The organism is Sphingomonas sp., from assembly GCF_041661885.1.
Classification (GTDB): Bacteria; Pseudomonadota; Alphaproteobacteria; order Sphingomonadales; family Sphingomonadaceae; genus Sphingomonas.
The window spans coordinates 168,477-226,147 of the sequence record NZ_JBAZTL010000004.1 but is presented as its reverse complement, the minus strand read 5'-3'; the positions used below and the strand labels follow the sequence as shown (position 1 = coordinate 226,147).

48 protein-coding genes and 1 tRNA gene (2 of these 49 cut by a window edge) are annotated in these 57,671 nt (G+C 64.7%); 24 read left to right on the top strand and 25 right to left on the bottom strand.

Annotation, left to right across the window (positions count from 1 at the left end):
• A protein-coding gene (locus WC704_RS09845) for a TonB-dependent receptor (protein WP_372889741.1) crosses the window boundary here: on the bottom strand, positions 1-375 show its start. 1,995 nt of this gene lie to the left of the window's left edge; the window shows 375 of its 2,370 coding nt (coding positions 1-375); its start codon is at positions 373-375; the stop codon falls past the left edge of the window.
• Positions 376-701: 326 nt separating this feature from the next.
• Between WC704_RS09845 and WC704_RS09840 the strand changes: the two genes are divergently transcribed.
• The 4 genes from WC704_RS09840 to WC704_RS09825 all read left to right on the top strand — a co-directional run bounded on the left by WC704_RS09840 (position 702) and on the right by WC704_RS09825 (position 4,239).
• Positions 702-1,757: a sensor histidine kinase gene (locus tag WC704_RS09840; protein ID WP_372889740.1), complete on the top strand. Its 1,056-nt coding sequence runs from the start codon at positions 702-704 to the stop codon at positions 1,755-1,757.
• A 30-nt stretch (positions 1,758-1,787) separates the two neighbouring features.
• Entirely contained in the window at positions 1,788-2,972 is a 1,185-nt protein-coding gene (gene glp / locus WC704_RS09835) for a gephyrin-like molybdotransferase Glp (protein ID WP_372889739.1), read from the top strand.
• A 70-nt stretch (positions 2,973-3,042) separates the two neighbouring features.
• Complete coding sequence (gene lexA / locus WC704_RS09830) at positions 3,043-3,714, top strand: transcriptional repressor LexA (RefSeq protein WP_372889738.1); 672 nt, start codon at positions 3,043-3,045, stop codon at positions 3,712-3,714.
• A 60-nt stretch (positions 3,715-3,774) separates the two neighbouring features.
• Positions 3,775-4,239, top strand: coding sequence for a hypothetical protein (locus tag WC704_RS09825; protein WP_372889737.1), 465 nt, complete (start codon positions 3,775-3,777; stop codon positions 4,237-4,239).
• A gap of 122 nt (positions 4,240-4,361) precedes the next feature.
• On the opposite strand, the gene WC704_RS09820 is transcribed toward WC704_RS09825, so the two are convergent.
• On the bottom strand, positions 4,362-6,590 hold the full coding sequence (locus WC704_RS09820) for a ComEC/Rec2 family competence protein (RefSeq protein ID WP_372889736.1): 2,229 nt from the start codon (positions 6,588-6,590) through the stop codon (positions 4,362-4,364).
• A gap of 43 nt (positions 6,591-6,633) precedes the next feature.
• Between WC704_RS09820 and gltX the strand changes: the two genes are divergently transcribed.
• Genes gltX through WC704_RS09805 form a run of 3 tightly spaced genes read left to right on the top strand, consistent with a single transcriptional unit; the run spans position 6,634 to position 9,604 of the window.
• A complete protein-coding gene (gltX, locus tag WC704_RS09815; RefSeq protein ID WP_372889735.1) occupies positions 6,634-8,106 on the top strand; it encodes a glutamate--tRNA ligase in 1,473 nt (490 codons plus the stop codon).
• 20 nt (positions 8,107-8,126) lie between these two features.
• Positions 8,127-9,413, top strand: coding sequence for a citrate synthase (locus tag WC704_RS09810; RefSeq protein ID WP_372889734.1), 1,287 nt, complete (start codon positions 8,127-8,129; stop codon positions 9,411-9,413).
• A gap of 11 nt (positions 9,414-9,424) precedes the next feature.
• Positions 9,425-9,604, top strand: coding sequence for a hypothetical protein (locus tag WC704_RS09805; RefSeq protein ID WP_372889733.1), 180 nt, complete (start codon positions 9,425-9,427; stop codon positions 9,602-9,604).
• A 30-nt stretch (positions 9,605-9,634) separates the two neighbouring features.
• Here WC704_RS09805 and WC704_RS09800 read toward each other — a convergent pair whose 3' ends face one another.
• Complete coding sequence (locus WC704_RS09800) at positions 9,635-11,131, bottom strand: protoglobin domain-containing protein (RefSeq protein ID WP_372889732.1); 1,497 nt, start codon at positions 11,129-11,131, stop codon at positions 9,635-9,637.
• Between the two features lie 180 nt (positions 11,132-11,311).
• On the opposite strand from WC704_RS09800, the gene WC704_RS09795 reads away from it, so the two are divergent.
• Positions 11,312-12,931, top strand: coding sequence for a DUF6311 domain-containing protein (locus WC704_RS09795; protein WP_372889731.1), 1,620 nt, complete (start codon positions 11,312-11,314; stop codon positions 12,929-12,931).
• Here WC704_RS09795 and WC704_RS09790 read toward each other — a convergent pair.
• The 4 genes from WC704_RS09790 to WC704_RS09775 are packed head-to-tail and all read right to left on the bottom strand — an operon-like array spanning position 12,919 to position 16,971.
• Positions 12,919-14,319 carry a sensor histidine kinase gene (locus WC704_RS09790; RefSeq protein WP_372889730.1) on the bottom strand — a complete coding sequence of 467 codons (1,401 nt, stop codon included), beginning with the start codon at positions 14,317-14,319 and terminating at the stop codon, positions 12,919-12,921. The genes WC704_RS09795 and WC704_RS09790 overlap by 13 nt on opposite strands.
• Positions 14,316-15,431, bottom strand: coding sequence for a DUF2336 domain-containing protein (locus tag WC704_RS09785; protein WP_372889729.1), 1,116 nt, complete (start codon positions 15,429-15,431; stop codon positions 14,316-14,318). Before WC704_RS09785 ends, WC704_RS09790 begins: the two co-directional genes overlap by 4 nt.
• Positions 15,432-15,466: 35 nt before the next feature.
• Positions 15,467-16,627 (bottom strand): hypothetical protein, encoded by a 1,161-nt coding sequence (locus tag WC704_RS09780; RefSeq protein ID WP_372889728.1) that lies wholly within the window; start codon positions 16,625-16,627, stop codon positions 15,467-15,469.
• A 50-nt stretch (positions 16,628-16,677) separates the two neighbouring features.
• Positions 16,678-16,971, bottom strand: coding sequence for an Hpt domain-containing protein (locus WC704_RS09775; RefSeq protein WP_372889727.1), 294 nt, complete (start codon positions 16,969-16,971; stop codon positions 16,678-16,680).
• Positions 16,972-17,053: 82 nt separating this feature from the next.
• Between WC704_RS09775 and WC704_RS09770 the strand changes: the two genes are divergently transcribed.
• Positions 17,054-19,363, top strand: coding sequence for a hypothetical protein (locus tag WC704_RS09770; protein WP_372889726.1), 2,310 nt, complete (start codon positions 17,054-17,056; stop codon positions 19,361-19,363).
• 27 nt (positions 19,364-19,390) lie between these two features.
• Here WC704_RS09770 and WC704_RS09765 read toward each other — a convergent pair whose 3' ends face one another.
• The 4 genes from WC704_RS09765 to WC704_RS09750 form a co-directional block, all read right to left on the bottom strand.
• Positions 19,391-19,804, bottom strand: coding sequence for an Hpt domain-containing protein (locus WC704_RS09765; RefSeq protein WP_372889725.1), 414 nt, complete (start codon positions 19,802-19,804; stop codon positions 19,391-19,393).
• Positions 19,805-19,956: 152 nt separating this feature from the next.
• The gene (der, locus tag WC704_RS09760) at positions 19,957-21,354 is read right to left on the bottom strand and encodes a ribosome biogenesis GTPase Der (protein ID WP_372889724.1); all 1,398 of its coding nucleotides are present in this window, start codon (positions 21,352-21,354) and stop codon (positions 19,957-19,959) included.
• A 66-nt stretch (positions 21,355-21,420) separates the two neighbouring features.
• Complete coding sequence (locus WC704_RS09755) at positions 21,421-22,164, bottom strand: NUDIX hydrolase (protein ID WP_372889723.1); 744 nt, start codon at positions 22,162-22,164, stop codon at positions 21,421-21,423.
• Positions 22,161-23,009, bottom strand: coding sequence for an oxygenase MpaB family protein (locus WC704_RS09750; RefSeq protein ID WP_372889722.1), 849 nt, complete (start codon positions 23,007-23,009; stop codon positions 22,161-22,163). The genes WC704_RS09755 and WC704_RS09750 overlap by 4 nt, the downstream gene beginning before the upstream one ends.
• Positions 23,010-23,229: 220 nt before the next feature.
• Between WC704_RS09750 and WC704_RS09745 the strand changes: the two genes are divergently transcribed.
• Both WC704_RS09745 and WC704_RS09740 read left to right on the top strand, forming a co-directional pair.
• Positions 23,230-25,032, top strand: coding sequence for a CocE/NonD family hydrolase (locus WC704_RS09745; RefSeq protein ID WP_372889885.1), 1,803 nt, complete (start codon positions 23,230-23,232; stop codon positions 25,030-25,032).
• 65 nt (positions 25,033-25,097) lie between these two features.
• Positions 25,098-27,908, top strand: coding sequence for a bifunctional YncE family protein/alkaline phosphatase family protein (locus WC704_RS09740; protein WP_372889721.1), 2,811 nt, complete (start codon positions 25,098-25,100; stop codon positions 27,906-27,908).
• A 57-nt stretch (positions 27,909-27,965) separates the two neighbouring features.
• On the opposite strand, the gene WC704_RS09735 is transcribed toward WC704_RS09740, so the two are convergent.
• A complete protein-coding gene (locus WC704_RS09735) occupies positions 27,966-29,204 on the bottom strand; it encodes a sugar MFS transporter (RefSeq protein ID WP_372889720.1) in 1,239 nt (412 codons plus the stop codon).
• 149 nt (positions 29,205-29,353) lie between these two features.
• On the opposite strand from WC704_RS09735, the gene WC704_RS09730 reads away from it, so the two are divergent.
• Together WC704_RS09730 and pgmB are read left to right on the top strand one after the other, a co-directional pair.
• Positions 29,354-31,516: a glycoside hydrolase family 65 protein gene (locus tag WC704_RS09730; protein ID WP_372889719.1), complete on the top strand. Its 2,163-nt coding sequence runs from the start codon at positions 29,354-29,356 to the stop codon at positions 31,514-31,516.
• Complete coding sequence (pgmB, locus tag WC704_RS09725) at positions 31,516-32,184, top strand: beta-phosphoglucomutase (protein ID WP_372889718.1); 669 nt, start codon at positions 31,516-31,518, stop codon at positions 32,182-32,184. Before WC704_RS09730 ends, pgmB begins: the two co-directional genes overlap by 1 nt.
• On the opposite strand, the gene WC704_RS09720 is transcribed toward pgmB, so the two are convergent.
• Positions 32,175-33,182: a LacI family DNA-binding transcriptional regulator gene (locus tag WC704_RS09720; RefSeq protein WP_372889717.1), complete on the bottom strand. Its 1,008-nt coding sequence runs from the start codon at positions 33,180-33,182 to the stop codon at positions 32,175-32,177. The genes pgmB and WC704_RS09720 overlap by 10 nt on opposite strands.
• A 342-nt stretch (positions 33,183-33,524) precedes the next feature.
• Between WC704_RS09720 and WC704_RS09715 the strand changes: the two genes are divergently transcribed.
• On the top strand, positions 33,525-35,843 hold the full coding sequence (locus WC704_RS09715; protein WP_372889716.1) for a TonB-dependent receptor: 2,319 nt from the start codon (positions 33,525-33,527) through the stop codon (positions 35,841-35,843).
• Positions 35,844-35,976: 133 nt separating this feature from the next.
• Here WC704_RS09715 and WC704_RS09710 read toward each other — a convergent pair whose 3' ends face one another.
• From WC704_RS09710 to WC704_RS09700, 3 genes are all read right to left on the bottom strand, one after another.
• Positions 35,977-36,867: a sterol desaturase family protein gene (locus WC704_RS09710; RefSeq protein WP_372889715.1), complete on the bottom strand. Its 891-nt coding sequence runs from the start codon at positions 36,865-36,867 to the stop codon at positions 35,977-35,979.
• A gap of 1 nt (position 36,868) precedes the next feature.
• Positions 36,869-37,273, bottom strand: a complete 405-nt coding sequence (locus tag WC704_RS09705) for an EF-hand domain-containing protein (RefSeq protein WP_372889714.1) — start codon at positions 37,271-37,273, stop codon at positions 36,869-36,871.
• An 85-nt stretch (positions 37,274-37,358) separates the two neighbouring features.
• Positions 37,359-37,745, bottom strand: coding sequence for a hypothetical protein (locus WC704_RS09700; RefSeq protein WP_372889713.1), 387 nt, complete (start codon positions 37,743-37,745; stop codon positions 37,359-37,361).
• A gap of 178 nt (positions 37,746-37,923) precedes the next feature.
• Between WC704_RS09700 and WC704_RS09695 the strand changes: the two genes are divergently transcribed.
• Together WC704_RS09695 and WC704_RS09690 are read left to right on the top strand one after the other, a co-directional pair.
• On the top strand, positions 37,924-38,643 hold the full coding sequence (locus tag WC704_RS09695; RefSeq protein ID WP_372889712.1) for a response regulator: 720 nt from the start codon (positions 37,924-37,926) through the stop codon (positions 38,641-38,643).
• An 8-nt stretch (positions 38,644-38,651) separates the two neighbouring features.
• Positions 38,652-40,013 (top strand): sensor histidine kinase, encoded by a 1,362-nt coding sequence (locus WC704_RS09690; protein ID WP_372889711.1) that lies wholly within the window; start codon positions 38,652-38,654, stop codon positions 40,011-40,013.
• 58 nt (positions 40,014-40,071) lie between these two features.
• Here WC704_RS09690 and WC704_RS09685 read toward each other — a convergent pair.
• Positions 40,072-40,147 (bottom strand) — tRNA-Ala (locus tag WC704_RS09685).
• A 155-nt stretch (positions 40,148-40,302) separates the two neighbouring features.
• Between WC704_RS09685 and WC704_RS09680 the strand changes: the two genes are divergently transcribed.
• Complete coding sequence (locus WC704_RS09680) at positions 40,303-41,304, top strand: NADP-dependent oxidoreductase (RefSeq protein ID WP_372889710.1); 1,002 nt, start codon at positions 40,303-40,305, stop codon at positions 41,302-41,304.
• Positions 41,305-41,349: 45 nt separating this feature from the next.
• Here the strand turns inward: WC704_RS09680 and WC704_RS09675 are convergent, their stop codons facing one another.
• The gene (locus WC704_RS09675) at positions 41,350-42,252 is read right to left on the bottom strand and encodes a neutral zinc metallopeptidase (RefSeq protein ID WP_372889709.1); all 903 of its coding nucleotides are present in this window, start codon (positions 42,250-42,252) and stop codon (positions 41,350-41,352) included.
• Between the two features lie 142 nt (positions 42,253-42,394).
• Between WC704_RS09675 and WC704_RS09670 the strand changes: the two genes are divergently transcribed.
• From WC704_RS09670 to WC704_RS09660, 3 genes are all read left to right on the top strand, one after another.
• Positions 42,395-43,558, top strand: coding sequence for a patatin-like phospholipase family protein (locus tag WC704_RS09670; RefSeq protein WP_372889708.1), 1,164 nt, complete (start codon positions 42,395-42,397; stop codon positions 43,556-43,558).
• Between the two features lie 20 nt (positions 43,559-43,578).
• Positions 43,579-44,364, top strand: a complete 786-nt coding sequence (locus WC704_RS09665; protein ID WP_372889707.1) for a 3-hydroxybutyrate dehydrogenase — start codon at positions 43,579-43,581, stop codon at positions 44,362-44,364.
• A gap of 76 nt (positions 44,365-44,440) precedes the next feature.
• The gene (locus tag WC704_RS09660) at positions 44,441-45,124 is read left to right on the top strand and encodes a DUF4893 domain-containing protein (RefSeq protein WP_372889706.1); all 684 of its coding nucleotides are present in this window, start codon (positions 44,441-44,443) and stop codon (positions 45,122-45,124) included.
• Here the strand turns inward: WC704_RS09660 and WC704_RS09655 are convergent.
• A complete protein-coding gene (locus WC704_RS09655; RefSeq protein ID WP_372889705.1) occupies positions 45,121-46,071 on the bottom strand; it encodes a cation diffusion facilitator family transporter in 951 nt (316 codons plus the stop codon). The two genes, WC704_RS09660 and WC704_RS09655, sit on opposite strands and share 4 nt — an antisense overlap.
• Positions 46,072-46,236: 165 nt before the next feature.
• Here WC704_RS09655 and mgtA point away from each other — a divergent pair, with 165 nt between their 5' ends.
• Positions 46,237-48,801 carry a magnesium-translocating P-type ATPase gene (gene mgtA / locus WC704_RS09650; RefSeq protein WP_372889704.1) on the top strand — a complete coding sequence of 855 codons (2,565 nt, stop codon included), beginning with the start codon at positions 46,237-46,239 and terminating at the stop codon, positions 48,799-48,801.
• On the opposite strand, the gene WC704_RS09645 is transcribed toward mgtA, so the two are convergent.
• The 4 genes from WC704_RS09645 to WC704_RS09630 all read right to left on the bottom strand — a co-directional run bounded on the left by WC704_RS09645 (position 48,777) and on the right by WC704_RS09630 (position 53,685).
• Positions 48,777-49,862: an AI-2E family transporter gene (locus WC704_RS09645; protein WP_372889703.1), complete on the bottom strand. Its 1,086-nt coding sequence runs from the start codon at positions 49,860-49,862 to the stop codon at positions 48,777-48,779. The genes mgtA and WC704_RS09645 overlap by 25 nt on opposite strands.
• The gene (locus tag WC704_RS09640) at positions 49,859-52,408 is read right to left on the bottom strand and encodes a cation-translocating P-type ATPase (protein WP_372889884.1); all 2,550 of its coding nucleotides are present in this window, start codon (positions 52,406-52,408) and stop codon (positions 49,859-49,861) included. Before WC704_RS09640 ends, WC704_RS09645 begins: the two co-directional genes overlap by 4 nt.
• 165 nt (positions 52,409-52,573) lie before the next feature.
• A complete protein-coding gene (locus WC704_RS09635; protein WP_372889702.1) occupies positions 52,574-52,912 on the bottom strand; it encodes a hypothetical protein in 339 nt (112 codons plus the stop codon).
• A 17-nt stretch (positions 52,913-52,929) separates the two neighbouring features.
• Positions 52,930-53,685, bottom strand: coding sequence for a competence/damage-inducible protein A (locus WC704_RS09630; protein WP_372889701.1), 756 nt, complete (start codon positions 53,683-53,685; stop codon positions 52,930-52,932).
• A gap of 62 nt (positions 53,686-53,747) precedes the next feature.
• Between WC704_RS09630 and map the strand changes: the two genes are divergently transcribed.
• From map to glnA, 3 genes are all read left to right on the top strand, one after another.
• Positions 53,748-54,572: a type I methionyl aminopeptidase gene (map, locus tag WC704_RS09625; protein WP_372889883.1), complete on the top strand. Its 825-nt coding sequence runs from the start codon at positions 53,748-53,750 to the stop codon at positions 54,570-54,572.
• Between the two features lie 165 nt (positions 54,573-54,737).
• Entirely contained in the window at positions 54,738-55,076 is a 339-nt protein-coding gene (locus tag WC704_RS09620) for a P-II family nitrogen regulator (RefSeq protein WP_033965448.1), read from the top strand.
• 96 nt (positions 55,077-55,172) lie between these two features.
• The gene (glnA, locus tag WC704_RS09615; protein ID WP_372889700.1) at positions 55,173-56,597 is read left to right on the top strand and encodes a type I glutamate--ammonia ligase; all 1,425 of its coding nucleotides are present in this window, start codon (positions 55,173-55,175) and stop codon (positions 56,595-56,597) included.
• A gap of 331 nt (positions 56,598-56,928) precedes the next feature.
• Here the strand turns inward: glnA and WC704_RS09610 are convergent, their stop codons facing one another.
• Positions 56,929-57,129, bottom strand: a complete 201-nt coding sequence (locus tag WC704_RS09610) for a hypothetical protein (RefSeq protein WP_372889699.1) — start codon at positions 57,127-57,129, stop codon at positions 56,929-56,931.
• On the bottom strand, positions 57,126-57,671 hold the 3' portion of the coding sequence (locus WC704_RS09605; RefSeq protein ID WP_372889698.1) for an anti-phage dCTP deaminase. It continues 1,032 nt past the right edge of the window; 546 of the gene's 1,578 nt are visible here — the last part of the coding sequence; its start codon lies beyond the right edge, outside the window; it ends in the stop codon at positions 57,126-57,128. The genes WC704_RS09610 and WC704_RS09605 overlap by 4 nt, the downstream gene beginning before the upstream one ends.

Sequence of the window (57,671 nt, the reverse complement as noted above, 5' to 3'; positions counted from 1 at the left end):
TGCGCCGAGGTAGAAATCGATGTTGCCAAGACCGCGAATGTAGAAGCGCGGGAAGATACGGCCGGTCGTGGTTTCGGCATAAAGGCCGGGAACGCGGTTGGCGAGTTCGAGGATGTCGCCGCCACCGGTCTGGAAGCTGCGCAGATCGTTGCCGCTGACGACGCCGACCGAAACCGGCACCTTCTGCAGGTTTTCGCTGCGACGTTCCGCAGTGACGACGATGTCGCCAAGATTGTCGGTGGCGGTGGGCGCCTGCGCCGCAGCCGCGGCGGCATCCTGCGCGCTGGCAGCGCTGGCACCGGCAAGCGCGACAAAAGCCGTGCCGAACAGGAGTGCGGACTTTGCGACGAGTGATTTGGACACGATGTTCCCCATAGTTGTTGGCATTTTTCGCGGACACAGCCGCACGCACGCACCACCCTTTGCGGATGTCTGCGCGATGCGCTTCAAGCGGGCGTTGTTGCGGTAGAACTTAGCTACTGCCGGGCGGCTAGGCCGCGAATATGTCCCGATTGTGACAGTTCGCACTTGCGGTAGGAATTGCTGCGGAACTGTGGTTTCCATGCCACGCAACGGGGCGGCGTCGGCGTGGAAGGCTCCGTCGCACCGCCGCGCAATGGCGCGGGACAGCGATCGAGCTCAAATGACGACATCTTGATCTAGGACGCTGCGCGGCCCTGCGGAAACTGGTATCTGGCCTAATGAGTCACACACGCCCGAGCCTTTTGGAGCGACTGCCGCTCCTCGCGCAACACCGTATTCTGGCCTATGCGCTGGCCATCCTTTCGGCGGTGCTTGCGGGCGCGCTCCGCGGCGTGGTCGACCCACTTTTCCCGCCGGGCTTTCCGTTTCTCACCTTCTTCCCCGCCGTCATCCTCTCGGCATTTCTGTTGGGGCGCGGGCCCGGCATCTTGTCTGCCGCGCTATGCGGCGTGATCGCCTGGTATTTTTTCATCGCGCCGCCGTTCAGTTTCGCCATCGCGACCACCACCGCGACCGCGATGCTATTCTATGCCGGCGTGGTCGCGGTCGACATCGCACTGGTGGACATGATGCAGCGGGCCAATGCCCGTCTGCGCGAGGAACGCGAACGCACGCGCGAGCTTGCCGCGCAGCGCCTGCAACTGGTCGAGCGCAGCGACTTGCTGTTCAACGAATTGCAACACCGCGTTTCCAACAATTTGATGATGGTTGCCGCCCTGCTGCGTGTGCAACGCCGCGCGATTGCCGATGAGGCCGCCAAACAGGTGCTCGACAACGCCGTTCACCGTATTCAGTTGATCGGGCGAATCCAGCGGCAATTATATGACATGAGCGGGAGGCAAGTCGCGCTTCACGCCCTGGTGACCGAATTGGTCGCCGATCTGGCGGAGGCGGGCGGAAAGCCGGGGGTCGTGTGTCGGGTGGACGCACAGGCCGATCTCGTGCTTGATCCCAACGCCTTGATCCCGCTGGCCTTGATCCTGGCGGAGGCAGTTGCCAACGCCTTCGAACACGGCTTTGCGGATCGCGAAACCGGCCGGATCGACGTCGTCGTGCGAAGCGCCGACGGGACGCTGGACCTCAGCGTCACCGACGATGGCGCTGGCCTGCCCGAGGGGTTCGACATAACGCACACCAATAGCCTTGGCCTGACCATCGCCACCACCCTGGCGCGGCAACTTGGCGGGCAGTTCGCGGTGGCGGCGGCGCCGACCGGCGGCACGATCACCCGGTTGAAGATCGAAGCCATTGCGCCGCCCGCCGCCGCACGCTGACATCCCCCCGCACTACGCGAAAGTTTGACGATGGCCCCTCCCCTCCTTTCCGTGTCCGAAGCACAAGAGCGCCTGTTCGCGCTCGGCACGCCCGTCGAAACCGAAACACTTCCCCTGGCGGCAGCCGCAGGGCGTTGGTTGGCAAGCGACGTTTGTGCAGCGCGGACCCAGCCCTATGCCGATCTCTCGGCAATGGATGGCTATGCGATACGGTTTGACGATTTGCCGGGCCCATTGCGCGTGATCGGCGAAAGCGCCGCCGGGCATCCCTTTGCCGGAGCGTGCGGCGCGCGCGAGGCGGTGCGCATCTTCACCGGTGCCGCCATGCCGACGGGTGCCGACAGCGTGCTTGTCCAGGAAGAAGCGAGGCGCGACGGCGACAGCCTCACTTTGTCGGGCGAGGGGCCGGTACGCGGGGGCAACATCCGCCGCAAGGGATTCGATTTCAGCAGCGGCGACGTGCTCGTCGCCAAGGGCGAGCGGCTGACGGCGGCGCGCATCGCGCTCGCGGCGATTGCCGGACATGGCGCGCTGACGGTCGGGCGACGGTTGCGCGTGGCGGTGGTGGCGAGCGGGGACGAGCTGGTCGCCCCCGGAGCCAGCGGCGCGACCGATGCGCTGCCCGAATCCAACAGCGTGATGCTGGCGGCATTGCTGGCCGATTTGCCCGTCGACATCCTTCAACTCGGCATCCTGCCCGACCGGATCGATGCTATTACCGCCGCCTTCGCCGCAGTTCAGGCCGACATCCTCGTCACCACCGGCGGGGCCTCGGTTGGCGACCACGATCTGATCCGCCCCGCGCTGGCGGCGGCGGGCGGGTCGATCGATTTCTGGCGGATCGCGCTGCGGCCCGGCAAGCCAATGCTGGCGGGGCGCCTGCGCGGCAGGACCGTGCTGGGCCTGCCCGGCAACCCGGTGTCGGCCTTTGTCACGGCGATGGTCTTCCTGCGTCCGTTGATCGCGCATCTGGGCGGCGCGCGCGATCCGTCGCCCGTTATGCGCACCGCGATCCTCGGCTCGGCTTTGCCCGCCAACGACCGGCGGCAGGATTATCTGCGCGCGACCACGCGCGACGGGCGCGTCCATGCCGCGCAGCGCCAGGACTCGTCATTGCTGCGGACGCTCGCCGGGGCCGACTGCCTGATCGTGCGGGCGCCGCACGCGCCAGCGGTCGCCGCCGGCGACTCGGTGGAGGTCCTGGCGTTGCCGTGACGCCGCGCTTGACGCGCGATTTTTCGTTCCGTATAGGTTCGTTGTCTGTTCCCACGAAAGGGCCCGAGCGATGCTAACGCGCAAGCAGCATGAGCTGATCTGCTTCATCAACGACCGGCTTGATGAGACCGGGGTGTCGCCGTCGTTCGAGGAAATGAAGGAAGCGCTCGACCTCAAATCCAAATCGGGCGTCCACCGCTTGATCAGCGCGCTTGAGGAGCGCCAGTTCATCCGCCGCCTGCCCAATCGCGCCCGCGCGCTCGAAGTGCTGAAAATGCCCGAGCGTGGCACCAACACCCCGACCAAGGCCGCCGCAGTGCCGGCCGCCAACGTCCGCGCGATGCCCGAGCCCGCCAATGACGTGATCGAAATCCCGCTGCACGGCCGCATCGCCGCCGGTGTGCCGATCGAGGCGTTCGAGGGTGCTTCGATGCTGGCGGTGCCTGCAGCCTTGCTCGGCAGTGGCGAGCATTATGCGCTGGAAGTCGCCGGGGATTCGATGGTCGAGGCCGGAATTTTGGATGGCGATTACGCGCTCATCAAACGCCAGGAGGTTGCGCGCGATGGCGAGATCGTTGTGGCGCTGATCGAGGAGAGCGAGGCGACGCTCAAATATTTCCGCCGCGAAGGCGCGATGATCCGCCTCGACCCGGCGAACCGGGCGTATGACCCGCAACGCTATGCGCCTGCGCAAGTACGCGTGCAGGGCAAGCTGGCGGGAATTTTACGACGGTACGATTGAGGGGGTGTTGGCGGATTTCGCCCACTTGCGAACATCGCCTTCCGGTGACAGTCTATCCCGATGAAGGTGTTAGCACCCTTGGCGTTGTTAGCGGTGAACGCAGCGCCTGTTGACCACCCACGCAGCTATCTTCTTTCGGTGGGGAGGCTGGCTCTAAAAGACGACGAAAGCATCAAAGAGTTCTCTATCGAGACTTGGGGAGTTGAGTTTAATGCGGTGTGCCGCATACCCGGAGGCTGGCGAATAAAGGCCGGGAATAGTGCTACTCCGGACGGGGAACTTGACGGAATAGGAAGCCAAGGGGCAACGTGGTTCAGTCACCGCAGCCCGAAAGAACTTCAAAAATTCGTTCTGGTGACGCTTTATGGCCCGGTCCAGCAAGAGGATATTGGTTCACCTGACAATGGTGTTCCCGCTACTTTCAAGGGCACGGCAACGATCAGCACCGACGATGGTGATCTGAAACGTGCTCTGACATATGAGAATATAACGCTCACTCCGGCGAACAAGTGCCCTCGCCGCTAGCGTCAGCTAACCGTCAGAATGCGTCGCGCCGTGCACAGGGATGTCCGTTCAGATCTGCGCCTGTCGTGGTTCCAGATATGGCGCCTGATGGACGCTTCGCGTGCACGCAATCGGCAAACCCGCTATTGGCGCTCGGCCTTCGCACGATAGCTGCGCCCCCTCCTACCAAAGCGCCCGTGCCGCCCCTCCAATACCGGCACCGTCACCCACGGATGCCGGTCGCCCGCATGGCGCACCGTGCGCACCGATGCCGTACCCAGCGCGATCGCCACGCCGCCGCTGCGCGCCAGCGCCGTCCGGTCGAGCCGTAGCCAGCGCGGCGTGCAGCGGCGCGGCAAGCGGCGTTCGCTGATGACGATGTCGGCCTCGACGCAGGCCGCGATCAGATCGGCTGCGGGGACGAGATAGGCGCTGCGGGTGGCGAGGATGCGCCAGTCGCGCCCACCCGCGCGGCGCGTCATCAGGCACAAGTCGCGGCTGCAGCGCGCCTCGGGCTGCTCGGACATCAGCACCGGCAAATCCTCGATCCCGCCATTTTCGGCCAGCATGTCGGCGGTGTAATCACCCGTGCGATCACGCAACAGCGCCAGATCGCCCCGCGCGGTGCGGATCGCGACATGACGACCGTCGCCCGTCACCAACACATCAGGGGCAGGCGTCAACAGCGCCCACAGCGCGCCCGCCGCAAGCGGCAGCAGCCCCAACCGCCGCCAGCGCGTGCGCCACAAAGCAAGCCACAGCCCGCCTGCCACCATCAGGCCATAGGCCGCGCCCGGCATTGCTGGCAGCGGCGCGACCGATCCCGGAATGGCGGTGGTGGTGTGGGCGATCCACAGCAGCAGGTCGAGCGAGCGCGCCGTCGCCCACCAAAGGGGTGCGCCCGCGCCGACGCAATCGAACAGCAGCGCCAGCGCCTCGAGCGGCATCGTCACGAAAGTGGTCAGCGGGATCGCCACGATATTGGCGACCGCGCCGTACACCCCGGCTTTCTGGAAATGGAATAGCGAGATCGGGATCAGGGCGAGTTCGACGACGATGCCGGTGAGCAACAGCGACGCCAGCCCGCGCACGATCCCCGCCCGCCGCGATTGCTCGCGCGGGGCGAACCAGCCGCGCACCATCGGGTGCTCGTTGAGCGCGATGATCGCGGCGACCGCGGCGAAGGAAAGCTGGAAGCTCGGTCCCGCCAGCGCCTCAGGATAAAGCAGTAACACCACCACCGCCCCCGCCGCGACCAGCCGCAGCGTCAACGCCTCGCGCCCCAGCGCCAGCGCAACGAGCACGAACAGTGCGGCGACGCAGGAGCGGATCGTCGGCACCTCGGCCCCGGTCAGCAATGTGTAACCGATCGCCGCCAGCGCGCCCGCGCCCGCCGCGATCAACGGCAAGCGCCAGCGCAAGGCCAGCCACGGGCTGAGCGCGAGCAGCCGCATTACCAGCACCATCACCGCACCCACCGCCGCCGTGATGTGCAACCCGCTGACCGACAGCAAATGCGCAAGACCCGAGCGCCGCATCGCCTCATTGTCGGCCATCGGGATGCTGCCCTGGTCGCCTGTGGCAAGCGCGGCGGCAATGCCCCCGGCCCCGCCCCCGCCCGCCCGCGCCTGAATATGCTGTGACAGCCGCACGCGCAGCCCCGCTTCCGCCGCCGTACCCCCGCCAGTGACGATGCGGATCGGCGCGAAGCCACGCCCGGTCGCGCCGATCCCGTCAAACCAGGCGGTGCGGGCATAATCATAGGCACCGGGCACGGCGGGCTCGGGCGGCGGCATCAACCGCGCCGACAGCAGCAGCGTCGCCCCCGGCACCAGCCCCGTCGGCACATCGGCCTCGGCCAAATTGACGCGCAGATGCGCGGGCAGCGTCGGCAATGGCTGCGGAGCCCCGCGCCGCTCGGGCACCGCCAGCACCCGGATCGGCGCCAGCCGCACGCGCACAAGGCCACGCGCCACCAGCGGCTCGACGCGTTCGACGTGCGCAGTGAAGGTCGCGATCGTCGGCCGCGCCAGTACGCCCGACGCGACTCGTTCGGCACGCGCCCAAATGAGCGCCAGCCCCAGCAGCACGCAAAAGCCCCCCACCGCGACCACGCGCGCCGCGCGCCCATGCCGCGCCAACGCAACGCCGCCAAGCGCCGCCGCCAGTGCCAGACATGCCGCCGCACGCCACGCCGCCGGATCGGGCAGCATGAACCACAGGGCGATCCCCGCGCCCAAGGCGACCGGCACCCACAGCGCCAATTGGTCGCGCTCCGCCTCCAGCCATTGCTCCAGTCCGGCATTGACGGCGGCAAACCCCCGAAGCACGCCGATTTGAAGCGCGGGAAGGTGCGTGCTAGGGGCGCTCAAGGCTGATCCGGCCATCCATCCTCAAGTCTGGGAGCATGCGCGATTGAGCGCAATATCTGATCCTGCCACGGCCCCCGCCGTAGGCACCGCCACCACCCCGACCGACGCCAAAGTCGTCACCCGGTTCGCGCCCTCGCCGACCGGCTTCCTGCACATTGGCGGCGCGCGCACCGCCTTGTTCAACTGGCTCTATGCCCGTCATCATGGCGGCAAGTTCCTGCTGCGGATCGAAGATACCGATCGCGCACGCTCGACCCAGCCCGCGATCGACGCGATCCTGACGTCGATGCGCTGGCTCGGGCTCGATTGGGACGGCGAGGAAGTGTTCCAATTCTCGCGCGCTGCGCGCCATGCCGAGGTCGCCTATCAATTGCTGGCGGCGGGCCAGGCGTATAAATGCTTCGCCACCGCCGACGAACTGACCGAAATGCGCGAAGCGCAGAAGGCGGCGGGCAAGCCGATGCGCTATGACGGGCGCTGGCGTGACCGTTCACCTGACGAAGCGCCCGAGGGCGCGCCGTTCGTCGTGCGGCTGAAGGCCCCGCGCGAAGGGGCGACCACGATCGAGGATCGTGTCCAGGGCAGCGTTACCGTGCAGAATGCCGAGCTCGACGATTTCGTCCTGCTGCGCTCGGACGGTACGCCGACCTATATGCTGGCGGTGGTGGTCGACGATCACGACATGGGCGTGACGCACGTCATCCGCGGCGACGACCATCTCAACAACGCCTTCCGCCAGCTTCCCATTATGCGCGCGATGAACGTGATCGAGGGCGGCTGGCCCGATCCGGTCTATGCGCACATTCCGTTGATCCACGGATCGGACGGCGCCAAGATGTCCAAGCGGCACGGCGCGGTCGGGGTCGATTTCTATCGCGAAGAGTTGGGGATTCTGCCCGAGGCGCTGGAAAACTATCTGTTGCGACTCGGCTGGGGGCATGGCGATGACGAAGTCATCAGCCGCGCACAAGCGATCGAATGGTTCGATCTTGACGGTGTTGGCAAGTCCCCTGCCCGGTTCGATCTGAAAAAACTCGAAAACCTCAACGGCCAATATATCCGCCAGGCGGATGACGTGCGTCTGGCTGAACTGGTCGCCCCGCGACTCGGCCATGATGTGAGCGCGGAACAGCAGGATCTTCTGCGTCGCAGCATGGCATCGCTGAAACCGCGCGCCGCCAATCTCAATGAATTGGCCAGCGGTGCCGGCTTTCTTTTTCGCACGCGCCCGCTTGAAATGGACCAGGATGCGGCGGCGCTGCTGTCGGGTTCGGCCCCCGCATTGCTCGCGCAGGTGCACGCGGCGCTTGACGCGGTCGAAGACTGGGATACGGAGGCGCTCGAAACTGCGGTACGGCAGGTCGCCGACGATGCAGGGGTCAAGCTCGGTCAAGTCGCGCAACCGCTGCGCGCGGCGTTGACCGGCCGCAAGACCTCGCCTGGGATCTTTGATGTGCTCGACCTGCTCGGGCGCGACGAGAGCCTGGGGCGTATCTCTGACCAGATGGCCGCATAGACGTCACGAAAGGACGACCGATGACCGACACTGTCAAGCTTAACGCCGCAGACAAGGACCTTGATTTGAAGGTCCTGCATGGCAGCGTCGGTCCAGACGTGATCGACATTCGCAAGCTCTATGCCCAGACGGGCATGTTCACCTACGATCCGGGCTTCACCTCGACTGCGAGCTGCGATTCGGCGATCACCTATATCGATGGCGATCAGGGCGTGCTGCTGCACCGCGGTTACCCGATCGGCCAGTTGGCGGAACAGTCGAGCTTCATGGAGGTGTGCCACCTCCTGCTCAACGGCGAACTGCCGACCAAGACCGAGCTCGACAAGTTCACCCACACGATCAGCCGACACACGATGCTGCATGAGCAGCTCGCCACTTTCTATCGCGGTTTCCGCCGCGATGCGCACCCGATGGCGATCATGTGCGGCGTCGTCGGCGCGCTTTCGGCTTTCTATCAGGATTCGGCCGACATCACCGATCCGCAGCAGCGCATGATCGCGAGCCATCGCCTCATCGCCAAGATGCCGACGATCGCCGCGATGGCGTATAAATACTCGATCGGCCAGCCGTTTATGAGCCCCAGGAACGACCTGAGCTACACCGGCAATTTCCTGCGCATGACCTTTGGCGTTCCAGCCGAGGAATATGTGGTCGATCCGGTGATCGAAAAGGCGATGGACCGCATCTTCATCCTCCACGCCGACCATGAGCAGAACGCGTCGACCTCGACCGTGCGCCTGGCCGGGTCGTCGGGTGCCAATCCGTTCGCGTGTATCGCGGCGGGCATCGCCTGCCTGTGGGGCCCCGCGCACGGCGGTGCCAACGAAGCGGCGCTCAACATGCTGCGCGAAATCGGCACGGTCGACCGCATCCCCGAATATATCGCGCGCGCCAAGGACAAGAACGATCCGTTCCGCCTGATGGGCTTCGGCCACCGCGTGTACAAGAATTACGATCCGCGCGCGACGGTGATGCAGCAGACCGTGCGCGAAGTGTTCGCGGCGACGAAGGTTTCGGACCCCGTGTTCGACGTCGCGCTGAAACTCGAAGAAATGGCGCTGAGCGACCCGTATTTCGTCGAGAAGAAGCTGTTCCCGAACGTCGATTTCTATTCGGGCGTCATTCTCTCGGCAATCGGCTTCCCGACGACGATGTTCACCGCGCTGTTCGCGCTCGCCCGCACCGTCGGCTGGGTCGCGCAGTGGAATGAGATGATCGCCGATCCGGAACAGAAGATCGGTCGTCCGCGCCAGCTCTACACCGGCCCGGCGCAGCGCGATTACGTCGCGCTCGACGCTCGCTCGTGAACGCGGTGAAGATGCTCGCCCTCGTGGCGGGCGTCATCCTGCTGGCCTTCGGCTTGCTGTTTGCTGGCCAGGGCCTCGGCATCATCATGTGGCCCGCGTCGAGCTTCATGCTCGCGCAGCGCCAATGGGCGGTGTACGGCGCGCTTATTGCGCTGGCGGGTGGCGCCTTGCTGTGGTGGTCGCGACGCTAAGGCGTCGCGGTCCAGCCCTGCACCCGTCGATCATTGCACGCGGCTGCTGCCGACCACATTGATACGGCCCTTGGCCCGCGCCGGGCGGCGTGATGCCGCGTTGTGCGATGCGGCGGGTGTCTCTCCGGTTTTGAACCGCTCGGTCTGCAGCGCCAGCGAGTCCACCTCGCTGGTGAGGTTGCGCGCAGCGGCAGAGGTTTCTTCGACCATCGCCGCATTTTGCTGCGTAGTGCGATCCATCGAGCTGATCGCGGTGGAAATTTCGCTCAGCGCCGATGATTGTGCGCTCGCGTCGTCGGCCATCGTGCCGAGCAGATTATGCACCTTGTCCACGTCCGCCGAAATATCGGTCAACGAAGTATCGACATTCTGCACCGCGTCGACCGCCGTGCCGATATCAGCCTGGGTCACGGTCAACTGGTCGCGCGCCCGCTTGGCCTCTTCCTCGGCGCGCATTGCAAGCGCCGAGACGAGATCGGCGACCACCGCGAAGCCACGTCCCGCTTCTCCCGCCCGCCCGGCCTCCACGGCGGCGTTCATGGCCAGAACGCGCGTCTGAAACGCGATCTTGTCGAGCCCCTCGATCACCGAATCGATGCCCTTGGCGCTCTCCCCGACACGGATCATCGCCTGCACTGCCTGATCCGCGGTCGCGCGACCGCTGGCGACGGTGGCGGTTGCCTGTTGCGCCCGGTCTACGGTCTCGGCGGTCGCAACGGCGGTCGCCTTCAACCGCGAGTCGATTTGCACCAATGCGGCCGATGTCTGTTCAAGGCTGGCGGCGGTGCCTTCGGTGCGGCGCGCCAAATCCTCCGACGCATGGGCGATTTCCGAGGAGCCGGTGCGGATGCCAGCGCTGCTCGCCATCACGCTGCTGATCAAGCCGCGCAACGCGGCGAGCGCATCGTTGAAGTTTGTTTCGATCGCCGCAAAGGCCGGCGGCATGTCCGCCACATCGCGAGTCAAATCGCCATCGGCCAGCGCGGCCAGCGCCTGCGAAAGGCCTTCGATTGCCTTGTTGCGCTCGACTTGCGCCTCTTCGAAATAAATCGAAACCGACAATTCCATGTCGAGCAGCGCGGCTTTGACGATCGCGCTGCTCGCATCGGCGGCGCTGGGACCGCGAAATAGCGACAGCAAACGCCGCCACGGCGACAGATGCCGCCCGATGCCACGGATCAGATTTTCGAGAACCAGCCCATAGGCCCCGATATACCAGCGCGGCTCCAGGCCAATATGGGCGTGAACGGCACCGATGCGGCGGACGCTGGCATGAAAATCCTGATCGAACGCGCCCGTCGCGATGCGCATCCAGTGGCTTTCCTGCGCACGCTTGGCATGGGCCATATGCTGATCGTCGCGAAAGAATGCGGCAGTTTCCGGAGTCTTTCGTGCCGTGTCGTAAAATCGGTCAAGGGCAGGACCGAGCAAAGCGCGAACGACGGGCTGGAGCTCGGCGAGAACCGCACGTTGCCGCTCGTCGATCGACATAAAATCGAGACGCGCTTGCACTTCCTTGTCGATCATTCGCTTTACCTTCTGCCGCGGGGTCAACGCAGGCACCCCCGCTTCATTTATAGACAGCAGAAAGGGATCGCAGGCATATCAGGATAAAATTACTGTCGGTTGCTTCCGAGGATTGGGAGCATTGCTCCTCAATTACCGTCCGTTAACCCTATCTTTGTGGCTTTTCGGTACGCGCAACCAATGCGCCCGTTTTCCCGTCCACTCATCGACCTGATGCTTGTTGTCGCGGGGGCGGTTGGACTGTTCGCTTTGTTCTTTCACCTAGCGATGCTGAATCCGCACAATATCGGCTGGTTGCTGACCGGCACCGACAATGGCGAAAACGCGCTGGGGCTGCACGCCTGGCTGAAGGACCCGCACGCACATGGCTTTCGCACGCAAGCGCTGAATGCGCCGGACGGGGTGAGCTTGCTCTTTACCGACAGCAATCCGCTGCTCGCCGTGCTGGCGGTGCCACTGACAGGACTTTTGGGTGGCGACATCCAGTTGGTCGGGCCGTGGTATCTGCTGTGCCTTATGCTCCATGTCGCGCTCGCCCGCGCGGTGTTGGTGCCCTATGCGCGCACGCCGCTGGCACTGTGGAGCGGCGTACTGCTGCTGTCGTTACTGCCAACGCTGTATGTGCGGGAGGTCCATGCCAATCTGTGCGCGCACTGGCTGATTCTGTGGGCGCTTTGGATCTTCATCGACCCGCGCCGCGCCGCCGATTGGCGCTGGTGGCTGGCCGTGCTGGGGGTGAGCGCGCTGATCCATAGCTATCTGTTGTTGATGGTCGCGGCGATTTGGGGCTCGGCGATGCTCGAACGGTTGGTGCGAGCACCCGGCGAACGCGGTCGGACACTGCTGGGCGCGGGCGTGGTGCTGGCGGTGGTCGCAGGGGTGCTGTCGATGCTGGTGGACCGTGGCGGCCTGATCTCTTCGGGCACGTACGGTCGCTTCGGGATGCCGCTCGACGCGCTGTGGAACCCGGCGATATCCGCCATGTCGGTCTTTCTGCCTGCCATCCCGCAAGCGGCGGACCGGCAGATGGAAGCCTTTCAGTATCTTGGCGCGGGGTTGTTGCTGTTGGTCGTAGCCGCCCCCATCCTGCACTGGCGGGCGGTGCCGTCACCAAGCGTCACCACTTTGCATCGGCGACTGTGCTGGCTCATCCCGGCGTTGGTCGTGCTGGCGCTGCTGGCGATTTCGAACCGCGTCGATTTGGCCGGGCGCACCGTGCTGACCATCCCGCTATCCGCGCAAGCGCTGGCGCTGGTCGATCCGGTGCGCGCATCGAGCAGGCTGTTCTGGCCCGTCGCCTATGTCCTTGCACTGACGGCGATTACCCAGGCGTATCGGCTGGCGCCACGCCGGGCCGCACTGCTGCTCGTCGGCGCGCTGGCGCTGCAGATGATCGATATGATCGGCGTCATCGGCTATACCCGGCATCAGACCGCCGCCGCCGATGCACCGGTGCGGTGGCGCATCACGCGCGATCCACGCTGGGCGAGCGTGATCGCGCAGGCAACCGACGTGACCTTCATGCCGCCCGACGCGACGCGGCAGCTCGATCTGTTTCAGGAAATTGCATGGCGCGCGGTTGACGCGCACCGACCGGTTCGCCTGGTCTATGCCGCGCGCACCAGCCGGGTGACGGCGGAGCGGCTCGCGACCGAATATCGCGCTTTCCAGCAAGGGCGGCTGGTGCCCGGTCGGCTCTATGTCATCCTGCCCAACACCCCCATTCCCGCCGCCGCGCGCACGCGACTGGCGACGTTGGACGGGGTGCGTGTCGTCCTGCCGACGGTTCAGCCGCGATAGGGCAGCGTAAACACGAAGCGCGCGCCCTGCCCAGGGGCGGAATCAACCGTGACGTCCCCGCCCATCGCCCGTGCCAGACGCCGCGCGATATACAGGCCCAAGCCGCTACCCCCTGCTTCGCGTGGATCGACACGTTCGAACTTTTCGAAGATGCGGGCCTGATCCTCGGGCGCGATACCCTTGCCCTGATCGGCGACGATCACCGCCGCGACATTGCCTTCGCGTTCCGCACGCACCCAGACCATGCCCTCGGGCGGCGAATACCGCACGGCGTTACCGATCAGATTGACCAGCACTTGCAGCGCGCGGCGGAATTCCCCGGTTGCGGCCAGTGTTTCCCCGAGCGACGGGCGGTCGATCCGCACCTTTGCATCCGACGCGCGAACCTGCAGCAGCCCCGCCGCGCGGCGCGCGACGTCGGCGAGATCAAGCGGTTCCCTGGCGACCACGAAATCGGGCCGCTCGATCGCCTGGAGATCGACGAGATCATCGACCAGCCCCATCAAATGCCGCCCGGCACTGGCGATGTCGGCGGCGTAATCGGCATAATCCTGCCGCAACGGACCTTCCGACTGGGCGTGAATGCTGTCGGCATTGGCGATGATCCGGTCGAGCGGTGCGCGCAGTGCCTGGTCCAGCCGCGCGGCAAAGGCGGTGGTGATCGCATCCTGTGGCGGTGGCACCGGTGCGGTCGGGGCGACTGCAGTCGGCACGACATCCTCCAGCACATGCGCCGCACCGATGAAGCCCGCAAACACGCCATTGGCATCGGTGCGCGGGTTTGCGGCCAGCCGCACGCGGTGCCCGGTGGAGCGGATCGTCGCTGGCTGATCGTCAAACCGTTGCTGCAGCGCGAGCCCGCCCAGGATCGGGAAGGCCCCGCCATCGCCCTCACCAAGCGCGAAAAAGCGAGTCAGCGGCTGCCCAAGCATCGCGCCGACATCAAATCCGTAGCGCGTGCCCGCGGACAAGGACAAGAAGGTCAAGCGCAGCGCACTATCGGTCTCCCACAGCCAATCGGCTTCGCTGCGCAGGAAATCGGTCGCGCGCTCTTCGGCGGCGGCGGCGGGATGCCAGGCCGCACGGCTCCGCCACCCGGTGATGTGCAAATGGACGTTGCCCGAAGCGGGGGCCGGATCGGGCTCAGCGCGGACCCATAATTCCAGGTCATCCGGGCCATCGGCAGCAATCACGCCGCGCGACACCAGAATGCCGAGCCGCTGCGCCAGCCGCGCGAGCGCCGCAATCTGCGGCACCGCCAGGGGCTGACCAATCGCTCCGCCGGCACGCGCGTTCAGATCGTGCAGCCGTTGGTCGGCCTCGACCAGGCGCCCGTCACGGTCAACCAGACCGCGTACCGGCGGCAGCATCGGTTCGCTCACGTTCATCGGCGTGTTCCCCGCCCCAGCGCAACCAACGCCGCGCGATAATCGCGGTGCAGCAACAATGGGGCAAGCGCATGGCGGGCCGTGGCGGGCGCGATGGCGACGATGTCGTCGATCCCGTCGGCGAAGCGGTCGACGTTACGGGCAGGATCGGCATCGCACAGCGCGAGGCCGATGCGCGCGATCGCCGCGCGATCCAGTTCGAGCGCGCGCAACACCAGCCACAACCGCTCCCCGTCGGTGTCGAGCACGATTTCACGCGCGTCGGCATATTCCAGGCCCAGCGCGCGCGCGAGCAAGGCGATGAACAGCGACAGCCGCCGGTCGGCCAACGCCTCAACCAGCAGAACGGCAAGTTCCTGCGCTTGCGGGTCGAGCGCACTGGCGAGACGCAGCGCGGTCGCCTCCAGCCGGTCGCCCTCATCATGCGCGGCAATGCTGCGCAGCGCCGCATCGACCAATGCGCGATCGAGCACCACATGCGAGTCGTCGACCACATCGACAAAACCATCGCGGAGCGCGGCGGCAACCCACCAGATGACGCGGTGATGCAATTCGGCGGGAAGATCGGTGGCCGCAGGCTGGCCCGGCGCTGCCGGGATGCGCCGGCGGCTTTCCGCCGTCAGCAGCGCCGCGGCGCTGCCTGCAATGACGGTATCGGGGGCGGCGGTCAGCCGGGGGAGCAGGCTTGGTTGATCGGGGTCCTCGGGCGATTCGCCGGCGAGCGCATCGGTCAGCAGATCCTGGCGGACGCGTCCAAGCAGTTCGCGCATCAACTCAGGGTCGCGCAACATCCCCGCCGCCGCCAGACGCTGAAACGCCGAAGCGTCATCGCCCTCCATCGCCGTCGCCAGCGTCGCCGCGTCGCGCGCGACCAGCAGACGGGCGGCGTGATGACGCAAGGCGCGCTCTACCGCCTGGATAAGATCGCCGAGCGTGGCGGCCAGGGCGATGCGCGTACGATCATCAAGCCGCGCGGTATCGTCCAGGAAGAAATCTGCGACCGCCACGTGCAACCGATCCTCGGCGCGCGCGTCCGCCGTCGCTGCCCGGGCGAGCAGCGCCGTGACGCCCCAATGGGCACCGTCATCCATGTCGCCACATTCATTCGACATGACCTCGGCAATAGAGCGTTGTCGTTAAAGCGAGACTAAGGCTTTTCGCGAAAGCCCTCAATGGCGATCGCCAACGTTACAGTCGCGTAGAGCGCGGCGACGCCAAGCGCGGCCAATGGCTGTCCCAGTGCCAGCAAGGGAAGCAGGACCAGCGGATAGGCCGCCGGGCTCGCCCACAACCGGCGAACCTCCGCCGAACCGGCAGCACGTTCCAGCAGCGCCGCGATAATGACCAAGGCAAGCGCGAGGATCAATCCCGCCGGTCGATCCGCGCCATAGCCGATCAACACCGCGGCGACCGCGACAATCGCCGGGGTGGCATAACAAGCGATGTGCGCCACGGTGCCTTCATCGCGAACCCAGGCGAGCGCCGCCGCGATGTTGACAAGCACGATCGCGAAACACGCCACCACCACCCCGATTGCCGGGTGGCCCAGAAAGATCGCCAGCCCCCCACCGAGCGCGGCGGCTACTCCGGCGGCGAGCACCGCCAGCGTGCCGACGCTGCGCGTCATCAGCGGCGGCAGCGCCAGCCGAACCAGCGGGGCCAGCAGGAAGCGATCGGCCCAACGCGGCGGCTTCGCCACCAGTGCCGCAACCGTGCCGTTGCCGCGCGCGGCCAGGGCCTGCGTGCTCCGCTCGATACTGTGCCCCGGGGCCATTTGCGGATCGAGCCGGACTTGATCGGCACCGGCTTGCGCGGCGACCCGCAGCAGGGTTGACTGGAAATCATAGTCGCGCGGCATCGCGGCAACCTCGGCAATGCGTTTGCAATCGAGCAACGCAAGGCCCGCCCATGCGACATTGGCACCGACGCGTTCATAGCGCGGATCGAGCTGATCGGTGACGAGCAGCGTGTCCTGCGGCGCGGCGGCAATCGCCTGCACCACATCGCCCGTCGTCACCACCCCGTCCGCGACGACCAGCACGCGCGCCAGCGGATGCAGTTTTTCCAGCGCTTCGCGCGCGCTGCGCACCGCATCGACCGAGACGCCGCGCCGCCCGATCCGGCTGATCGCGCCCAGCAATTCCGGGGTCATGCGTGCCACCACGAGAAGGATATGCGTCGCCCCCGCGGCGACCAGCAGGCGTGCCTGGAACTCGATCAGCGTCAGCCCGCCAAAGGGCAGCGTCGCAGCGAGCACACCCGCGCGATCATCGGCATCTTCGGTCGCAAAAATCAATCCAGCCAGCATTGCATGGCTGTTAGGGCGTTGAGCCGATTAAGGCAAAGCCCGCAAAACGATCACAGCCGCTCCACCGCGCGCCGCAGGCGCCGCATCAGCGCGGGATCGTGCGCCGTCGCCTCAGCCGCTTCGGTCGCGATCGCCATCAGGCGGATCGCCCCGAAACTGGCCGCAAGCCCGCGCATCCGCCACGCTGCGGCACTCCACGCCTCATCGCCCTGCGCTTGTTCGAGCACGGCCAATCCGCGCTTTACGCTTTCGAGAAACGCGTCGCGCAATTCCGCGATCAACGCGGGCTCATCGCCCACCGCCGCCGCCAAGGTCGCATCGATTGCACCGGGATCATACGCCATTCCGCAGGTCTATCGCGCGATGCGTTAAGACAAGGTTTCGGTATTCGCTTTGCGCTGGCCACTTTCGTGGTAAACAGGTGCAATGAACGGGGGTTCTCGCATCATAGACCTGCGGCCGCACAGCGCCGCGCCACCCGCCGAAGCCGACGCGGAAGAGGCTGTAACGGTGGCAGAGGCTGCGCCCGTGCAAGAGGACCCCATCGAACTGACCGACATCGTCGAGGATATCCCACAGCCCCGGTCGGTGTCGTGGCTGGCGGTGTTTGGCGGCCTCGTCTCGCTGGGCTGGGTCGGCGCGATGGTGTGGCTGTCGCGCGACAGTCTGGCGGTGCTGACGCCGCCGGCATTGGTCAGTTTTGTGGCCGGGCTGTGCGTACCGCCCGCGTTGATTGGCATCGTGCTGCTGCTGGCGTTGCGCACGAGCACCGCCGAAGCGCGGCGATTCGGGCGAACCGCGCAGGCAATGCGGGCCGAGGCAGCGAGCCTCGAGCGAACGGTTGCGGCACTCGCGCACAGCATCGAAAGCAACCGCGCCAATCTGGCCGACCAGACCAACGCCCTGATGGCCCTTGGCGATGGGGCAGTGTCGCGCATGGCCTCGATCGGATCGGGCCTGACGGCGCAAGTGGCAACCGCCGACGCCCATGCCACCGCGCTGGCGACGGCGGCAGACCAGGCTCACACCCGGCTGGAAGTGCTGCTCGCGCTGCTGCCGCGCGCGCACGGCGAAACCGACGGGCTGGCGCAATTGCTCAAGACAACCGGCATCACCGCCAGCGAACACGCCGCCGCACTCGACGCGCAACTGACCGCGCTGGCCGAACGGGGGCGTGAGGCCGACGCGGTGGCGAACGGCGCTGCCCAGAAACTTGCTGCGCACATCACGCGAATGGAAGTGACCAGCGAGACGGCGGGCGCACGGCTGGAACAGGTTACCGGCGACATGTCCCACGCGGTCGATGGTTTGCTCGGTCGCACCGCCGACGCGGTCGACGAAGCGCGCAAGGGGATCGCGGCGCAGGGCGAGGCGATGCTGGCGATGCTCGGCACCAACCAGGCCGCGCTCGACCGTGCCGCGCGCGACAGCGCCGAGGGCCTGGCCGCACGGATCGCCGAGATCGAAACCCTGATCGATCGCATCGCCGACCGTCTTGCCGACCAACGCGCGGCCAGCGACACGATCGTTCACGAAATCGACCAGGGCATCGTCCGCGTATCGGGCACGTTCGATACACTGCACGCGCAAGGGGTCGAGCGGGCGCAGGCACTGGCCGCGTCGATCAGCGCTCTCGGCAGTTCGGCGGATGCGATGACCGAGGCGCTCAAGACCGGCGACGAAATGGCAACCCACGCCATCGCCTCGACCGAACATCTGCTGATGGCGCTCGATTCGGCTGCGCGCGAAATTGACGAAACCCTGCCCGAGGCGCTGACGCGGCTCGACGACCGCATCGGCGTCAGCCGCAAGATCGTCGGCCAGGCAAAACCCGAATTGCTGTCGCTGGTGACGGCGGCGGAGAGCACGCATGACGCGATCGAGGCGATTGCCCATGTCATCGCGGTGCAGCGTGACACCGTAAACGAGCTGGCCGGGACGCTGCTCGACACGCTGTCCGACGGCAAGATCAAGGCCGATGCGCTGGGCGCGATGGTCGATGATACGATCGGGCGCACGCATCGCTTCGCCGAAGAGGCCGCACCACGGCTGGTCGAGGCGCTGCTGCGCGTGCGCGACACCGCCAGCGCCGCCGCCGACCGCGCGCGCGAAACACTGGCGAGCGTGATCCCCGAGGCGGCACAAGCATTGGAACAGCAAAGTGCCGCCGCCATGAAGCGCGCGACCGGTGTTGCACTCGAACAGCAAATCGCCAGCATCAGCGAAGCCGCTGACGCCGCCGCCGATGCCGCCGCGCGCATATCCGAACGGCTGACGCGGCAAATGCACGCCATCGCCGATTCGACCGCCTTGGTCGAAAGCCGCCTGGAGGAAGCCCGGGTCGAGCGCGAAAATGCCGATCAGGATACTTTGGCACGCCGGGTTTCGTTGCTGATCGAATCGCTCAATTCCGCCTCGATCGACATCGCCAAGGCCTTTTCCAGCGATGTCTCGGACAGCGCATGGTCAGCCTATCTGAAGGGCGATCGGGGCGTGTTCACGCGGCGCGCGGTGCGCCTGCTCGATGCGACCGAGGTGCGCGAGATTGCACGACTCCATGAAGACGACCCGGCCTTTCGCGAACAGGTCAACCGCTACATCCACGATTTCGAGGCGATGTTGCGGACGATCCTGTCGCAACGCGATGGCTCCCCGCTTGGGGTTACGCTGCTGTCGTCCGACATGGGGAAGCTCTATGTCGCGCTGGCGCAAGCGATCGAGCGCCTGCGCTCCTGATCTGCGCTGGCGCCGCCGCCGGGCTGGTTAGTTCGCGCGGCGACCGAAGGCCGGACGCCGCTCTACCAGGGGATTGGATTCGCGCTCCAGCATCGCCAGCGTCTTCTCGAACAGCGGGCGCAGCGCCACGATATCCGCCAACGCCTCATCGGGCGTGTCGCGGTTTTCAACACAGTCCCGGGCGATCGATTCGATCCGCTCGGCGATCGTACCGAGGGGCTCGGCCCCGAACTGGCGCGCTTCCCCCTTCAGCGTGTGCGCCGGAATCACCATCGCCGCCGCACTCCGCGCGCGCATCGCTGCCTCGATCGCGGCGACCGACTTGACACCATCCTCCCGGAAATAGCCGAGGATGCGGACAAAGCCCGCCCCCAGCTCGGCACGGGCTCGAGCAAACACGTTCCAGTCGATCAGGCCGTTCTCGTCGAGCGTCACCGTCATATCCTTCGCCACGCACCCTCACCCGAAAGTACGAGCTTGTTCTACCTGTACGAAGTAAACGAGCGGTTGACGAAGACGAGAATCATTTCGGTGGCGTTCCCACCAAGTTGCTGGCGTTGCGGGATAACTCCGGTCCGGTGCGTGCTCCGGGCTCAGCGATCGAACGGGTTCTTCGGTGCCCGTAAAGTCAGCCGCACCGGCACCGCGCCAAAGCCCAAATCGCGGCGAATGCCGTTGATAAGATAGCGCTGGTAGCTGGTCGGCAACTGGTCCACCCGCGTGCCGAACAGCACGAAGCCGGGCGGGCGCGTCTTGGCTTGCGTCAGGTAGCGCAGCTTGATGCGCTTGCCGCCCGGAGCGGGGGGCGGATTGGCCTCAACCGCCTTTTCGAACCAGCGGTTGAGTTCCCCGGTGCCAACACGACGCGACCAGGCGTCGCGGGTCTCGAACGCGACTTTCAGCAGCACGTCGATGCCCTTGCCGGTCGCACCCGACACCGTGAGCACGGGCATCCCCTTGATCTGGCTGAGCCCGTCTTCCAGCGCACCACGAATGCCGTTGAACAGGCTGGAGCCGTTTTCGGCGATATCCCATTTGTTGATCGCGACGATCAGCGCGCGGCCTTCCTGAAGGGCTGCATCGGCGATGCGCAAATCCTGCGATTCGAGCCCGCGCGTGGCGTCGAGCAGCAGCACGACGACTTCGGCGAAATCGATCGCGTGGAGCGCATCGGCGACCGACAGCTTTTCGAGCTTGTCCTGCACATTGGCGCGCTTGCGCATTCCGGCGGTGTCGATCAGGCGAACTTTGCGCGCATTTTCGCCGGGTTCGCGCTCGGGATCGTGCCAAACCCAGTCGACCGCGATCGAATCGCGCGTAATCCCCGCCTCGGGACCGGTAATCAGGCGATCTTCGCCGAGGATACGGTTGATGAGTGTCGATTTTCCGGCATTGGGACGACCGATGATCGCGAGCTTGAGCGGCGCTTCGGGGCTATATTCGCCCTCATCCTCGGCATGGGGGATATCGGCGCCATATTCGTCCTTGTCGGGCTCGATATAGGGCAGCAGCGCGTCGAACAGTTCGACCAGCCCCTCGCCATGTTCAGCCGACAATTCAACCGGATCGCCAAAGCCGAGCGACAGCGATTCGAGGATACCGTCGGCCCCTGCCTTGCCCTCGGCCTTGTTGGCGACAAGGATGACGGGCGTGGTCGATCCACGCAGCCAGCGCGCGATTTCCTCGTCGAGCGGGACGATGCCAGCGCGCGAATCGAACAGGAACAGGGCGACATCGGCTTGCGCGACCGCCGCCTCGGTCTGCGCGCGCATCCGTCCGGGCAGCGAGGCGGCATCCTGATCCTCATACCCAGCGGTATCGATGATGCGGAAATTGAGGCCAACCAGCGTGGCATCGCCTTCGCGCCGGTCGCGCGTCACGCCGGGGCGATCATCGACGAGCGCCAGCTTTTTGCCGACGAGACGGTTGAACAGGGTCGATTTGCCGACATTGGGCCGGCCGATAATCGCGACCACGGGGAGATTGGGCATGGCCGGTCCATACGCCACGCGCGCGCTTTCGTCACCCCCGTGCGATTCGGGGCCGGAACCGGGGTTCTACCCGCGCATCACCCCGGCAATCGGCTCCGAGGTGACCGGATAGCCAAGGTCGTCGGGAATACAGAGATGCTCGCCCCCATCGCGTTGCTCGATCCACGGCGTAACCGCGCGGATTTCGTGCGCAGCGGCATGGGCGGCGGCAGCGGCAAAGCTGTCAAATTGCGCCAGCCGCTCCAGATTGCGCCGCGTCGGGAAGATGATGCGTACGCGGCCCGCGTCGGCATCGTCGAGCACACGTTGCGCGGTCGACCAGAACACGCGGACATTCTCGGTATCGTCGACTACCGCCTCGGGCCCGTCCTGCGGGGCCTGCGCCAGATAGAAGCGTGTGTCGAAAATGCGCGCGGGCGCATGCGACGGCAGCCAGCGCGCGAACGGGACGAGCTGCGCGGGGTCGAGCGTGAGGTCGAGATCACGCAGGACAGCGCCCAGCGCCTCACCCCGGTGAAGCGCCGCGCGCAACTCGGCAAAGATGGCGTCGGGCATCGGCCGCAGGCCGATGGGCAGGCCAACTTCCTCAATCGTCTCGCGGATCGCGCCGATGCGGGCGGCCATATCCTCGGGCTCACCCCCCAATTCGAGCGCAAGCGCGCGGTCACCCGGGTCGATCCGCCCGCCCGGAAAGACCAAGGCACCCCCGGCAAACACCATCGCCTTGGAGCGTTCGACGAAGAGGAGTTCGGGCACCGCCCCACTTTCCCGGAACAGCACCAGCGTCGCGGCGGGAATCGCTTCGGTCATGCGCGGAACGCCCAGCGCAAGGTGCTGGCAATGCCGAAGGTGCCCGCGCGCAGCAACGGTCGGCCGAACTCCGGTTGGGCGAGACCGTGCATCGCGCGCGCCCAGCCCGGCAGCAAATCCACGCCCGCCTGCAAGGTCATCGCCTGAAACGGCCCCGCCGCGAGCGAAGGCGCAGGCTGATCGAGCACCACGCGCGCCACGTCGCGCGTGCGGGCGTCCACGCGCAGTTGGGGTCGCATCGCGGTCATGATCGCTTCGGCCTCGGCGCGGGTGTGCGGCACGGGCGACACGCCCAGCGGCTCGGCGATGCGCGCCATTTCGGCGACATAACGGTCCTGGTCGGCACGGCTCATCGTGGGTTCGCCATAGCGGATCCAGCCGTCGAGAAAACACAGCACCTCGCACACATGCACCCAGGCGAGCAGATCAGGGTCGCTCGCCAGATAGGGCGTGCCATCGGGCAAGGTGCCGCCAACACTGTCGTGGATTCGCCGCACTTTGGCGAGCATCGCCCGTGCGTCGTCGGGCGCGCCAAAGGTGGTGACCGCGATGAAGCGCGCGGTGCGGCGCAAGCGGCCCTGCATGTCCTCGCGAAAGCCCGAATGGTCCCACACCCCCGCCAGCACCTTGGGGTGGAGCATCTGTAGCAGCAGCGCGGCAATGCCGCCGACCAGCATCGACGTCACATCGCCGTGCACGCGCCACGCGACCGAATCCGGCGGGAACAGCGCGTCGGGGCTACGCACAACCGGTGTTTCGCCCCGCGCCTTGTCGTTAAACAGCGCGCGCACCTGCCCGACGATGAGCCCTTTGAGCGGACGAGTCAGGCGATCGGCTGGTGTCATGGATGGCATCGTGCCTGAAGGGTTGGGATGGCGATAGGGTCCGCGTCGAGCCGCACTCTTGGTTCCTCCCCGCCCTACCGCGAAATCGCTTCCCCGGCTTCGCGGTGCATGGCTATACCCTGGCATTACCCGTAATTATTGCGAGGCCCCATTGCGCATTCTTCCGCTCACGCTTGCCCTGCTCGCCACGCCCGCCTTGCTGTCGGCGCAAACCGCGCCGATGACGCCCGACACCGTCGCGGTGTATCAACAGGTCCGCCCGCAAGCCGATTACATCCGCCGCGAAGTGATGGTGCCGATGCGCGACGGGACCAAGCTGTTCACCGTTATCGTTATGCGCAAGGGCACGCACGGCGGCCCGATCCTGCTCAGCCGCACGCCTTATGATGCGGGCAAGGCAACGTGGCGCAACCCCAGCCAGAAGATCGAGGAAATCCTGCCGATCGCCGATGCCGAATTCGTGAATGACGGCTATATCCGCGTCTATCAGGACGTGCGCGGGCTGGGTAAATCCGAAGGCGAGTATGTCACGACGCGCCCGTTGCGCGGGCCGCTCAACCCCACCAATGTCGACCATGCCACCGATGCCTATGACACGATCGACTGGCTGGTGAAGAACGTGCCCGAATCGAACGGCAAGGTCGGCATCACCGGCTCCTCCTATCTCGGCTTCACCTCGCTAATGGCGCTGATCGATCCGCATCCTGCGCTCAAGGCCGCAGTGCCGCAAAGCCCGATGGTCGATGGCTGGGTCGGCGATGACTGGTTCCACAATGGCGCGTTCCGCCAGACCAACTTCGACTACATCGTCGGCCAGACCGCCAAGAAGGGCGGCGCGATCGCCGATGGCACCGGCGACGATTACGACGCCTATCTGAAGGCCGGATCGGCGGGCGATTTCGCGCGCGCTTATGGCATCGAGATCTTTCCGGCGGTGCGCAAGCTGATGGAGCACCCCGCATACGACCAGTTCTGGCAGGAACAGGCGGTCGACAAACTGCTCGCCAAGCGCACACTGACCGTACCGACGATGGTCGTGGTCGGCGAATGGGACCAGGAAGACAGCTATGGCGCACCTGCGGTGTTCAAGGCGCTGAAGGACAAGGACCCGAACGCGCCGATTTCGCTGGTAATCGGGCCGTGGCGGCATAGCGGCGTCAATTATGACGGCACCAGTCTCGGGGCATTGCAGTTCGAGGGCGATACCGGGCTACAATTCCGTCGCCACACGATGAAGCCCTTTCTCGACCGCTATCTGAAGGACACCCCCGCCGATACCGCGCCGACCCCGGCGGCCATCACCTATGCCAGCGGGATCAATCAATGGCAGTCCTTCGCTACTTGGCCCGCAGGCAAGGCGACCCCGCTCTATCTCCAGGCGGATAACAGCCTCAGCTTCACCGCCCCCGCCACGGCTGGCCAGGAACGCTATATCTCCGATCCGGCCAAGCCCGTGCCCTTCGTCACCCAACCGGTGCATATGAAGGATCGTGCGGTGTGGACGACATGGCTGGTCGCCGACCAGCGTTTCGTCTCCAGCCGCTCCGATGTATTGAGCTATCAGACGGCGGCGCTCGACAAGCCGGTGCATATTGCGGGCGCGCCGCAAGTCGATCTGTTTGCCGCCACCAGCGGCACCGACAGCGATTTCGTCGTCAAGCTGATCGACGTTTACCCGGATGAGAACAGCGCGCATCCGGCGCTCGCGGGGTATCAATTGCCGATCGGCATCGAAATTTATCGCGGGCGTTATGTGCACGGTCGCGCCACCCCCGCCGCGCTGAAGCCGGGCAAGGTGGAGAATTACAAATTCGGCCTGCCCAATGTGAACCATGTGTTCCTGCCCGGCCACCGCATCATGGTGCAGGTGCAATCGAGCCTGTTCCCGCTGTACGACCGCAACCCGCAGACCTTCGTACCCAACATCTTCGACGCCAAACCGAACGATTATCGCGCGGCGACGCAAACGATCGTCCACGCGCCGGGTGCCGCGAGCGCGGTGTGGCTGCCGGTCGTCGAATGAACGGAAACCGGTCTTATTACCGTAGCATGACGAGGCTAGGCCAAGCCGATTAGGAGACCTTGAAAATGCGCCGCTCCCTGATCCTTGCCTCAACCGCCCTCGCTTTGTGCAGTGCCGGGCGTGCCACGGCGCAGGAGCAGGGAACGGCGTTGCCGACGGGACAGACGCTGACCCCACTCGCCGCGCCCGGCGCGCGCTTCGCGCCGTTGGTGGCACGGACCGGCCCCAACCCAGCCTACATCGCCGATGGCGCGGCGGCGGTCGCGGTCAGCCCCGATGGTCGCGAGATGCTGGTGCTGACCAGCGGCTTCAACCGCTATAATGGCCCCGACGGGAAGCTCGTCCTCGCCCAATCGGGCCAATATCTGTTCCGTTACCGCATCGACGCCAAGGGGCCGACCTGGCTGCAGACGCTGACCGTGCCCAACAGCTATTCGGGTGTCGCCTGGTCGCCCGATGGCACGCGCATTGTGGTCGGCGGCGGGGTCGATGATGTCGTCCATGTCTTCGAAAAGAGCGCCAGCGGCACCTTCGCCAGCGTCGGCAAACCGATCACGCTCGGCCATAACAAGGCCGGTAACGGGGCCAAGGTGCTGCCGCAGGCGGCAGGCGTCGCGATCAGCCCCGATGGCACGCGCGCGTTGGTCGCCAATTATTACAACGATTCGGTCAGCCTGATCGACCTGACGCGCGGCACCGTGCTGGTCGAACAGGATTTGCGCCCGGGCAAGATCGACGCCGCACAAACCGGGGTGGCAGGTGGCGAGAACCCGTTCGCGATCATATGGCGCGATGCGACCCATGCCTATGTCTCGGCCCCGCGCGACCGGCAAATCGTCGCGCTGGAGGTGACAGGCGACGCGATCAAGGTCGGCACGCGCGTTGCCACGCTGGGGTCGCCAACCGCGCTGCTGCTCGATGCCAAAGCCCGGCGGCTGTATGCAACCGAGGACAATGCCGACCGGCTCGCGGTGATCGATACCGTGCGCGACCGGCTGGTGATGGAGCCGCGCATCGGGCTGCCCGATGCGCTGGGTGCGACGCCGGGCAAGGGCGTCAATCCCAACGGGCTGGCGCGCCTTGCCGATGGGCGATTGCTGGTGACCTTTGGCGGGATCAACGCGCTGGCGGTGGTGGCCCCGGTCGATGCAGGAATGCAGGTGCAAGGGCTGATCCCGACCGGCTGGTATCCGACTGCGGTCGCGGTCAGCGCGCGGGGCAACCACGTCTTCGTCGTCAACCGCAAGAGCCCGCCCGGCCCCAACCCGCTCGGCTGCGCGCCCAAGCTTGCCGTGCAAAAGGCGCAACCGACCGCGTGCGGGGTCGCCAACCAATATATCTTCCAGCTCGAAAAGGCCGGGCTGCTCGATTTCCCGCTGCCCGCCCCCAAGGCGCTGGTCGCAACGACGCTGCAAGTCGCGCGCAATATCGGACTCGACGCGGCCCCGGCGCGCGCTGCCGCCGAGGCACGAATGGCGCAGGTGCGCGCGCACATCAAACATGTCGTGTTCATCGTGAAGGAAAACCGCACCTACGATCAGGTGCTGGGTGATCTCGAAAAGGGCAATGGCGACCCCACATTGGCGATCCTGGGGCAGGCGCTGTCGCCCAATCACCATCAGCTCGCGCGGCAGTTCGTCACGCTCGACAATTTCTACGACAGTGGCGAACAATCCAGCACCGGCTGGACCTGGACCACCGCGGCGCGCGTGCCCGACCTGCTCGAAAAGAACGCGCCGGTAAACTATGCGCAGCGCGGCCTTGCCTATGAAGCCGAGGAAGCCGACCGCTCGATCTACACCGCGCTGACGCCAGCCGAGCGCCACGCGGTCAACCCCAAGGCACCGACCGACCCCGATGTGTTGCCAGGCCCTGCCTTGCTGACCGCGCCCGACGGCGATGATGATGCGAGCGCCGGGCAGGGCTTCCTGTGGAGCGCAGCAATCCGCGCCGGGTTGAGCGTGCGCAATTACGGTTTCTCGGATGCGTCGATCTATGACGCGGGCGAACCCGGCGCGAAGCCGCTGGAGCGCGAACCCGCCAAGACCGGCACGCGCATCTACACCCCCGGCGACCGCTTGCTCGCCAGCCGCAGCGACCCGTATTTCCGTGGCTTCGACCAGAAAATGCCCGATTATTGGCGGATGCTCGAATGGCAGCGCGAATTTGACGCCGCCGATGCGGCGGGCACGGTTCCCGCGCTCACGCTGTTGCGCCTGAGCCACGACCATTTCGGCGACTTCAAGGATGCGATCGACGGCGTGAACACGGTCGAAACCCAAATGGCCGACAATGATTATGCGGTCGGCCGCGTAATCGAGCGAATCGCCGCAAGCAAGGTCGCCGATTCAACGGTGGTGTTCGTCATCGAGGACGATGCGCAAAACGGGGCCGACCATGTCGATGCGCGGCGCAGCATCGCCTTCGTCGTTGGGGCGCATGTCAAACAGCAGGCGCTGGTGTCGACGCGCTACACCACCGTCAGCCTGTTGCGGACGATCGAGGCGTTGCTGGGGCTGAAGCCGCTGGGGCTGAACGACGCGCTGGCGCTGCCGATGGCCGACGTGTTCGAGCCTGGCGCGGCGCCCTGGAGCTACCGCGCAACCGCTGCCACGGTGCTGAAGACCACCGCCTTGCCCATCCCGAACGACCGCTACACCGTTGCCGCCCGCCCCTGCCCCACGCATACCGCCGATTATTGGGCGGAGGCGATGCGCGGGCAGAATTTCGCGCAGGAGGATCGGCTGGACACCGCCGCCTTTAACGCGGCGCTGTGGCGCGGGCTCGGCACTGGGCCCGAGCCGGTGGTGCGCAGCGGCGCGGATTTGCGGGTCGGTCGCACGCCTGTCGCGGCAACCAACGGGCCGTGTTCCTGACGACAGGGGCAAGCGGTGCCAGACCATCGGCACTGCTGCACCCACGCTCCGCCAAGCCTAAACCTCCGATCGCCTGGCATAGCCCCGCACCAGTGTAGTCGCGACCGCGAGCGCGAGAATCGGAACCAGAAGAACGTAAAAGCCAATCGTCCCCGGGAACGCCGCGAAAAGATGCCCGACGATGAATGATCCCGTCGTCCCGCCAAGCGCCGAGAAGACAACGATCAACCCCACCATCGCCGGTTGCTCCCGCGGGGCCATCGATGACAGGATCGCCGAATTGAGCGCGGGATAGATGGGCGCCATCATCAGGCCGATCATCGGTAAAAGAAACGCCGCAATCGGCGCATCCACCCAGCCTGTGACGACGCCGTGGCGCGCAGCGGCAAGCGGAAGCACCGCGACCATCAGCACCGCCATTCCCACCAGGCATCCGCACACCAGCGCAAACCAACCGGTACGCCGCACGATAACCCCGGCACCCAGCCGACCGAGCGCCAGACAAACCGCAAAAACCGACGCCGCCTGGACGCTCATTTGTGCCGACAGTCCCAGCAGCTCGCGATTGAAGGTCGGCAACCACGACCCGATGCCCTGCTCAACCAGCACATAGCAGAAGATCGCGGCGATAAAGCTCAGTGTCAGCGGGCGCCACGCGAGCGCAATCATTTCGGCAAATTTCTGGCGGGCCCCCTGTGGTGCCGCGCTCGCCGATACGGCCACCACGCTCTCATCGAACGGAGTCACCGCCAACAAAGCAAGAGCGATCCCGCTCGCTGCCGCAAGCCCGTAATAAACGTGTAGCCACTGCGGGTCCGCCGGATTGATGGGGTTTATGAACGCCGCAAAAATCCAGTAACCGCTCAACACGCCTAGCATGAACACGCCTTCAATGATGTTGAGCAACGACGCGTGGCGCGTACTGTCCTCGGTCAGCAGGCCGACGAAGCTATAGACCGAAACCTTGGCCACGCCGAACCCCACGCCCACCGCCAGAAACATCAGCCGCGTGGTCCAGAAGCCAGGTGCCAGCGGCATCGCCAGGCAAGCGATCATAACGATCCCCAGCGCGACGATCATCGCGCGGCGCAATCCGAAGCGCGGAAGCTGCGCCGCGAGCAGAAAGCTCGTCGCCGCGATCGACAGGTCCTTAAACCCCTCGAGCGAGCTCGCCGCGCCTTTGGTGATGTGGAACGATTCGATCGATTGCAGGATCACGGTGCCGACGCTGTTCAGCAGCACGGCGAAAATCGCATAGGTCAGTGCAAGCCCGACGATCAGTCGTGTTCGGTTCATGGTCCTCCCCTGCCGGATCGCATATCCGGCTTATTGTCTTGACCACCTCCTATTATGAAATGCATATCATTGGCAAATAGGGCGTAGCTGCGCCCCGTCAGGAGAGAGTTTGCGTGGGGCGGTCATTACCGGAAGCGTCGTTTGCGGCCATGCGTTTTGCGCGCGATGGCTGGTGTCTGGCTGCGGAAGGGCAGGCAATGCGGCTGCACCATGTTCCCGCGCTGTTTTCAATCGGCAACGGCTTTATCGGGATGCGCGGCCCGGGAGACGGCGCGGATGCGCCCAAGGTCTATCTGAACGGCGTTTATGAGCGGATGCCGATTGCCTATCATGAGGCGGCGCACGGCTATGCGCGGGACACCGACCTGCGGCTCGCGGTGGCGGATGCGACGCGGCCAGCGATCCTGGTCGAGGGCCAGCCCGCCGAGGCGGTGAGCAGTGTCACGCTTGATCTCACGCGCTGCGTCCGCGCCGAAACGGTGCTGACCGGGGACATCGAAGTAACCATCGAACAATTCGTGGCGATGGCGCAAACCGCGCTCGTTCTCACCCGCGTCCGGTTCCCCGCAGGAAAAGACGTGGTGGTGATGCCGTTGGTAACGCCGCCGCCGGGCAGCGAGGCTCCCGCAATGGCTGAACCACAAAGCGACGCGATTTACGACCCGCGTATCACGCCCACGCTCACCGACAGCCCGTGGCGCAAGCTCGACCTCCACGCTGACCCCGACATCGCCGCGCGCACCGACCGCCTGCAACGGAGCGGTTTCGTGGTGGCAAGCGCGATGCGGGAAATCGGACGCCATACCATCGGCGATCTGGTCGAAGTCGATTTCGTATCGGGCTATCAGGCCGCACGCGACGAACCCGTGCTGGAACCGCTGCTTGCCACGCTCACTGCGGCGCAGGCGCGGGGCTATGACGCGTTGCTGGCGGAACAAACCGCGTGGTTCGCGGACTTCTGGTCGAGCAGCACTGTCAGCGTTCCGGGCCAGCCCGAAACCGAACTGGCGATCCGCTATGCCCTGGCCGAGTTGACGATGGCGGTGGGACGCGACGGCAAGACCTCGATCGGAGCCAAAGGGCAGACCGGCGAAGGCTATGAAGGCCATGTCTTCTGGGATGCCGATCTCTACGTGCTGCCGGTGTTTGCCTTCACGCAACCGGCGATTGCCCGGGCGATGCTCGCCTGGCGGATTTCGGGTCTGGATGCTGCCCGCGACAATGCCCGCGCGATGGGCCAGACCGAGGGAGCGCTATACCCGTGGCGGACGATCGGCGGGCACGAATGCTCCTCCTATTTCCCCGCCGGACCTGCGCAATATCACATCAATGCCGACATCGCCTACGCGCTGGAAACCTATCTTGCGGCGACCGGCGACCGCACCATTCTCGACCGGGGCGGGGCGGCGATGCTCGTGGAGACCGCGCGCATCTGGCTGGCGATCGGATACCATGACGGGGCGCGCAACGATGCCTTTGTCATCAACCGCGTGACCGGCCCCGACGAATATTCGGCGATCGTCGACAACAACCTCTATACCAATTTGATGGCCGCACGGCATTTGCGCTTCGCTGCGCGCGAAGGGCTGGCATTGTCGCTGCTCGATGCGGCGGAAGCCGCCCGGATGGTTCGCGCGGCCGATGCGATGTTCCTGCCGTTTGACGATGCACGGCACGTCTATGCGCAGGACGATGGGTATTTTGCGCTCGATCCGTGGCCGTTCGCCGACACGCCGCCGGAGAAATATCCGCTGCTGCTGCACTTCCATCCGCTCGCCATTTATCGTCGGCGGGTTTCGAAGCAGGCCGACGCGGTGCTGGCAGTGGCGCTGCTGCCCGAGGTTTTCAACGGCGCCATGCGGCAGCGGATGGTGGAGACCTATGAGGCAACCACCACCCATGATTCGACCCTGTCCGCCAGCGCCTTTGCCACCGCGGCAGCGCGGGCTGGTGATGGCACGCGCGCCGCACACTATTGGCGCATTGCTGCGCTGACCGATCTGTCCGATCTGTTCGGTAATACCGATCATGGCTTGCATATGGCCGCCTTGGCGGGAAGTTGGGCAACGCTGGCGATGGGTTTTGCCGGGATGCGCGTCGAGGGCGATACTCTTTGCTTTGATCCGGTCGAGATCCCCGGTCTGCCCGAATATTGCTTTTCGATCACCTATCGCGGCGCGCCAATCGAAGTAACGGTCTCCGGCGCGACGGCGCACGTGGCGGTGCGGGGCGATCAGGCCGTGTCGATCCGCATCGCGGGGGTCGATGCCTCCTCGCCTCGCGCAAACGAGCCCGCGCGGGTATCGGCATAATGACCTTCCGCGCAGCACTCTTCGATCTTGATGGCGTGCTGGTCGACAGCGCGCGTCTGCATTTCGTCGCCTGGAAACGGATCGCCGATGAGCTCGGCATCCCTTTCGACGCAGACGATAATGAAGCGTTGAAGGGCGTCGATCGCATGGGGTCGCTCGAGCACATCCTGCGGCTTGGGGACCGCACGCTCGACGTAGCCGCGAAAGAGCAACTCGCCGCCCGCAAAAATAGCTTCTACCTCGATGCCCTGACCACGATGAGCGACGCCGACGTGCTGCCCGGCGCCGTGGCATTGCTGGCGCAGGCGCGCGAACGCGGGTTGCTGCTAGGGGTCGCCTCCGCCAGCCGGAATGCCACGGTGGTGCTGGAGCGGGCCGGGCTCTCGGGTGCCGTCGATTTCGTCGCCGATGCGGCAAAAGTCGCACACTCGAAACCGGCACCGGACATCTTTCTTGCCTGCGCGACGGCCTTGGGCGTGGGACCGGACGAGTGTGTCGGTTTTGAGGACGCGGCGGCTGGCGTGGACGCAATCAAGGCCGCCCGCATGGTGGCGATCGGGATTGGCGAGCGCGAGATTTTAGCCAAAGCCGACCTGATCTTCGCCGCAACCGCCGATGTCGAGCTCGACCGCGTTTTACGGCTGTCGCCGAGCGCGCCTCAGGTCTGACGGACGATCAGCCGCGTCGGCAACAGGCTCGATTTGGGCTTGCCGCCTTCCAGGATCTGCATCAGCTTTTCGACCAGAATTGCGCCCGCCAAGTGGGTTTCCTGCTCGATCGTCGTCAATGCAGGTGTGAAATCGGCGGCGGGCGGAATGTTGTTATAGCCGCACAGGGCGTAATCGGTCGGTGCTTCCAGCCCGAATTCGCGGAACGCGGCCACGATCGCGATTGCGGCGGTATCCGAAAAGGCGAAAACCGCATCGGGCGGGGGATTCTTCTGCAGCCACGCCACCATGCTTTGATAGGTGGAGGCATAGGCCATCTGCTCGACATCGAGATGCGCCACGCTGACATCGCCATGCTTGGCGGCAACCTCGCACAGGCCATCGTAGCGCATGCGAATTTCGGAATGGGCGATATTACCGACATACAACCAGCGTTTGGCCTGGCGTTTGACGAACAGCTCTCCGGCAAGCTGCCCGCCAAGCCGGTTGTCGCTGCCGACCGAGCAATAGGGTTCCTTGGGATCGACCCCGCCCCACACGACAAACGCCGCACCGGCGCGCGCAAGATCGCGCAGCATCGGTTCGCGCACGCCCTGGCCCAGAAAAATGAAGCCATCGGCCACGCGCGAACTGATCAGGTCGAGATGGCTTTGCACGTCGGTGAGGCTGGGGGGCGACAATAACAGGTCCTGGTTGCGCACCGACAATGCCTCCGAAACGCCTGCCAGCAATTCAAAGATGAACGGGTCGGCAATCCGCCCCGCGCGATGCGACCCGAAGTCGAGCACCACCGCGACGGTATCGTTGCGCGCCTGCCGCAGCTTCTGCGCATTGCGGTTGATCGCATAGCCATGTTCGCGCGCCACGCGCAGGACACGCTCGCGCGTTTCCGCATTGACCAACGGGCTGTTGTTGAGAACGCGCGACACGGTTGGCTTTGACACGTTCGCAAGCAGGGCAATGTCCCCCATGTTCAAATCCATCGCGCGTCGACGCAAGACAGCACTCCTTAATTCCTGGGCAGGCAGGCCATCGTTGAAACGGATTCCCCATAACCGGCGAAAACTGCCCACCCCGCCTGATTATCCTGAAATACGCATGGACCGTCAGGCGATGCAACACGTGGTTCTCCCGATACGGGCGGGGTTGCATCCGGTTCGCCTCGCCAATCCCCGATCCACACGATCCGCGCGACAGATTTCCGCCTATCAAATTGATTTTTAGTAATATTTATCGAAAATCCGAGAATTGTAACAAATTATTGAAATGCAATTCATAGGCGTGTATCCCTCCTTTCATAGCCGGTTCCCGAGCAGGAATGCGGCGTGAGGGAGAGGAAGATGAAAGTTTCGCGCAATCGCTCTTTGGTCGCCGTGTCGGGAGTCGCGCTGGCAATCGCATTGGTCAGCCCCGCTACTGCACAGGTCACCCCTGCCCCGTCGGCGTCGGCGGAACCAGCGGTCAGCGCACCGGCAGACCCTGCTGACCAAACCGACATTGTCGTCACCGGGCGCCCCGCCGGCAGCGGAATCAACAAGCTGGAGGCGGGCTATTCGATCACGACGCTGTCGGCTGACGATCTGAAACTGCAAGCGCCAAAGAGCGCTGGCGATGCGCTGAAGTCCATACCTGGCGTCTGGGTGGAAAGCTCGGGCGGCGTTGGCACCTCCAACATCTTTGTTCGCGGCATCCCCAGCACGGGCGACGCGCCCTTCGTTACGCTGCAATTCAACGGCATTCCGGTTTACGGCGTTAGCAGCCTCTCCTTCCTGGATCAGACCGGGCTGGTGCGCATCGACGAAACCGTTGCCGGGATCGAGGGCGTGAATGGCGGCCCGCAATCGCTCTATTCGGATGGCCAGGCCGGCCTCACCACCAATTTGCGCCTGCGTGAAGGTGGGGAAGTGACGCATGGCAGCATCGGCGCGTCAATCACCGATTACAGCGCCTGGCGCACCGACGGTTATATTAGCGGCAAGGCTGCAGACGATCTTTATTACGCGGTCGGCGGGTATATCTCGCGCGGCGACAGCGTGCGGCGCGCCGGGTTCGATACCGAAAAGGGCCAGCAGATCACGGCGAACGTGACCAAGAAATTCGCGGGCGGCAAGTTCAACATCTTTGCGCGCTACACCGACGATCACGGCGAATGGTTCCTGCCTTTTGCAGCCGATGTGCCGGGGCTCGATCTGGGCCGTTATAATCAGCTCAATCAATACACGCGTTATGCGACGATCATCTCGCCCGGTGCGGCGGGCAGCGGCCGGACGGAGCGCATCGATCTCGCGCAAGGGCGTGGCTGGAAGGGTGTCGTGACCGGTGCCAGCCTCGATTATGATTTCGGGGGTGGCATTTCGGTCACCGACCGGTTCGGCTTTACCAGCGGTACGCTGCGCACGGCTGGCCTGGTTCCGGCGGGGGCAGGCGCGGTCACGGTTGCGACCGCGCTGGCGACAGCGGGCACGCCCGGCCAAACCAGCGTGCGCACGATCAACACCGGGCAAACGCTTGCCGCGACCGATTATGTCCAGCAATTCGGCTCCTGGCTGGTCGAAAAGAAGCTGCAGAACGTTTCCAACGAAGCGGTGCTGAACTTCAAGCGCGGCGCCAACACGCTCAATCTCGGCTATTATTTCTCGCACTTCACCTCGGATGACGCATGGAGTCTGGGCGGCAATCGTTGGGCGCAGGTCGGCGGCTCGGGCGATCTCGTCAATCTCAACAACGGTCCGCTGTCCGCGTTCGACATTTCGGATCGCGGTAACGCCGATGTGAATGCCGTCTATCTGTCGGATTCGTTCAACATCACCGAAGCGCTACGCATCGACGCCGGTGTGCGCCACCAGTGGACGGATATCGATTTCACCATCGCCGGAAACGGCCTCCCCAACGCGGCAAAAATCCACCGCGAAGCCACTCCGTGGACCGTCGGCGTCAACTATCGCGCGCTGCGTAATCTGGACGTCTATGCACGGGTGTCGCAGGGCTATCACTCGCCTTCGTTCGACGATGTACGGTCGCAGCTCGGCAATACCGGGCCACGGCTCGACCTGAACTGGAGCGTGCGCTCCTATGAAGGCGGTGTGAAATATCGTGGCGGCGGGTTCGAGGCAGCCGTGACCGGTTTCTACGACGAAGTCGTGGGCGCGGTGTACAATGACGTGGGCGTCCCTCCGCAAATCGCGGGATCGAAGACCAAGGGTATCGAGCTTGACGCATCCTACCATCATGCGAGCGGTTTCGGGTTCACGGGCAACGCGGTTCTGGAAGATGCGAAAACCGACACGCCTGGCATCCCGGCGTTCGACGGGAAGAATGCCCAACGCATCCCATCCTATCAGGTCCGCGTTACGCCGACCTATACCGCGCGCCTCTCGGACAATAGCGACGTAACGCTCTATGGCACCTATGAAGCGATCGGAAAGCGTTACAGCGATCTCGCCAACACCCAGTTGTTGCCCGCTTATGCAACGGTGAGTGCGGGGCTGCGCGCCAAAATCAAGGGGTACACCCTCCAGGTGGCTGGCGACAATCTTACCAACTCCCGTGGTTTGACCGAGGGCAACCCGCGCTTCCTGGCCGGACCGGGCGCTGCACTGCCCGATGTACGCCCGATCTTCGGACGATCGTACCGCGTTTCGGTAAGCTACGCATTCTGACGAAAATGGCGGGAACGGCGCGCCTTGCAAAAGGCCGCCGTTCCTTTTTCGATCAGCGCGACTGGTCCGGTGGAGATTTCTGAGGCGGACAATCGAACACCGGTCGCGGGTGTTTCGCCCGGATTTTGCACGATCACTGGGTCGTGTGCGAGGGTGCCAACGTCACTGACGTGCCCGACAGACGGGCATTCCCGGTATCCGGATCGACACCCGGGGGTGCCAGCGCGACCCGTATCGCCGTGAAGGGGCTCCGTGCCTTCCGCATGGCGGTGAAGAGGTCGGCCCATTCGCGCCAGACCACCTTGACCGGATTACCCTCCGCCGCGCGCCCCTTTAGACCGAACTCCACCGGCTCGTCAGCGCGTTCGGGCCGAAAGGTGCCGAACAAACGATCGAAAACGATCAATACGCCACCATAATTGCAATCGAGATACGCCTCATTGCGACCATGATGGGCACGGTGATGCGAAGGCGTGTTCAACAGCCATTCGAGCGGCCCGAACGACAACCGCGCCTCGGTATGGAGGAAAAACTGGTAGCGCAGGTTCGCCGTCAGCAACACGACGATCAGCCGTGGATCAAATCCAGCCAGGATCAGCGGCACGTAAAACAGCCAGCCGCACGACAACACATTGGTCCAGCCAAGCCGCAGCGAAGAGAGCAGCGTCATTTCTTCCGCTGAATGATGGACGGCATGGGTCGCCCACATCCAGCGGACACGATGGCTCGCACGGTGGAACCAGTAATAAGCGAACTCCACCAAAAGAAAGCCGACCGCCCATGTCCGCCAGTCACCGAGCGGAAAGTGGAGCGGCGCAATCTTCCACGCCACCGAATAAGCGACCCCGAGGACGGCGGCGTTGAGCGCTGCGGCGGGGATATTGCCTGCCACCAGGCCCATCGTCGTCATCGCGGTGCCCCGGTCGTAACCGCGCCCCGCACGAACGCGCCAGACGATTTCGGTCAGCACCATCGCCAATCCGACGATGAGGATGATCGGTGACCCGGTGATGAGCGTTTCCATGTCATTGGTTCCGCATCTGCGCGAGGCCAGCCCGTAGCGTCGCCATTTCGGTGCGCTCGATCACCCCGTCATGGTTCGCATCGGCGCGATCGAACACCGGCATGGGCGCGGTGGCGAGTTCTACGCGGGTCACCATGCCATCGCCGCTCGCGTCTGCATTGGCGATAAAGCTTTGAAACGTCTTCTGGATGCCCGGTTTGAAGCGAGCAATTGCGGGGATATCGGCTGTACTGACGACACCGTCGCCATTGCGATCAAGCCGCGCAAAATTGGCCATGCGAGCGGCAGCAAATTCCGCACGCGTGATTTGCCCGTCATGATTACCGTCGATCTGCGTGACATCCTGCGCGACGGCGGCAGTTGCGAGCAAAAGCACTCCGGCGAGCGCGATCAGGGACTTCATCATTACATCTGTTCCTGCGAAAAAAGCGGGTCCGACGGTAACATCTCAAGGGCCGAAAGCGCCGTCGGACCCTAATTCGGGTACTGTATTAGGGGTTCTTGGTTACAGTACCCGAAACCGTGCGCGACTGGCCGTTGGGGCCGGTTGCCGTCGTCGAGATGGTGCCGCTGCCATTGCCATCGCCGGTCGCGGTGGTCGTGCGGCCGAAGGTCGTGCCGTTGTTCGTCGTGGTGGTCTTGCCGCCATTGTACGTCCCGTTGGACCAGGTTCCGCCACGCGTGGTCGTCGCACCGGCACCCGAATTGGTCTGAACGCCGCGCGTTACCGTGCTGCTGCCCGCTTGACGATCGACGCTGCGCGAGGCGGTGCCACCGTGATTGGCACCTTGAACCGAGATCGATCCGCCACGGCGCTGTGCGTCGGCAGGGGCGACGACGCTTGCCGTCATGGCAATACCGGCGAGAATTGCGATCATCGACTTTTTCATAAAATCTGCTCCATTTTCGGTTTTACCGGACGGGGGCTGTCCGATGACCTGCTTTTGCCGCGGCTCCGTAAGCGCGGTGCGTCGCGCAGATGATATTATGTAAAGAAACGTAATCGCGCGCCCGCGCCCACTTTGCCAAAGCGGCAACGCGCTGCATGGATATGCTATGGATACGCAGACCGTAATCGCAGTGGTTGAGGATGATGCCGAGATCGGGCCGTTGGTTGCGGGTCTGTTGCGCCGCGAGGGATTCGACGCCGAGCTTTGCGTGTCCGGTGTGGCGTTCGATCGGCTGCGCGCGCGTCGGCGCGTCGACCTGGTGGTGCTCGACCTTATGCTGCCGGGAGAGGATGGCCTTTCCATTTGCCGACGGCTCCGGACGGAAGGCGAGGTGCCGGTGTTGATCGTCACGGCGCGCGGCGACGATATCGATCGGATCGTCGGGCTGGAAATCGGCGCGGACGATTATCTACCCAAGCCCTTCAACCCTCGCGAACTGATCGCCCGTATCCGCGCGATTCTGCGCCGCACCCGCGACCGGCATCGGGTAGCGGCCCTGCCGGTGGGCGAGCGCTGGAACGTCGGCGGTTTCATGGTCGATACGACGACGCGCGCGCTCACCGATCCCGAAGGTATCGATATCCCGTTGACCGGCGGCGAATTCGATTTGCTGGTCGCCTTTGTGCGGCATCCGCGCCGCGTCCTGTCGCGCGATCAATTGCTGGACTGGACGCGCGGGCGCGACGCGCAGCCCTTCGACCGCAGCATCGACGTGCAGGTTGGCAAGCTGCGGCGCAAGCTGGCGGTCCATCCCGGCGGCGATATCCTCATCAAGACGGTCCGTGGCGGCGGCTATTGCCTCGCCGCGCCGGTCGAGCAGCGATAATCGGCGCCATGCAACGCGGGACGCTGCCCTTTCGGATCGCGGTGGTGCTGGTTATCGGCTTTGTCGCCCTGCAATTGGGCGTGTTTGTGCTGACCAGCCTTTCGGTCGGCGGGCGATCCAACCGCACCATCGGGCTGCCGACCACCCAGCAAACGCAAACGATGCTCGACATGATCGAGGCCGCCCCCGCCGCGCGGCGGCCCGCCATTGCCGGGGCGTTTGACGGTGCCCTTTATCACGTCCTGGTCGAAAATGGCGCTTTGCCGCCCTCCATCGAAAGCCTTCAGGGGATGGACATCGGGCAAGCCTACAGCGCGGCATTGCCCGGGCACAATCTGTCGGTCACCGGGCGCGTCGCGCGGATGCCGTCGTTCGCGGCACTCAATCCCTGGGCGGGATGGATCAGCGATCCGCTGGCAATCCACATCGCTCTGGCTGGCAAGCGACCGTCGATGCTGACCATCGTCAGCCAGCCGTCTGAGCCGATCCTCGCCCTGCTGCGGCAACGCGCAGGATTGCTTGGCTTTGGTGGACTGGTGGCGCTCATCGCGCTGGCGTTGGCGGTTCGCGCAACGACCCGCCCGATTGTCCGCCTTGCCCGCGACATTCGCACCTTCGCCGGCCGGCCCGAAACGCCCGATCTGATCGTCTCCGGCTCCCCCGAACTCCGCGATCTCGCCCATGCCTATAACGACATGAAAGCCCGCATCGCCGAGCTGATGGGCGAGCGGACCCGCATACTCGCCGCAATCGCGCACGATATGCGGACCTATCTCACGCGCCTGAGGCTGCGCGCGGACTTCATCGATGATGAAGAGCAGCAGCAGCGCGCGATCCACGATCTCGACGAAATGTCGGCACTGCTCAACGACACGCTGCTGTTGGCGCGCCCCGAGCAACCGTGCTGTACCGACCCGCGCATTCTGGACCTCTCGGCGGAAATCGCGCGGATGGCCGCTATCCATCACGAGCTGGGGGACGCGGTTACGGTTGGGGGTTGTGCGGAAAATGCCTGGGCGGAAGTATCGCCGCTGGCGCTGCGTCGCATCCTCGCCAATCTGATCGACAATGGGTTGCGGCACGGCAGCAACGTCACCCTCGCGGTTGACCGTGAGCCGGCGCGGTGGCGGATCGCAGTGTCCGATGACGGCCCCGGTGTTCCAGCGGCCGAGATCGGGCGTCTGGGCCGAGCCTTCGGGCGGATCGACCCCTCGCGCGACCGGGCGACCGGCGGTGCTGGACTGGGATTGGCCATCGTCCGTGCGCTGGTGCAGGCGCAGGATGGCGAGATTGCCTTTGCCAACGCCGCGCATGGCGGCCTTGCCATCAGCATCTGGTTCAAAATTGCGCGCGATCCGGACGATCGCTAACGCGCCGCCGCCCCTCGCGATATATGTATCGCACTGTGCCGAGCGTCGCGTGGTGTCATGGTGGAGCTGAGGGGAATCGAACCCCTGACCTCTGCAGTGCGATTGCAGCGCTCTCCCATCTGAGCTACAGCCCCGCACCACGCTCCCGCGCTCTTTTGAGGCGGGAAGGCCGCCTTAGCGGGGCTTTATCGGCGATGCAACACGCCACAATCGCCCCTTGCCCCTTTTTCATTGCCAAGCCGCGCGCAGCAGCATACCCCGCCTTCGAAAACATGATGGAGGAATGCCGATGTCTCGTGCCTGGAGCCTGAAATCCCGTCCCAATGGTATGCCCGTGGCGAGCGATTTCGCGTTGATCGATCTGCCCGCGGCTGCGTTGAACGAGGGCGAAGTGCGCGTCGCCAATCGCTGGCTGTCGGTCGATCCTTATATGCGCGGGCGCATGAACGACGTGAAATCCTACGTTCCGCCCTTCGCGCTCGGCGAACCGATGCAGGGCGGCGCGATCGGCGAAGTGATCGAGAGCCGCGCCGAAGGGGTTGCGGTCGGTGACCTGGTACAACATTTTCTGGGGTGGCGCGACGAGGCGGTATTGCCAGCAGCCCAGGTTCAGAAACTGCCCAACCTCGGCGTACCGCCACAACAATTTCTCGGTTTGCTCGGTATGCCGGGGATGACCGGCTATTTCGGCCTGCTCGATGTCGCCGACGCCAAACCCGGCGACGTGGTGTTCGTTTCGGCAGCGGCGGGCGCGGTTGGATCGACCGTGGTGCAAGTCGCCAAGGCAAGCGGGATGACGGTGATCGGCTCGGCGGGCGGCGCCGACAAATGCGCGCTGGTCAAGGGGCTCGGTGCCGATGCGGTGATCGATTACAAGAGCGAGGGCCCACTCCTGAAGAAGCTGCTCGCCGCGCTGCAGGGGCTCGGCAAGGACGGGATCGACGTCTATTTCGACAATGTCGGCGGTGAGCATCTCGACGCCGCGCTGGCGACCGGCAATCTGCATGCGCGCTTTGCGATTTGCGGGATGATCGACATCTACAATTCGTCCAAGCCGACCGAACTGCGCTATCTCGCGCGACTGATCGGGATGCGCATCCGCATGACCGGGCTGCTGGTCAGCGACCATATGGGCAAAGCCGCCGAATTTTACCGCGTGATGGGCGGCTGGCTGGCCGAGGGCAAATTGAAGAACGAAGAGACGGTGTTCGAGGGCCTCGACGCGATGCCCGACGCCTTTTTCGGCCTGTTCACTGGCGGCAACACCGGCAAGATGCTGGTGAAGCTCTAATCTCCTGCCCTCTCCCGCGCTTGCGGGAGAGGGCTTTTGCTCCCCTCAAAGCGCGCCCGAAAAGGTATCGCACTGATTGGGGTCACCCGTTTCCATGCCCTTGCGCAGCCACGCCATGCGCTGCGCCGAAGTGCCGTGGGTAAAGCTGTCGGGAACGACGCGGCCCTGCGCCTCTTGCTGTAACGTATCGTCACCGATCGCATGGGCAGCGGTCATGCCTTCCTCCAGATCACCCGGATCGAGCCGATCCTTGTTCTGCGCGGCCCACACACCGGCATAACAATCGGCCTGGAGTTCCAATTTGACCGAAGCCCGGTTTCCTTCGGCTGCGCTGCCGCGCCGCTGGATGGAAGCGACCTGGTCCGAAGTGCCGAGCAAATTCTGGATGTGATGGCCAAATTCGTGCGCAATCACATAATCCTGCGCGAAGTCACCCTTCGCGCCAAAGCGGTTGGCGAGTTCGTCGAAGAACGTCGTGTCGAGATAAATCCCCTGGTCGCGCGGACAATAAAACGGGCCCATCGCACTTTGCGCCGCACCGCAGCCCGACTGGCCGTTGCGCGCATAAAAGACGAGCTTGGGCGCCTCGAACCGTGGCCCGAGCAGCGCCGCCCAAGTCTTGTCGGCCGAACTAAAGGCGTTGCAGGCAGCGAGGCTCTGCGCATTTAACCGACAACTCGACACGGTATCTGTCCCGCCGCGCTGCTGGCCAACCTGTGCGGTCGGGGCCGACAATTGTCCTCCGCCACCCAGCATCCCCAGCCCACCGCCAAAGAAGAAGAGCACCGCCAGCATTATCGCCACGCCGCCACACCCGAATCGACTGAACACGAGCGGCAACAGGCCGAAGATCAGCCCACCCCCGCCACCGCCAAAGCCGCCGAAACCACCGCCCTGCCCGCGCTGATCCTCGACATCAATATTGGGATCGAAATCATCGAGGCGCATCGCAAGGGGTCCCGTGGTCGTTGCCGCTGCGGCATGAATGCGCGGGGACAGCGCCGGTTGCAACGGCTATGGTGCCTCGCAATGACGCCCATTTCATCAAACTGTCGTTGATCCCGCATCGCAACGCGCGCATGTCCGGCGCATGGCCGATTCCGAGACGATTACGCCGAAACGCCGTGCCAAGGCGCTTCCCCTGCCCGATTGCGTTGCGCTGGTGCTACAGGGCGGCGGCGCACTTGGCAGCTATCAAGCAGGGGTGATCGAGGGGCTGGCGGCAAGCGGTATCGAGATCGATTGGGTCGCGGGCATTTCGATTGGTGCGATCAACGCCGCGATCGTTGCGGGCAACCCGCCCGAGCTGCGCGTGCAACGGCTGAATACCTTTTGGGACCTGATGACATCGGCATTGCCGAGCTTCCCGATCTTCCCCAACGACCATCTTCGCGAATTCCTGCACGAATGGTCGGCCGGATTCGTGCTGGCGGCGGGTGTACCGGGGTTCTTCACCCCGCGCTTCCTGTCGCCGATGCTCGCGGCACCCAGCACGCCCGAGGCGATCAGCTTCTACGACAGCGCCCCGCTGAAAGAGACGCTAAACGACCTGATCGACTGGGATCTGCTCAATAATGGCCCGGTGCGGTTGTCGGTCGGCGCGGTTGATGTCGAAAGCGGCAATTTCAACTATTTCGATACGACTCAAACCAGGATCGACGCGCGTCACATCATGGCTTCGGGCGCGTTACCACCCGGCCTCCCCCCGATCGAGATTGACGGGCGGCTGTGGTGGGACGGCGGGCTGGTGTCCAACACCCCGTTGACGCATGTGCTCGACCATCAGCAGGGGCCCCTGCTCGCCTTTCAAATCGACCTGTTCGCATCAGCGACCGAGCGACCCCGCACGATCATGGACGTGATGGCGCGCGAAAAGGAAATCCGCTTCTCCAGCCGCACCCGGCAAGTGTCGGATCAGGTGATGCGTATCCGCAAGGATCGTGAACTGGCGCGGCGCGTGCTCGCCAAATTGCCGCCGGAACTGCGCGACGACCCCGACGTTGTCGCGCTCAAGGCGCAATCGAACGAGGACCCGGTCAATCTTGTCCACTTGATCTACCGCGCCAATGCCTGGGAGGGCGGCAGCCGCGATTTCGAATTTTCCGCCCGCACGATGCGCGAGCACTGGGAGGCGGGCCAGGCGGCGGTCGCCGAAACGATGGCCAATGCCGAGCTGGTCGCCGAAAATATCGAAACCGGCAGAAGTGCCGCGTTCGACTTGACCGTTAAGCACCCGCCTTTACCAACCCTTTGAACCGTAACGGAGACTCCGCCATGTTCCTCAAGGGCAAGACTGCCATCATCACCGGATCGACCTCGGGCATCGGGCTCGAATATGCCAAGGTGTTCGCCGCCGAGGGCGCGAGTGTCGTCATCAACGGCTTTGGCGATGCCGCCGCGATCGAGACCGAGCGCGCGAAGCTGGAAGCGGCAAGCGGGGCCAAGGCCCTGTACGATGCCGCCGACATGACCAAGCCCGAGGAAATCGCCGCGATGGTCAAGCGCTGCCACGATGAGCTGGGTGGCCCTGACATCATCGTCAACAATGCCGGTATCCAGCATGTCGCCAAGATCGAGGATTTCCCCGCCGACAAGTTCGAGGCGATCATCAAGATCAACCTCAATTCGGCCTGGTACATGATGCAGGCGGCGGTGCCGCTGATGAAGGCCAAGAAATGGGGCCGGATCATTTCGACCGCGTCGGCGCATTCGCTGGTCGCGAGCCCCAACAAATCGGCCTATGTCATGGCCAAGCACGGTATTGCCGGGTTGACCAAGACGATCGCGCTGGAAACCGCGACCTATGGCATTACCGTCAACTGCATTTCGCCGGGTTATGTGTGGACGCCGTTGGTGGAGAACCAGATCCCCGACACGATGGCGTCGCGCGGGCTGACGCGCGATCAGGTTATCAACGACGTTCTGCTCGAAGCGCAGCCGACCAAGGAATTCGTCACGGTCGATCAGGTCGCCGCGCTCGCTTTGTTCCTGTGCCGCGACGAGGCAAAATCCATCACTGGCACCAACCTTTCGGTCGATGGCGGCTGGACGGCGGCCTGATCGAGTAGCGGCGGCCTTGGCAAGCTTCGGCTGGCGTGGTTAGTTGCCGGTCCGTTGCAACAAGGGATCGGTCGCTTTGAAGGTTTTAGCCCGAGTCCTTGGGTCTGTCCTCTGCGCGCTGCCCGCCGCACTCCTTGCCGGGTGCGGCGGCAAGGCTGGCAAGACGATCGAAGTGCGCATCGCCGAGCCGCGATCGGTACGCCCCGACGCGGGTGCGCAGGTCGACTGGCGGCGCGTCGCAACTGCCGAAGACCGAACGCGCTTGCGCAACTGGCGCCAGGCGTGGGTCGATGCGCTGGCCAAGGCACAACGCAGCGCCAAGGCGGCGGTTGTTACCGGCGACGCAACGCTGTTCGACCCGGACAGGGCGTTGAGCGGGGCGACGCCGCCAGCCGGGGATTATCGCTGCCGCGTGGTCAAGCTCGGTGCGAACGGAACCGCGATGCACGATGTGACGACCTACCCGCCGGTCGATTGCAAGATCGACGAGGAAGGCGGGGTGTCGAGCCTCTACAAAGTAACCGGTGCGCAACGCCCGGTTGGGCTGATTTTCCCCGATTCCTCGGCGCGTGCGATCTTTCTCGGTACGATGGTGCTGGGTGATGAAACCAAGCCGCTCAGCTACGGGCAGGACAGCAATCGCGACATGGCGGGGTATATCGAACGGGTCGGCGACAAGCGTTGGCGGTTGGTGCTCCCCTATCCCCGCTTTGAATCGCTGCTCGACGTGGTCGAGATCGTGCCCGCCCCCAAACGCTAACGGGGCGGTTCTGCGGGAAGCGTGGCCGCATTCTCGCGCTTTTCCGGGCGGATATAGATGGAGGACAGCATCGGTTCGGCTGCTTTCAGCTCGGTTTCGATCGTTTCGATCAGCGTTTCCGCCTCGCCCATCGTAATCTGATCGCGGAAATCGGCGCTGATCGCGACGAAGATGCTGTCGGCCGCGGTGTGGATGGTGCGGACGTGGTTGACCGCAGTAATTTCGGGCCGTGCTGCGACGATCGCGCGGACCTTGGTCACCACCGCCGGATCAGCCCCCTCGCCGATCAGCAATCCTTTCGCCTCGCGCGCGAGCAAGGCCGCGACGATGCCGAGGATAAGCCCGATTACGATCGACGCCGCGCCATCGATGCGCGGGTCGCCCCACATCTGGCTGGCCCATACGCCAACGCCGGCCACAATAAGGCCAGCGATCGCCGCCGAATCCTCGAATAGCACGATGAACCCGGCCGGGTCCTTCGACTTGCGCACCGCCGCCCACCAGCTCTTGCCGCGATTGGCGGCGGCAAATTCGCGCATCGCGACAAACCACGATCCGCCCTCCAGCGCAAAGGACACGCCAAGCACGATATAATTGACCAACGGATCGTGCAGCGGTTCGGGATCGAGAATGTGGACCCAGCCCTCGTAGATCGACACGCCCGCGCCGACGCCAAAGATCAGGATCGCGACGACGAAGCTCCAGAAATACAGCTCGCGCCCATAGCCGAACGGATGCGCCTCATCGGGCGGACGGCGCCCGCGATGCTGGCCGTACAGCAACAGGAGCTGGTTGAAACTGTCGACGACCGAGTGGAAGCCTTCGGTCAGCATCGCCGACGATCCCGTGATTGCCGCCGCCACGAATTTGGCGAGCGCGATGCCGAGATTGGCGAACAACGCTGCGATAACGACGAAATTGGTTCCGCCTTGCTTGGATGCCGACATGGATTTGTTTACCCCCGCGCGGACGCGACCATCCGCCAAATACACCGTAAGCGCGATCCTGTTCCAGGCCATGCCCCACCGCCCGGGCGATGACCACCCCGACGCAAGCTCGTATCCGTACTTTCCGAAGCTACTCCCTGGGCTCCCGCGCCGGATAGTGAGGCGATGCACGCCCCTGCCCCCGGCTCGCCCACGCCGCCTTTCTGGACGCGCTCGCCCGAGGCGATCTGCGCCGATCTCGACTGCGACCACGACGGACTGACCACCGCGCAGGCCGATGCGCGGCTTGCCCGTTATGGGCTCAATGCCGATGCGACGGCGCGCCAGACCGGCTTGTTGCTCGCGGTCATCCGCCGCCTGTTCGAGCCACTGTCGCTGATCCTGCTCGTCGCGGCGATCGTGTCAATCTCTACCGGCGACGGGGTTGGCGGGACGATCATCGTCGCCATTCTGGCGATTTCGATCGGGCTGGAGGCGGTGCAGGAACGCCAGGCGCTCGGCGCGGCGGCGGCGCTCCGCCGGACGGTTGCGCTGAAGGCCGAGGTCAAGCGCGACGGGCATTTCGTGCAGATTACGGTCGAGGGTGTGGTGCCCGGCGACGTGATGCGCGTGCGCGCAGGCGACATCATCCCCGCCGACGGGCTGGTGCTCGACAGCGATGCCTTTACCGCCAATGAGGCCGCGCTGACGGGCGAGCCGTATCCGGTAGAAAAGCGCCCCGGCACGGTCACAGGTGAGACGGCGGGCGAGGCGTCGAATGCGCTGTTTCGCGGCGCGGTTGGACAGACGGGCGAGGCAATCGCGCTGGTCGTGCATTGCGGTGCCGCAACCGTATTTGGTGGCGCGGCGGCGGCGCTCGACGAAGCCACCGAACTTTCCCCCTTCCAGCGCGACCTCCGCAGTTACGGGCTGCTCACCGCGCGGCTGACGATCGTGCTGGTCGTGGTGGTGCTGGCGACAAGTGTGTTTTTCGGGCGACCGGCGCTGCAATCGCTGATGTTCGCGGTCGCGCTGGCGGTGGGGCTGACGCCCGAATTGCTGCCGATGATTACGACCGTCACGCTGTCGCGCGGCGCGATGCGGATGGCCAGGCGCAAGGTGATCGTGAAACGGCTGGCGTCGATCCATGACCTCGGCGCGATGACGGTGCTGTGTACCGACAAGACCGGCACGCTGACCTCGGCTGAAATCACGCTCGCGCGCAGCCTGTCCCCCACCGGGGCGACGGACCCGCGCGCGGCACGGCTGGCCGCCATTGCCGCCGCTCTCGGTGGAGACCGCGGCGCGCTCGACGCGGCGTTGCTCGCCGCCGCGCCCGATGCGGATGCGGGCTGGACGCTGATCGGACGCCACGCCTTCGATTTCGCTCGACGGCTGGGGTCGGTGGTCGCGACTGGCCCCGATGGCACAATCCTGATCGCCAAGGGTGCGCCCGAGGCGATCCTTGCCTTATGCACGTCGAGTCAGGGCGGCGGCGCGATGGGCGCGGCGGAGCGCGCCGCCGCGTTGGCGTACGTTACGGCATTGGCCGGGCAGGAAGGCTTGCGCACGATCGCGGTGGCATCGCGCGTCTGGACCGGCCCTGCGCAAACCGTTTCGCCAGCGGATGAAACCGGCCTCGTCTTCGAGGGTCTGTGCGCCTTTGCCGACCCACCCAAGGCGACCGCCGCCGCCGCCATCGCACGATTGGCGGCAGCGGGAATCCGACTGAAGATCCTGTCGGGCGATGATCCGGTGGTGGTCAAGCGGCTGGCCGGGCTGGTCGGCATGAAGGCGGACCGTGTGCTGTCGGGCGCGGACATCCTGCACTTGTCCGACGATGCGCTTGCGGTGCAGGTGCGGCATGTCGATGCCTATGGGCGGCTCGCCCCCGATCAAAAATCACGCATCGTGCGGGCATTGCAGGCACGCGGGGCCGTGGTCGGCTATCTGGGCGATGGCATCAACGATGCCCCGGCGCTCAAAGGGGCCGACATTGGCCTGTCGGTCGCAGGGGCAACGGGGGTTGCCCAGGCGGCGGCGGACATGATCCTGCTCGACAGCGATCTCGCGGTCGTCGCGGACGGCGTGGAAGAAGGGCGGCGGACCTTCGCCAACATCCTGAAATACATCCGCATGGGGGCCAGTTCCAACTTCGGCAACATGCTGTCGATGGCGGTGGCGTCGTTCTTCCTGCCGTTCCTGCCGATGTTGCCGACGCAAATCCTGCTCAACAACCTGCTCTACGACGTGTCCGAGATCGGCATTCCGTTCGACACGGTGCCCGCCGAGGCCGTCGCCCTGCCGCAAGTGTGGAACGTGCGCGACCTCGTGAAATTCGCCGCGATCATGGGGCCATTATCCTCGCTGTTCGACTTGCTGACCTTTGCCGGGCTGGTGCTGCTGTTCCATGCCGCACCGCCTGAATTCCGTACCGCGTGGTTTCTGGAATCGATGGCGACGCAGGTGCTGGTGATCTTCATCATCCGCACCAATGGCAGGCCGTGGGCAAACCGCGCGAGCCCGATCCTGACGATGACGTCGCTGGGCGCGTTGCTGGTGGCGCTTGCCCTGCCCTTCACCCCGCTGGCGCACTGGCTGGGTTTCCAGACACCGCCACTGGCGATGACGGGCGGGATCGTTGCGGTGGTGGCCGCCTATCTGGTCTGTGCGGAGTTGCTGAAAGGCATTGCGATCAGGCCCAGCCGTCCATCACGCCACGCGCATCAGCGGGCGCTGATACCAAGGTGAGCGTCGCGCGAGCCCGAAAAAATCTCCCAGGTCGCGATGAACATCGCCGCGATCACCGGGCCCACCACCAGCCCGTTAAACCCGAACAGTTCCAGGCCGCCAAAGGTTGAAATCAGCACGACGTAATCGGGCATACGCGTGTCGCGCCCGACCAGAATCGGCTTCACCACATTGTCGACGCTGCTGATGATGAAGAACCCGCACAGCGCCAGCGCAATCCCCTGCCAGATCGCCCCGGTTGCGAGCAGATAGAGCGCCATCGGCACCCACACGATACCCGTGCCGATCGCGGGCAGCAGCGAGAACGCGCCCATCAGCACCCCCCACAGCAGCGCGCCGCCAATGCCGAGCCCCCACACGATCATCCCGCCGATCATCCCCTGCAGCACGGCAACGACCAGACTGCCCTTGATCGTCGCGCGCACGACCGCTGCGAACTTGTCGAACAGCGCGCGGCGATGCTCGGGCAGCAGCGGAATGGCATGTTCGACCTTCGCGACAATCTCGCCCCCGTCGCGCAACAGGAAGAAGCAGAGGTACAACATGATGCCGAGCGTCGCCAAAAACCCGAACGCGCTTTGGCCGAAGCTGAATGCCTGTGCTGCGAGCGAATCGAAACTCTTGACCGCCCCGTCCGCGATCCGCGCGCGCACCGCCGCGAAATCGGTGAGGCCATAGCCCGCCAATTGCTGTTGGACCCAGTTCGGCAAGCGGCCCTCAACCTGGAAGAACACCACATCGAAATCGATCTTGCCCGACTTGATCTTGGCATAGAGCCCCGCTGCCTGTTGCAACAGCGCGCCGCCCAGCAGAACGGTGGGCAAGATCACCACGAGCAGGATGAGCAGCAGCGTCAACAGGCTCGCAACGTTGCGCCTGCCACCAAGCAGCGTGCTCAGCCAATCGGTGAGCGGCGCGAACACGATCGAGGCGACTACTGCCCACACGATCGCGCCGAAAAAGGGGGCGATCAGCCAGGCAAAAACCAGCGACACAACGATGAGGAACGCCAGGAAGAACCCGCGTTCGAGCGATACGCCGCGCATATCCGGCGCTGTCATGCAGCCGCCAGCCGCGGAGTGCCGCCACGCCGCATGATCGTGCGCGCAAACGGCTTGCACAGTTCGAGTATGACCAGCAGCCCTGCCCCCAGCCCAAATGCGAAAACCATGTCGATCCACGCGATCGAGCCGAATTTCAGCAAGGTTTGCGCGGCGGGCAGGAAGAAGATCAGGCTGGCGATGACGACGATTGCCGCCAGCACGGCGCGCAGCGCGCTATTGTGCCGCGCGAAGGCCGCGATGATCGACGCGCCGAACGAGCGGTTGACGAGGATGAGTGCCAGAATTTCGGCGATCAGCGCGAAGAAGATCAGCGCGCGCACCTCCGCCTCGGGCATACCGCCGCGCATTTCCAGCAGGAACACCGTCGCCAGCATGGCAAAGGCCAACCCGCCCTGAAACACGCCCCACGCGATCATCGTTACCGAGAAAAGCGGTTCATTCGGGTCGCGGGGCGGACGGTGCATGATGTCTCTTTCCGCGTGCTCGGCCTCGAACACAAGCGCACAGACCGGATCGATCACCATTTCCAACAAGGCGATATGGATCGGCCCGAACAGGATCGGCATCCCGAATATCAGCGGCAACAACGCCAGCCCGGCGATCGGCACATGCACCGCGAAGATGAACGCCATCGCCTTGCGGATATTGTCGTAAATCCGTCGACCGAGCGCGACCGCTTGCACGATCGCGCCGAAATCATCGTCGAGCAGCACGATCGCCGACGCCTCGCGCGCGACATCGGTGCCGCGCTTGCCCATCGCGATGCCGATGTGCGCCGCCTTTAGCGAGGGCGCGTCGTTGACGCCGTCCCCGGTCATTGCCACCACTTCACCATCGGCCTTGAACGCCTGGACGATGCGCAGTTTTTGTTCGGGCATGATGCGGGCGAACACCGTTACCGTCTTCAACCGCACGGCGAGCGCGGCATCGTCGAGCGCCGCGAGTTCATCGCCGGTCAGCACATCACCATCGGCGATTCCGGCCTGCGCGGCGATCGCCTTGGCGGTGGCGGCGTAATCGCCGGTAATCATCGCGACGCGGATTCCCGCTGAGCGGCATTCGGCGACCGCCGCCTTCACCGTCGGGCGCAACGGATCGGCCAGGCCAACCAAACCGACCAGTTCGAACGCGAAGCCTGCCTGCGTCTCGGGCCAATCGGTATCGACGGCAACCGCCGTCGCCACGCCGAGCACGCGAATGCCGCGCGCGGCCATCCGGTCGACCGCCTGCGTCATACGGTCCCGCTCAACGGGTGCCAGCTTGCACAAATCGGCAATCGCCTCGGGCGCGCCCTTGGTCGCGACGACCAGCCGGTCGTCCTCGGTGCGCCAGACATTGGACATGGCGAGCAGATCGGGCCGCAGCGCATAGCCGTGGACGTGCGTCCAGTCCGGCCCCGTCGCCGCGCAAACCTCGACATGCGCCTGATGCAGCGCGATTTCCATCGGGTCGGACGGGTCCGCCGCGCTCGCCAGCGCCGCCATGCACACGATCGGTCCGTAATCGGCAAAGGCGCACGGCGCTTCGCCCAGCGTCGCCTCCTCGCCCGAGGCCAGCCACAAGGCGACCACCGACATGCGGTTTTCGGTCAGCGTGCCGGTCTTGTCGGTACACAGCACCGTCGCCGAACCCAGCGTCTCGATCGCCGCCGCGCGCCGCGTCAGCACGCCGACCGCGCCGATCCGCCACGCCCCCATCGCCAGGAAGATGGTGAGCACGACCGGAAATTCCTCGGGCAGCATCGACATGCCGATCGCGATCCCGGCGAGGATCGCCTCGATCCAGCCGCCGCGCAACAGGCCGAACAGCACCACCACCGCCAACGCCACCGCACCCCCGCCGATCGCACACCAGGTGACGATGCGGGTGGTTTCGCGCTGGAGCCGTGGTGCCTCGGTATCGAGCGTGGCGAGTGACTGGCCAATCTTGCCGATTTCGCTGCGCGGCCCGGTCGCGGTCACTTCGGCGATGCCGCTGCCGCGCGCAACCAGTGTGCCCGAATAGACATAGGGCTGATCCTCGCCCCCCGGACGGTGATCGGCTGATGAAACCTCCGCTTGAACCGCCTTGCCGACCGCGAGCGACTCGCCGGTCAACAGCGATTCATCCGCCTGGAGATCATCCGCACTGAGCAAGCGTCCATCGGCGGCGATGCGGTCACCCTGCTCCAGCACGAGCACATCCCCGCACACCACCTCGCGCCCCGGAATGCGCAGGCGCTCGCCCCCGCGAACGACCAGGGCGCTGGGTGCCGAAAGATCGCGCAATGCCTCCAGCACCCGTTCGGTGCGGGTTTCCTGGACGACGGTGACGACCACCGAGAAACTGGCAAAGGCCAGCAGGATCAACGCCTCGGTCAAATCGCCCAGCAGCAAGTAGGCAACGCCGCCTGCCAGCAGCAGCGCGAACATCGGCTCCTGCACCACCTCGAACGCGATATGAAAGGTCGAGCGTCGCCCGGCGCGGGGCAAGGCATTGGGCCCGTCGCGCGCCAGACGATCGGCGGCTTCGGCAGGCGAAAGACCAGTGGGTGCGGGCGTCATCATGGTGGCTTTCCCCGACACCGAGTTCCCGGTGACACTATCCACCGGCTAGCGCAGATGCGCACGCAAGACGAGGAGCAATGCCGCGCCGCGCCCGCTTCCGCTATGCGGGCTTTCCCCTAAAAGAGCCCCTTCGCTTCGTCGGTTCGCGCGATGTGTTCGCGCCTAGTGCTTCTTGGGTTGCGGCACGCCGCTTACCCAGAAGATGCCGCCCGGCTGCAACGCGATGACATATTGCCCGCGATCCTCGCATTCGGCGATCCACGTCGCTTTGCCGTCAATCGGCTCATGCTTTTTCATCCGCACGATCTTTTGGCAGGTATAGCCGCCATCGCGGATCGCGCGGAACATCGTCGTTTCCTGCAAGGAGGGCGACAAGGCATCGATCTTCGCCTCCATCGGATCGCGCGTCGCGACGGCGGCAGGCTTGTCGCTGCCGCTCGGGCTGCCATCGCACGATGCCAACGCCGCCGTCAGGATCATCGCTACGGAGATACGGTTCATCATCTCGCTCTTGTCCCTCAAATGCCGCCCGCAACCACCGTCCGCCCCGTTGCCTCCAACGCGCGCGTGAGCTCGGCGATGCAGCGGTCGGCCAGCGCCGCGTCGGTCGCGCGCACCACGAAATTGGCACCGGTGCGGCCATCGCGAAAGAAGGGATAACTCCCAATCGCCACGCCTTCATGGCTCTTTTCCGCCTCGCGCAGCAGGTCAGCAATCTCGCTTTCACCGACCCAGCAGCCGATCGTGCGCGACAACACCGGCAACCCGCCCTCCAGCGTGCCGGTCAGCGCATCCAGCATCCCTGCGGTAATGTGCGGCACCCCTGCCATGATGACGACATTGCCGATGCGGATGCCCGGCGCACCCGACATGCGGTTCTCGATCAGATCGGCCCCTTGCGGCACGCGCGCCATGCGCTTGCGCGCATCGGTCAACCCGCCGCGCGTTGTGTAATAGGCCTCCAGCACCGCCACCGCCTGCGGGTGATAGACCACCGGCACGTCCAGCGCCTCGGCAATGGCATCGACAGTGATATCGTCATGCGTCGGGCCAATGCCGCCGGTGGTGAACAGATAATCGTTGCGCGCGCGCAGCACGTTGACCGCCTCGACGATCGCGTCGGTCTTGTCGGGCACGACGCGCACCTCGGCCAGGCGGATGCCCTGCACGTTGAGCCAGGTCGCGATTTGCGCGATATTCCTGTCCTGCGTGCGGCCCGACAGGATCTCGTCGCCGATCACCGCCAGCGCGACCGTCCAGATGCGTGTCGTCATAGCTCCGCATAGCCCGCATCGTGGCCCTCGCAAAGCCCAAGCGGCTTCGCTATATCGCGGGGATGACCGAATATGTAACCGTAACCGCCGACGCGCCCACCGCCCGGACCGGCGCCATCAAGCTTCATGGGCCCGAAGCCTTTGCAGGTATGCGTGCCGCCGGAAAATTAGCCGCCGAAGCGCTCGACATGATCGTGCCGCACATGGTGCCCGGCATGGCCACTGCCGAGTTGGACGCGATGATCCGCCGCTTCATTGTCGATCGCGGCGGCGTGCCCGCAACGCTTGGCTATCGCGGCTATACGCATTCGAGCTGCATCTCGACCAATCATGTCGTGTGCCACGGCATCCCCAGCGACAAGACGCTGAAAAATGGTGACATTGTCAATGTCGACGTCACCCCGCTGCTCGACGGCTGGCATGGCGATACCAGCCGCATGTATTTGATTGGCGACGTGCCGATCAAGGCGAAGCGGCTGGTCGAGGTGACCTATGAATGCCTGATGCTCGGCATCGAAATGGCCAGGCCCGGCAATCATCTCGGCGACATTGGCGACGTGATCCAGCGCCATGCCGAAAAGCACCGTTACGGCGTGGTGCGCGATTTCTGCGGCCACGGTGTCGGTCGCCTGTTCCATGATGCGCCCGAAGTGGTCCATGCCGGTCGCCCCGGCACCGGCCCCGAGCTGAAGCCCGGCATGATCTTCACGATCGAACCGATGATCAACACCGGTCGCCCCGACGTAAAGGTGCTCGACGATGGCTGGACGGCGGTGACGCGCGACCGTTCGCTGTCGGCGCAGTTCGAACATTCGATCGGCATTACCGAGGACGGCTGCGAAATCTTCACGCTCAGCCCGGGCGGGTTCGACAAGCCGCCTTATTGAGCGCGAACCGGAACCGTGCCTCAAAATAGGGCAGCACTGGCGTCGATGCGCGCGCGTTAAGCACATTACGCTGAGCCCCTGCCCTTCCGCGCACGCGTTTGCGCCACCTCGCGCGGCTGGCACGGTTGTTGTAAGAGACATCGACACACTGGGAGTGCGTGCTGCGTGAAAAAGATCGAGGCGATCATCAAGCCGTTCAAGCTCGATGAGGTGAAGGAAGCGCTGCACGAAGTCGGCGTGAGCGGAATTACCGTGACCGAGGCCAAGGGCTTCGGTCGGCAAAAGGGCCATACCGAACTGTATCGCGGTGCCGAATATGTCGTCGATTTCCTGCCCAAGGTGAAGCTTGAGGTGGTCGTCGAGGATTCGCTGGCGGAGCGCGTGGTCGAGGCCATTGCCGCCGCCGCGCAGACCGGGCGCATTGGCGACGGCAAGATCTTCGTCATCCCCGTCGAGACCGCGCTGCGCATCCGCACCGGCGAACGCGACGAGGATGCCATTTGACGCAGCGCAACATTGTGTGACAACCCGAGCATCCGGGTGAAACGTGATTCCCGATTCTACGCGGGAAATTGATTGATAACGAAAGGGCGTGGGGACATGGCGAATTCGGCTCCAAACACTGCGAGCGACGTGCTGACGATGATCAAGGAGCAGGAGATCGAGTGGGTCGATCTGCGCTTCACCGATCCCAAGGGCAAATGGCAGCATTTGACGATGGTCGCCGGCGTTGTCGGCGAAGATGAGCTGACCGACGGCTTCATGTTTGACGGTTCCTCGATCGAGGGCTGGAAGGCGATCAACGAATCCGACATGATCCTGAAGCCCGATCTCGACGCGGTGTGGATCGATCCGTTTTCGGCGACGCCGATGCTGATCCTGGTGTGCGACATCGTCGAACCCTCGACCGGCGAGCTTTACGCCCGCGATCCGCGCTCGACCGCCAAGCGCGCCGAGGCGTATCTCAAGACCACCGGCATCGGCGACACCGTGTATATCGGGCCGGAAGCCGAATTCTTCATGTTCGACAACGTCCAGTTCGAGAACAGCTATTCGACCAGCTATTACAAAATCGACGATATCGAGCTGCCAACCAACACCGGCACCTCGTATGAAGGCGGCAATCTCGGCCACCGTCCGCGCGCCAAGGGCGGCTATTTCCCCGTCGCGCCGGTCGACAGCGCGGTCGATATCCGTGGCGAGATGGTTTCGACCATGCTCGAAATGGGCCTGCCGTGCGACAAGCATCACCACGAAGTCGCCGCTGCCCAGCACGAGCTCGGCCTCACCTTCGGCACGATGACGCTGACCGCCGACCGGATGCAGATCTACAAGTACGTCTGCCACAACGTTGCACAGGCTTACGGCAAGACCGTCACCTTCATGCCCAAGCCGATCAAGGAAGATAACGGCTCGGGGATGCACACCCATCTGTCGATCTGGGACAAGGGCCAGCCGTTGTTCGCGGGCAATGGCTATGCCGGTCTGTCGGACACCTGCCTGTATTTCATCGGCGGCATCATCAAGCACGCCAAGGCGGTGAACGCCTTCACCAACCCGACCACCAACAGCTACAAGCGCCTGGTGCCGGGTTATGAAGCGCCCGTGCTGCTCGCCTATTCGGCGCGCAACCGCTCGGCTTCGTGCCGCATTCCTTATGGCACCGGCCCCAAGGCGAAGCGCGTCGAAGTGCGCTTCCCCGACGCGATGGCCAACCCGTATCTCTGCTATGCGGCGCTGTTCATGGCCGGTCTCGACGGCATCCAGAACCGCATCCACCCGGGTGAGGCGATGGACAAGAACCTGTACGACCTGCCGCCGGCCGAACTGGCCGAAGTGCCGACCGTGTGTGGTTCGCTGCGCGAAGCGCTCGAAAGCCTCGCCGCCGATCACGACTTCCTGCTCAAGGGCGACGTGTTCTCGAAGGACCAGATCGAATCGTACATCGAACTGAAGATGCACGACGTGGCGCGTTGGGAAATGACCCCGAGCCCGGTCGAGTTCGATATGTACTATTCGTACTAAGGCGCGGCCGCGACCGCACGGTGTGCGCCAGCGCATAGTGCGAATCGACCGGCCTCGCTTTAGCGAGGACCGACGAGTTTCAGGTAAACGATGCCCCGCATCGTTTAGGTCATGCGGGGGGCATGACCGGCCTGAAACTGGCTTCGCCGCGGCGCGATGCCAGAAAAGGCGTCCGGAGCGATCCGGGTGCTTTTTTTTCATTCTTTGGACGGTGGGCGGGACCTGCCGCCCTTATCGACGCCGCGTTTGGCCGAAGTTGTTGGCCCTCACAAACGCCAGACAAGCATGGGTCAAACCAAATGCTTCACTTCGAGACGGTTGGGTAACAGCTTCAGTCACGCCGCAATGCGGAGGGAATCTGAAAAATGCCACTGGATGCTACCCTTCGTAGGGCGTCACGACGAACCTGAAGCGTGGTCGCATCAATGAAGGGAATCACAAGCGCTTGCGATGCCTGTGGCAGTGCATCGGAACGCAGGTGGCTGCCGGAGAGGTCGAAGTCGAGTTGCGATTTATCGCCAACCTTGCTCATGGGTTTGCTCCTGGCTTATTCACTTGATCCTGCTCTTTCGCGGTGATGTCGGCAATCACCTTGTCCTCGTAGTCTCGTCGGGCATCCAGTGGCACACGAAAGATCGGTAGAGCCTCCTTGCGTGGCGTTCGGATCAACCTTCCTTGATTTTTACGATCGCCCTTGGGCCTGAACAGTTTGAGAAAGTTCGCTGGCGCCACTCCGTTAAACTGCCGGAAAACGACCATGTTCCTAGCGTCTGGCAACTCGCTAATGACATCGCTGTGAAGTTCGATCGCCAGGCTCTTTAGATAGGGTTCGATATATACCACCTCCTTGATTCCTGAGGCGACGATGTGTCGCGCACAATTGTGGCAGGGATATGTGTTTGTATAGAGGGTAGCACCAACGAGTGAGTGTTTGCCCTCGCGCGCAACCGACAGAATCGCCTCCATCTCAGCGTGGATCGAGCGTGAAAACTCGATCAGTGAATTGATGTCGGTTTTCCCGATGGCCTCTCGAACAGCCGCGCGTCCGCCCTGGCGAATTTGCCCGCTGTCCGC

What these genes read in the sequence shown, in the direction of transcription:
- WC704_RS09840 (WP_372889740.1), top strand. Translation starts at nt 702, where the DNA reads ATGAGTCACACACGCCCGAGCCTTTTGGAGCGACTGCCGCTCCTCGCG.
- glp (WP_372889739.1), top strand. Translation starts at nt 1,788, where the DNA reads ATGGCCCCTCCCCTCCTTTCCGTGTCCGAAGCACAAGAGCGCCTGTTC.
- lexA (WP_372889738.1), top strand. Translation starts at nt 3,043, where the DNA reads ATGCTAACGCGCAAGCAGCATGAGCTGATCTGCTTCATCAACGACCGG.
- WC704_RS09825 (WP_372889737.1), top strand. Translation starts at nt 3,775, where the DNA reads ATGAAGGTGTTAGCACCCTTGGCGTTGTTAGCGGTGAACGCAGCGCCT.
- WC704_RS09810 (WP_372889734.1), top strand. Translation starts at nt 8,127, where the DNA reads ATGACCGACACTGTCAAGCTTAACGCCGCAGACAAGGACCTTGATTTG.
- WC704_RS09805 (WP_372889733.1), top strand. Translation starts at nt 9,425, where the DNA reads ATGCTCGCCCTCGTGGCGGGCGTCATCCTGCTGGCCTTCGGCTTGCTG.
- WC704_RS09800 (WP_372889732.1), bottom strand. Translation starts at nt 11,131, where the DNA reads ATGATCGACAAGGAAGTGCAAGCGCGTCTCGATTTTATGTCGATCGAC.
- WC704_RS09795 (WP_372889731.1), top strand. Translation starts at nt 11,312, where the DNA reads ATGCGCCCGTTTTCCCGTCCACTCATCGACCTGATGCTTGTTGTCGCG.
- WC704_RS09790 (WP_372889730.1), bottom strand. Translation starts at nt 14,319, where the DNA reads ATGAACGTGAGCGAACCGATGCTGCCGCCGGTACGCGGTCTGGTTGAC.
- WC704_RS09785 (WP_372889729.1), bottom strand. Translation starts at nt 15,431, where the DNA reads ATGTCGAATGAATGTGGCGACATGGATGACGGTGCCCATTGGGGCGTC.
- WC704_RS09780 (WP_372889728.1), bottom strand. Translation starts at nt 16,627, where the DNA reads ATGCTGGCTGGATTGATTTTTGCGACCGAAGATGCCGATGATCGCGCG.
- WC704_RS09775 (WP_372889727.1), bottom strand. Translation starts at nt 16,971, where the DNA reads ATGGCGTATGATCCCGGTGCAATCGATGCGACCTTGGCGGCGGCGGTG.
- WC704_RS09770 (WP_372889726.1), top strand. Translation starts at nt 17,054, where the DNA reads ATGAACGGGGGTTCTCGCATCATAGACCTGCGGCCGCACAGCGCCGCG.
- WC704_RS09765 (WP_372889725.1), bottom strand. Translation starts at nt 19,804, where the DNA reads ATGACGGTGACGCTCGACGAGAACGGCCTGATCGACTGGAACGTGTTT.
- der (WP_372889724.1), bottom strand. Translation starts at nt 21,354, where the DNA reads ATGCCCAATCTCCCCGTGGTCGCGATTATCGGCCGGCCCAATGTCGGC.
- WC704_RS09755 (WP_372889723.1), bottom strand. Translation starts at nt 22,164, where the DNA reads ATGACCGAAGCGATTCCCGCCGCGACGCTGGTGCTGTTCCGGGAAAGT.
- WC704_RS09750 (WP_372889722.1), bottom strand. Translation starts at nt 23,009, where the DNA reads ATGACACCAGCCGATCGCCTGACTCGTCCGCTCAAAGGGCTCATCGTC.
- WC704_RS09745 (WP_372889885.1), top strand. Translation starts at nt 23,230, where the DNA reads ATGACGCCCGACACCGTCGCGGTGTATCAACAGGTCCGCCCGCAAGCC.
- WC704_RS09740 (WP_372889721.1), top strand. Translation starts at nt 25,098, where the DNA reads ATGCGCCGCTCCCTGATCCTTGCCTCAACCGCCCTCGCTTTGTGCAGT.
- WC704_RS09735 (WP_372889720.1), bottom strand. Translation starts at nt 29,204, where the DNA reads ATGAACCGAACACGACTGATCGTCGGGCTTGCACTGACCTATGCGATT.
- WC704_RS09730 (WP_372889719.1), top strand. Translation starts at nt 29,354, where the DNA reads ATGCGTTTTGCGCGCGATGGCTGGTGTCTGGCTGCGGAAGGGCAGGCA.
- pgmB (WP_372889718.1), top strand. Translation starts at nt 31,516, where the DNA reads ATGACCTTCCGCGCAGCACTCTTCGATCTTGATGGCGTGCTGGTCGAC.
- WC704_RS09715 (WP_372889716.1), top strand. Translation starts at nt 33,525, where the DNA reads ATGAAAGTTTCGCGCAATCGCTCTTTGGTCGCCGTGTCGGGAGTCGCG.
- WC704_RS09710 (WP_372889715.1), bottom strand. Translation starts at nt 36,867, where the DNA reads ATGGAAACGCTCATCACCGGGTCACCGATCATCCTCATCGTCGGATTG.
- WC704_RS09705 (WP_372889714.1), bottom strand. Translation starts at nt 37,273, where the DNA reads ATGATGAAGTCCCTGATCGCGCTCGCCGGAGTGCTTTTGCTCGCAACT.
- WC704_RS09700 (WP_372889713.1), bottom strand. Translation starts at nt 37,745, where the DNA reads ATGATCGCAATTCTCGCCGGTATTGCCATGACGGCAAGCGTCGTCGCC.
- WC704_RS09695 (WP_372889712.1), top strand. Translation starts at nt 37,924, where the DNA reads ATGGATACGCAGACCGTAATCGCAGTGGTTGAGGATGATGCCGAGATC.
- WC704_RS09690 (WP_372889711.1), top strand. Translation starts at nt 38,652, where the DNA reads ATGCAACGCGGGACGCTGCCCTTTCGGATCGCGGTGGTGCTGGTTATC.
- WC704_RS09680 (WP_372889710.1), top strand. Translation starts at nt 40,303, where the DNA reads ATGTCTCGTGCCTGGAGCCTGAAATCCCGTCCCAATGGTATGCCCGTG.
- WC704_RS09675 (WP_372889709.1), bottom strand. Translation starts at nt 42,252, where the DNA reads ATGCGCCTCGATGATTTCGATCCCAATATTGATGTCGAGGATCAGCGC.
- WC704_RS09670 (WP_372889708.1), top strand. Translation starts at nt 42,395, where the DNA reads ATGGCCGATTCCGAGACGATTACGCCGAAACGCCGTGCCAAGGCGCTT.
- WC704_RS09665 (WP_372889707.1), top strand. Translation starts at nt 43,579, where the DNA reads ATGTTCCTCAAGGGCAAGACTGCCATCATCACCGGATCGACCTCGGGC.
- WC704_RS09655 (WP_372889705.1), bottom strand. Translation starts at nt 46,071, where the DNA reads ATGTCGGCATCCAAGCAAGGCGGAACCAATTTCGTCGTTATCGCAGCG.
- mgtA (WP_372889704.1), top strand. Translation starts at nt 46,237, where the DNA reads ATGCACGCCCCTGCCCCCGGCTCGCCCACGCCGCCTTTCTGGACGCGC.
- WC704_RS09645 (WP_372889703.1), bottom strand. Translation starts at nt 49,862, where the DNA reads ATGACAGCGCCGGATATGCGCGGCGTATCGCTCGAACGCGGGTTCTTC.
- WC704_RS09640 (WP_372889884.1), bottom strand. Translation starts at nt 52,408, where the DNA reads ATGACGCCCGCACCCACTGGTCTTTCGCCTGCCGAAGCCGCCGATCGT.
- WC704_RS09635 (WP_372889702.1), bottom strand. Translation starts at nt 52,912, where the DNA reads ATGAACCGTATCTCCGTAGCGATGATCCTGACGGCGGCGTTGGCATCG.
- WC704_RS09630 (WP_372889701.1), bottom strand. Translation starts at nt 53,685, where the DNA reads ATGACGACACGCATCTGGACGGTCGCGCTGGCGGTGATCGGCGACGAG.
- map (WP_372889883.1), top strand. Translation starts at nt 53,748, where the DNA reads ATGACCGAATATGTAACCGTAACCGCCGACGCGCCCACCGCCCGGACC.
- glnA (WP_372889700.1), top strand. Translation starts at nt 55,173, where the DNA reads ATGGCGAATTCGGCTCCAAACACTGCGAGCGACGTGCTGACGATGATC.
- WC704_RS09610 (WP_372889699.1), bottom strand. Translation starts at nt 57,129, where the DNA reads ATGAGCAAGGTTGGCGATAAATCGCAACTCGACTTCGACCTCTCCGGC.